Consider the following 57,130-nt stretch of genomic DNA (forward strand, 5'->3'; position numbering starts at 1 on the left):
GCCCAGTTGGTGACGGCCGCCTCGGTGGCCGCCGAGGGGCTGCACACCCTGCACACCGGCACCTCGCAGGTCCGCGCGGGCGCCGACACCGCCCTCGCCGATCTGCGCCAACTCGCGACCAACCATCCGGAGTTGGCTCAGGACGCGGTGTTCGCCCGGGCGCTGCGCGACGCCGAGCAGGCGGACGCCACCGCCGCCGGGATCGACGACCGGGCGGCGGCGGCCGACACCGGCGCGCAGCAGAACCTGGCCGCCGCCCGCGACCTGCAGCGCACCGCGACCGCCGTGCAGCAGAACGCCGCCGCCCTGAACAGCCCGCTGCGGCTGCTGGACAGCGGCACCGCCGAGGTCGCCGCGGGGACGTCGACGGTGGCCGGCGGCCTGGACGCGCTGCGGGCGGGCGCGGACGCCGCGAAGTCCGCCGCCGACCAGGCGCACGACGGCGCGACCCGGCTGGCGGGCACCGTGGACGACGGGCTGCACCGCATCCCGGAGCTGACCGACCAGCAGATCGCGGGCGCCGCCCAGGTGCTGGGCACCCCGGCCCGAATCGACCGGACCAACCTGCACCCGGCGGGCGTGTACGGGCGCGGGATGGCCCCGTTCTTCTTCGGCATCGCGCTCTGGGTGTTCGGCCTGTTCGCGTACCTGCTGCTGCGGCCGGTCAACCGCCGGGCGCTGGCCGGGCGGGCCCGGTCGGCGACGGTGGCCGCCGCCGGGTGGCTGCCCGCCGCGGTGCTGGGCGCGGTGGCGGCGCTGGTGCTGTACGCGGTGGTGGACCTGGGGCTGGGGCTGGACCCGGCGCACCCGTGGGCCACCGTCGCGCTGCTGGTGCTGGGCGCGGCCTCGTTCGTGGCGGTCGACCACTTCCTGCGGACCTGGCTGGGGGTGGCGGGCGACGTGCTGTCGCTGGTGCTGCTGGTCCTCCAGCTGACCGCGGCCGGCGGCCTGTACCCGATGCCCACCACCCCGGCGTTCTTCCAGGCCGTGCACCCGCTGCTGCCGATGACGTACCTGATCGACGGGCTGCGGGTCACCGTCTCCGGCGGCCAGGCCGCCCACCTGCTGCGCGACGGGGTCGTGCTGGCCGGCTTCGGCGCCGTGTTCCTCGCCCTCACCGCGCTGGCGGTGCGCCGCCAGCGGGTGTGGACGGTGGCCCGCCTGCACCCGGACATCGAACTGTGAGCGCCCGGCCGGTCCGGAGCGGACGGTCCGTCACCTTCCGTTCGAACGGCCCCGGTTGGCGGGTCGGCCGACGAACGGCCCGCTGAGCCCGCCCCACCCGCACCGCGGGCCGCTCCCGGAGACCGGGGGCGGCCCGTTTGCGTTGCCCGCACCGCGGCAACGGCAGGTCGGAGGTGGACGGGTGTCAGCGGGCCCGGCCGGAGAGCTGCCCGGCGGCGGGGCGGCGTGGCTCGGGCGGGACGGACGGAGCGAGCGGGTCCGGCTGCGGTCGCGCCTGCGGGCCCGGTTCGAGGAACGGGGAGGCGGTGACCGGCGCCGGCCGCTCTCCGTCCCGGAGGCGGAGCGGCGGGTGGGCGGCGGTCTCGGAGAAGGGCTGCCACAGCGGGTGGCGGTCGGTGTCCATGCCCTGGGTCTGACCGGCCGTCACCGATCGAATCCTCCGGTTTTCCCGCGGCCCGCGGGATTCCCCCGGACGGGCTACAGGGCGAAGGTGACCCTGATCCGCTTGCCGCCGGCCGGCAGCGGGTCGACCCGGCAGGACGCGGCGAGCGCCTGGACGATGGCCCAGCCGCGGCCCCCGCTGTGGCGGGGTCGCGGTCGTGCAGCGGTTGGGCGACGGGCGGGCGGGCGTCGCCGTCCTCGACGTCGACGACCAGCTCGGTCCCGCCGGGCCCGAGGCGGGCGTCGAAGCAGGTCAGGCCGCCGCCGTGGTGCAGGGCGTTGGCGACGAGTTCGGTCACCGCGAGCTGGGCGTCGGCCAGGACCCGGCCGCCGGGGTGTCCGGCGGACTCCAGCAGTCGGGCGAGGACTGCGCGGGCCTGGCCCGCGGTCCGCACGGGCTCCGGCGGCCGTTCTCCCGGGACGGCGGCCTCCGGGGACGGCGGCCGGGCGTCGTCGTGGGACATGAACGACCTCGAATCGTCTACGGCACCGTACGTACCGGCCGGCGAGGCCGGACGGAGAGGAGGGATCGAGTGGGATCGGAGTGCTTGTGCCCCGGAGGGGACGGATGATGCGGGATGGTGCACCCGCGTCACCCGGCTCCGGTTCCGTGCGGGTGGCGGCGCAGCAGTGCGGCGGCGGCCTCCCTGGCCTGCGGCAGGCTCTCGACGACGGTGAAGTAGTCGTCGGTCGCGGTGATCTCCAGCAGGCGCCGGACCGCGGGCGCGAGCGGGCCGAGCAGGACGAGCGCGCAGTCCGCGGCTTCCATCCGCTGCTGGGTGAGCACCAGGGTCCGCAGCGCGGAGGAGTCGGCGAAGGTGACCGCCGAGACGTCCAGGACGAGTGCGCCGGTGCTGCGGGTGACGGCGGCGTCCACGGCCTCGGCGAGTTCGCGTTCGCTGTCGTGGTCGAGATCGCCGCTCAGGTGCAGCACCGTGGGTTCGGGCGGCCCTGGGGTGTGGTCGGTCATGTCGGCCATGCTAGGCCCTGCCGTTCGGGGCCCGGAGCCCGCCCGTCGGACCGGCTCCGGGGGTGCCGGGGTTGCCCGGCCCGGGAGCGGGCAACCGGAGGAGCACCGGGCGCGGACCCGGCACAATGCAGGCTGGCGGCGCCGCGTCCGGCGCCGCCGGGCCGGAAGGAGGAACCCGGTGACGCGGGAGCGGGCTCAGGGGGTGTTCGGCGCCGACCCGGCGGTGGGTGCCGACCTGGCGCGGGTCGACTGGTCGGCCACGCCGCTGGGCGACCCGGCGGGCTGGCCGCAGAGCCTGCGCTCGACGGTGGACATCATGCTGTCCTCGCGCTTCTCCATGTGGATGGGGTGGGGCCCGGACCTGACGTTCTTCTGCAACGGCGCGTACCGGCGCGACACGCTGGCCGACAAGTACCCGTGGGCGCTGGGCCGCCCGTTCCGCGAGGTGTGGGCGGAGGTCTGGGAGGACGCCAGGCCCCGGATCGAGCACGTGCTGACCGAGGGCGAGGCGACCTGGGACGAGGCGCTGCCGCTGCGGCTGCGGCGCTCCGGCTACCCCGAGGAGAGCTACCACACCTTCTCCTACAGCCCGCTGCGCGACGAGGCCGACGCGGTGGTCGGCGTGCTGTGCGTGGTCAGCGAGGACACCCAGCGGGTGGTCGCGGAGCGGCGGATGGCGACGCTGCGCGACCTGGGCTCCGACCCGGGGGCGGTGCGCGCCGAGGGCGAGTTCCTGGCGTTCAGCGCCGAGCAACTCGCCCGCAACCCGTACGACCTGCCCTTCACCCTGACCTATCTGTTCGACGACCTGGGCGGTGCCGAGCTGGCCGCCTCCTCCGGCGTGCCCGCGGGCCACCCGGCCGCGCCCGCCCGGATCGGGCCCGGGGAGCCGGGCCCGTGGCCGGCCGCGGCGGTCCGCCGGGGCGCGGCGGTGTCGGTGCCGCTGACCGGCGAGCGGTTCGCCGAGCTGCCGCGCGGGGCGTGGGAGGAGCCGCCCCGGCAGGCCCGGCTGGTGCCGTTGAGCGGCCCGGGCGGCGGCGGGCCGAGCGGTTTCCTGGTCGTCGGCCTCAACCGGTACCGCCCGGCGGACGACGCCTACCTGGGCTTCGTCGACCTGGTCGCGGGCCGGCTGGCGGCCGGGATCACCAGCGCCCGCGACCACGAGGCGCAGCAGCGGCGCGCGGAGCAGCTGGCCGAGCTGGACCGGGCGAAGACCGCGTTCTTCTCCAACATCAGCCACGAGTTCCGCACCCCGCTGACGCTGATCTCCGGGCCGGTCGAGGGGCTGCGGCAGCGCTTCGCGGACGCCGACCCGGACGTCCGGGAGGACCTGGAGACGGTCCACCGCAACACGCTGCGGCTGAGCCGCCTGGTCAACACGCTGCTGGACTTCTCCCGGATCGAGGCGGGCCGGATGCGGGCCCGCCCGGAGCCGGTCGACCTGTCCCGGGTCACCGCCGAGCTGGCCGCCGTGTTCCGCTCGGCCGCGCAGCGCGCCGGGCTGGTCCTGGAGGTCGACTGCGCGCCGCTGAGCGCGCCGGTGCCGGTGGACCCGGAGCTGTGGGAGAAAGTCGTCTTCAACCTGCTGAGCAACGCCCTGAAGTTCACTTTCGAGGGAACGGTCCGGGTCCGGGTGCGCGAGCGGGACGGGCGGGCCCTGGTCACCGTCGAGGACACCGGGGTGGGCGTCCCGGCCGCGGAGCTGCCGCGCCTGTTCGACCGCTTCCACCGGGTCGAGAACAGCCGGGCCCGCTCGCACGAGGGCAGCGGCATCGGCCTGGCCCTGGTCAAGGAGCTGGTCGACCTGCACGGCGGGACGATCACCGCCGACTCCGTGCCGGACCGCGGCACCTCCTTCACCATCAGCCTGCCGCTGGCGGACTCCGCCGCCCCGGCGGCCCAGGACGGCCCGGACGGCACTGCCCGCCCGGGCGCCGAGGCGTTCGTCCAGGAGGCCCTGCGCTGGGAGCACCGCCCCTCCCCCGGGCCCGCCGGGCCGCAGCCGGACGACGGCCCGGAGCCGGACGCCGGTGCGGGAACGGACGAGGGTGCGGGAACGGGCGACGGCAAACCCGCGCACGTCCTGGTCGTCGACGACAACGCCGACATGCGCGACTACCTCAGCCGCATCCTGCGCGGCGCGGGCCACCGGGTCACCGCGGTCGGCGACGGCGACCGGGCGCTGACCGCCGTCCGCACCGCCGTCCCCGAGCTGGTGATCAGCGACGTGATGATGCCCGGCACGGACGGCCTGCGGCTGGTCGCGGCGCTACGCGCCGACCCGCGCACCGCCGCCCTGCCGGTGCTGCTGCTGTCGGCCCGGGCCGGGCGGGAGGACGCCATCGACGGCTTCGAGTCGGGGCCGACGACTACCTGGTCAAGCCCTTCGCCGCGGCCGACCTGCTGGCCCGGGTGCGCGCCGCGCTGCGGCTGGCGCGGCTGCGCGACCAGCACACCCGCTGGCAGGACGCCCTGGTCGACTCGCTCCAGGACGCGTTCTTCGTCTGCGACGAGGACGGCGCCGTCGTCCAGGTCAACCAGGCGTTCACCGACATCCTCGGCTACGGCCCCGAGGGGCTGCCCTACCCGGCGCCGCACCCGTGGTGGGCGGACCCCGCCACCGACCCGGACGCCCACCGGCAGGCCGCCGACGCCCTGGCCCGGGCGACCGCCGACGGCCGCGGCAGCTCCACCGCCCCCGTCACCCACCGGGACGGCCACCGGATCTGGACGCACTCCACCTTCAGCCGCGTCCCGGACCCGGCGACCGGCCGCACCGTCACCGTCGGCACCTTCCGGGACGTCACCGCCGAGTACTACGCCATCCAGCGCGAGAGCGCCCTGGCCCTGCTCGCCGACTGCCTGAGCCGGGCCACCGGCGCCGAGGAGTCGCTCGCCTGCGCGCTGGCGGAGATGCGCGGGCTGTGGCGCGCCCGCCGGGTGGTGGCGGTCCACTTCGACCGCGCCGGGGCCGCGCCCCGGCTCACCGCCGCCGGGCCCTGCCCGGACTGGCCGGACCTGCCGGAGGAGCGCCGGGCGGCGCTGACCGCGCTGGCCGCCGCGCCCGCCCTCACTCCGGTGGAGGGGCCCGCCGGGACCGGCATCCGGCTGGAGCGGCCGGGCGGGCCGCTGGTCCTGGTGGTCGAGCTGGGCGAACGCCGCCCTTCACCCGGGAGGACGAGCTGCTGCTCGTGCTGCTGGGCGGCCGCCTGGCCCAGGGGCTGGCCCGGGCCCAGCGGATCGACCAGCAGCGCGAGACGGCCATCGCCCTCCAGCGGGCCATCCTGGGCCCGGACCGGCTGCCGCCGGGCTTCGCCGCCCGCTACGAGCCGGCCACCCCGCCGCTGGAGGTCGGCGGCGACTGGTACGACACCGTGCCGCTGCCCGACGGCCGGATCGGCATCATCGTCGGCGACTGCGTCGGGCGCGGCCTGGCCGCGGCCAGCGTGATGGGCCAGCTGCGCAGCGCCTGCCGGGCGCTGCTGCTCCAGGACCACAGCCCGGCCCGGACGCTCGCCGCGCTGGACGCGTTCGCCGCCGCCATCCCCGGCGCGGTCTGCACCACCGTGTTCTGCGGCGTCCTCGACCCGGCCACGGGTGTGCTGCGCCACTCCAGCGCCGGGCACCCGCCCGCCGTGCTGGCCCGGGCCGACGGCTCCACGGCCCTGCTCGAAGGGGGCCGCGCCCTGCCGCTGGCCGTCCGCCCCGGCCGGCCCCGGCCGGAGGCCACCGCGGTGCTGCCCGGCCGCTCCACGCTGCTGCTGTACACGGACGGGCTGGTGGAGCGGCGGCGCGAGGGCCTGGCGGAGGGCATCGCTCGGGCCGGCCGGGCGGTCGTGGCGGGCGCGGCCCTGCCCACCGCCGATCTGCCCGAGCACGTGACGGACCTGCTGCGCCCCGCCGAGGGCTTCGAGGACGACGTCGCCGTCCTGCTGTACCGGCAGCCCGCCGTCCTGACCCTGTCCTTCCCGGCCCGGCCGCAGGAGCTGCCGGCCGCCCGCGCGGCCCTGCGCGCCTGGCTGGCGGAGTGCGGCGTCCCGGCCGGGGCGGCCCGGGAGGTGTCGGCCGCCGGGGCGGCGGCCCTCGCCGAGTCCTTCGCGGACGGTGCCGAGGCCCCGCCCGACCCCGACCGCCCCGACCGCCCCGACCGCCTCGACGGCGACGGCCCGCGCTCCCCCGACGGCACCGTTCGGCTGACCGCCCGGGCCACCGCCGACCGGCTGCGGGTGACGGTCACCCGCGCCGGGGCCCCGAGGCGCTGGTGGTCCAGGCCGCCCTGTCGGCGGGCTGAGACGGCGGCCGGGGCCCGCCCGGAGCCCGCTGAGGCCCCCGCCGGACCCCCTGTCGGGGCCCTGCCAGGTCTCCCACCTGGGAGTTTTCCGGCGTTCCGGCCACTGGGTAGCCTCGCCGGGGGTCCGGGATCACGGCTGTTCGGCCGTTCCAGGTAGCCCGTGCGCTTGATCGGTTGCCCGGCCGTACGGCGGGGCGTGGCAGGAGGCGGAGCTTTCGATGGCTGGCTCGACGACGTCGCGGAACCCGCACCCGGACGCGGCGGCCGTCCGATCCCAGATCGGCGAGGCCGAACTCCGGCTGCTGCTGGCGGGTCTGACCGCGGTGCGCGACGGTGACTTCAGCACCAAGCTGGCCGGTGACTCGGACGGGCTGCTGGGCGAGATCGCCACCGTGTTCAACGGCATGGTGGACCAGCTGTCCCGGTTCACCTCCGAGGTGACCCGGGTGGCCCGCGAGGTCGGCACCGAGGGGCAGCTGGGCGGCCAGGCCGTGGTGCCCGGGGTGTCCGGCACCTGGGAGGACCTGACCGACTCGGTCAACGCGATGGCGGGCAACCTCACCACCCAGGTCCGCAACATCGCGCAGGTCACCACCGCGGTCGCCAACGGCGACCTGACCCGGAAGATCGACGTCGCCGCGCGCGGCGAGATCCTGGAGCTCAAGACCACCATCAACACCATGGTCGACCAGCTCAGTTCGTTCGCCGGGGAGGTCACCCGCGTCGCCCGCGAGGTCGGCACCGAGGGCATCCTCGGCGGCCAGGCCGACGTGAAGGGCGTCTCCGGGACGTGGCGCGACCTGACCGACAGCGTCAACTCGATGGCGGGCAACCTGACCGGCCAGGTCCGCGCGATCGCCCAGGTGGCGACCGCGGTGGCCGAGGGCGACCTGTCGCAGAAGATCACCGTGACCGCGCGCGGCGAGATCCTGGAGCTGAAGGACACCATCAACACGATGGTGGACCAGCTCAGTTCGTTCGCCGGGGAGGTCACCCGCGTCGCCCGCGAGGTCGGCACCGAGGGCCGGCTCGGCGGGCAGGCCGACGTCCGCGACGTGTCCGGCACCTGGCGCGACCTGACCGAGTCGGTCAACGTGATGGCCGACAACCTGACCGCCCAGGTCCGCGCGATCGCCCAGGTCACCACGGCCGTCGCCAAGGGCGACCTGACGCAGAAGATCCGGGTGGACGCCCGGGGCGAGATCCTGGAGCTGAAGGAGACCATCAACACGATGGTCGACCAGCTCTCGGCGTTCGCCGACGAGGTCACCCGCGTGGCCCGCGAGGTCGGCACGGCCGGCAACCTGGGCGGCCAGGCCACCGTCCGGGGCGTCTCCGGCACCTGGAAGGACCTGACCGACAACGTCAACGTGATGGCGTCCAACCTGACCGGCCAGGTCCGTTCGATCGCGCAGGTCGCCACCGCGGTGGCCCGCGGCGACCTGAGCCAGAAGATCACCGTCGAGGCGGAGGGCGAGGTCGCCGCGCTGGCCGGGGTGATCAACACCATGGTGGACACCCTCTCGGCGTTCGCCGACGAGGTCACCCGCGTGGCCCGCGAGGTCGGCACCGAGGGCATCCTCGGCGGCCAGGCCCGGGTGCCGAACGTCGCGGGCACCTGGAAGGACCTCACCGACAACGTCAACTTCATGGCGCACAACCTGACGTCGCAGGTCCGCAACATCGCGCAGGTCACCACCGCGGTCGCCAACGGCGACCTGACCCGCAAGATCGACGTCGACGCGCGCGGCGAGATCCTGGAGCTCAAGACCACCATCAACACCATGGTCGACCAGCTCGGCTCGTTCGCCGCCGAGGTCACCCGCGTCGCCCGCGAGGTCGGCAGCGAGGGCCGACTGGGCGGCCAGGCCGAGGTGGAGGGCGTCTCCGGCACCTGGAAGCGGCTCACCGAGAACGTCAACGAGCTGGCCGGGAACCTCACCCGGCAGGTCCGCGCGATCGCCGAGGTGACCAGCGCCGTCGCGGCGGGCGACCTGACCCGCTCGGTCACCGTGGACGCCTCCGGCGAGGTCGCCGACCTCAAGGACAACGTCAACGCGATGGTCGGCTCGCTGCGCGAGACCACCCGCGCCAACGAGGAGCAGGACTGGCTCAAGACCAACCTGGCCCGCTTCTCCGGCCTGCTCCAGGGCCAGCGGGACCTCGCGGTGGTCGCCGAGGCGGTGATGGACGAGCTCACCCCGCTGGTGGGCGCCCAGGTCGGCGCGTTCTACCTGGCCGAGGAGGGCGACCGGGGCACGGTGCTGCGGCTGTTCGGCTCGTACGCCTACCCGGACGGCGAGCGGCCGACCAGCTTCCGGCTCGGCGAGTCGTTCGTCGGCCAGGCCGCCCGCAGCCGGCGCACCATCGCGTCGAGACGCTCCCCTCCGGCTACCTGGCGGCCTCCTCCGGCCTGGGCCGGACCGAGGAGCTGTCGCTGCTGGTCGTCCCGATCGTGGTCGAGGAGCTGGTGCTCGGCGTCATCGAGCTGGCCTCGGTCCGGCCGTACACCGCCGTCCACCGGGCCTTCCTGGACCAGCTGATGGAGACCATCGGCGTCAACGTCAACACGATCGTCGCCAACGCCCGCACCGACGAACTGCTCGGCGAGTCGCAGCGGCTGACCGCCGAACTCCAGGTCCGCTCGCAGGAGCTGCAGGCCCGGCAGGAGGAGCTCCAGGCGTCCAACGCGGAACTGGAGGACAAGGCCGCCCTGCTGGCCGCCCAGAACCGGGACATCGAGACCAAGAACCTGGAGATCGAGCAGGCCCGGCAGGAGCTGGAGGAGCGCGCGCACCAGCTCTCGCTGGCCTCGACGTACAAGTCGGAGTTCCTGGCCAACATGAGCCACGAGCTGCGCACCCCGCTCAAGCCTGCTGATCCTGGCCCAGCTGCTCGCCCAGAACCCCACCCGGAACCTGACCGCCAAGCAGGTCGAGTACGCGGGCATCATCCACTCGGCCGGCTCGGACCTGCTCCAGCTGATCAACGACATCCTCGACCTGTCCAAGGTCGAGGCCGGGAAGATGGACCTCAACCCCGAGCCGGTGGCGCTGCGCAGCCTGCTGGAGTACGCCGAGGCCACCTTCAAGCCGCTGACCGGGCAGAAGAGCCTGGCCTTCACCGTGCGCACCGCCCCGGACGTGCCCGAGGACATCGTCACCGACGACTACCGGCTGCGCCAGGTGCTGCGGAACCTGCTCTCCAACGCGGTGAAGTTCACCGAGCGCGGCCGGGTCGAGCTGCGGATCGGGCTGGCCCCGAGGACCAGATCCCCGAGGGCGTGCGCCGCGGCGGCCCGGTGCTGGCCTTCCGGGTCTCCGACACCGGCATCGGCATCGCGCCGCAGCACCTGGAGACCGTCTTCGGCGCCTTCCAGCAGGCCGACGGCACCACCAGCCGCAAGTACGGCGGCACCGGCCTGGGCCTGTCGATCAGCCGGGAGATCGCCTACCTGCTCGGCGGCGCGATCACCGCCGAGAGCGTGCTGGGCAGCGGCAGCACCTTCACCCTGTTCCTGCCGGTGACCCGGCCGGAGTTCCTGGCCCTGGAGGCCGGCCCGCGCGCCGACGCGGCGGTCGGCGGCCCGGCGGCGGCCGACCTGCCGCACCAGGTCTCCGAGGAGGGCGGGACGGCGCTCCAGCCGCGCCGCCTGTTGGTGGTCGAGGACCGCCAGGGCGGCCTGCTGTCGCTGGTCGCCGAGAACGCCACCGCCGAGCCGGCCGGCCTCACCGGGGCCAAGGAGGGCCGCCGCCGGGTCGAGGTGGTCACCGCGGTCGGCGCGGCGGAGGCCGCGGCCGTCCTGGCCTCGGCGCCCTCGCACTGCGTGGTGCTGGACCTCGACCTGCCCGACGGCGCCGCCCCGGCGCTGCTGCGCGACATGGACCGCGACCCGGCGCTCCAGGGCGTGCCGGTGCTGGTGCACAGCAACCGCGGCACGCCGGGCGACGCCGACGCGCTCTCCCGGGCCGGCGCCCGGCCGCTGGAGGTCATCTCCAGCCTGGACGAGCTGCGCGAGCGGATCGCCCTGCACATGAGCGCCGACCACCCCGGCGACGTGCCGCTGGTGCGCGGCACCCCGCAGGACGCCACCTGGGAGGCGGCCGGGGTGGACTCCGCGCTGAGCGGCCGCCTGGTGCTGGTCGTCGACGACGACGACCGCAACCTGTACGCCATCACCGGCATCCTGGAGCTGCACGGGATGCGGGTGCTCCAGGCCGAGAACGGCCGGGCGGCGCTGGAGACGCTGGCCGCCAACCCCGGCATCGACGTGATCCTGATGGACGTGATGATGCCCGAGATGGACGGCTACACCGCCACCGCGGCGATCCGCGCGATGCCGCGGTACGCGGCGCTGCCGATCATCGCCGTGACCGCCAAGGCCATGGTGGGCGACCGGGAGAAGAGCCTCGCCTCCGGGGCCAGCGACTACATCACCAAGCCCGTCGACGCCGGTGAGCTGATCGGCCGGATCGAGGCCCAGCTCACCGAGTAGCCGCCCCGCTCCCCCGCCCGTCCCCCGTCCGCCCAGCAGAGCCGCAGGAGTCCACGCCGTGCACCAGTCCCGGGAGCCGCGCCCCGACCAGAGCCTGCCGACCACGCCGACCGGGTCCGGGCTGATCGGCGCCCAGCGCCCCGCCCCGTCCGCGCCCTTCCTGCCGTCCGTGCCGTTCGCGGTGCCGGACGGCACGGTCGCGGGCCACCACCCGCGCGACGGCGACCCGGCGGACGACGACCCGACGGTCGACGGGGCGCTCGGGCGGCTGGCCGGCACCGTGGAGGAGCTGCGCCGGCAGCTGGACGACGCGCAGGCGCACGCCGCGGGGCGGTCGTGGTGGAGATGGCGGTCGGCATCCTGGTGGAGCGGCTGCGCTGCGGTCCCACCGAGGCCGCCCGGCAGCTGGACCTGCTGGCGGGGCAGGCCGGTTCCACCCCGCTGGAGCTGGCGGCGGGCCTGGTCAACCAGGCCGCCGCGGACAAGATCTCCGAGGCCGCCCAGGACTTCGTGGCGCGGGCGGCGAACCCGGCGTCCCAGCGGGTCGGCGTGCGGCTGCGCAACACCGAGGCGGACGCGCTGAGCGCGACCGACGCGGCGGCGGCGGCCCGCGCGATGCTGGAGCACGCGCTGCGGCCGCTGGGCGCGGTCGCGGTGGCGATCTGGGCGGCCCGGCCGGACCTGTCGCTGGCGCTGGCGGGCAGCGCGGGCTTCGCCGACGCGGAGGCCCGGCGGTGGCGCCACGTGCCGCCGGGGTGGTCACCGCGGCCCGCCGGGCGCTGGACGAGCGGGCGCCGGTGACGTACCGCACCCTGGCGGACGCGTCGGTGCCCTCGATCGGCCAGCACGAGGCCGGCGGCGGCCGGGTCGCCGTGCCGGCGGGGGTCGGCGGCCGGTTGATCGGCGTGCTGGAGGTGTGCTGGCGCGACGAGCTGCCGAGGTGGTCGCAGTCGCTGCACCGGCAGTTCGAGGCGTTGGCCGAGCTGTGCGCGGCCACCCTGGAGACCTGGACCGGGGACGCGCCGGACGACGCCCCGGGGGCCGGGCGGCTGGAGGAGCTGAGCCGGCTGGTCGACGGCGTCCTCGACCCGTGCATGATCCTGGAGCCCGCCGACGACGCCTTCCCGCCGCGGTTCGTGATCCGCTACGCCAATCCGGCGTTCGTGGACTTCGCGGGCCGCCCGACCGGGGCGATCGTGGGCTCCCCGCTGCTGGAGGCGTACCCGCTGGCCGCGCAGGAGGGCAACCTGCTGGAGGCGGTGGAGGACGTGCACGCCACCGGGGCGCCGTTCAAGGACCCCCGGATGCAGCTGGCCGCCCTGGTCGACGGGGTGCCGCTGACCACCGACGCGTACGTGTCGATCAGCCGGCACGGCAACCACGTCACCGTGCTGTGGCGGCTGACCGACAGCACCCCGAAGATCGCGCGGCTGCTGCACCACGCGCAGCGGCTGGGCCGGATCGGCGGCTTCGAGGAGGACCTGACCACCCGCGAGGTGGTCTGGAACGAGACGCTGTTCGAGCTGTACGGGCTGCCGGCCACCGACCGGCCGATCGCGCTGGAGCGGCTGGTCGACCACGCCACCCGGACGACCGGCACGCGGTGGGCCGCTTCCTGCGCACCCTGCTGCACCACCGGCGCCCGGCGTCCACGGCCTTCCGCCTCCAGCGGGCGGACGGGGTGACCGGCACATCCGGGTGGTGGCCGAGCCGGTGCACGACCGGCTGGAGCAGGTCAGCGCGGTCCGCGGCGCCTACCAGGACGTCTCCGCGCAGCACTGGACCGAGGTCGCGCTGGCCGCCACCCGCGACCAGCTGGCGCAGAGCGAGCAGCAGGTCGCCGAGCGGCACCGGCTGGTGCTCCAGCTCCAGCACGCCATCATGCCGCCCAGCGTCAGGTCGCGGACGCTGAACAACCTCGACGTGGCGGTGCGCTACCGCCCGGCCGAGAAGGACCACCTGGTCGGCGGCGACTGGTACGACGCGCTGCCGCTGCCCTCCGGGCAGGTGCTGGTGTGCGTCGGCGACGTCGCCGGGCACGGCATCGAGGCGGCCACCGGGATGGTCGCGCTGCGCAACGCGCTGCGCGGCCTGGCCGCGACCGGGGCCGGTCCGGCCCAGCTGCTGGCCTGGCTGAACAGCGTGACGCACCACCTGACCGACAACGTCACGGCTACCGCGGTCTGCGGCCTGTACGACCCGGAGCGCCGCCTGCTGCGCTGGGCCCGGGCCGGCCACCTGCCGCCGGTCCTGCTGCGCGGCGGGGCGGCGGAGTGCCTGCCGCAGGTGGACGGCATCCTGCTGGGCGTAATCGACCAGGCCGACTACCAGGAGAGCGAGATCGCGCTGGCGCCGGGCGACCGGATCGTGATGTACACCGACGGTCTGATCGAGCGCCGCGACCAGGGGCTGCACGCCTCGCTCGCCAACCTGGTCAGCCTCTCCGAGGCCGCCCCCCGCGAGGGCGCCACCGCACTGGACGCCCACCTGGACCACCTGCTGCGCTTCAGCGGCGCCGACACCGACGACGACACCTGCCTGGTGGGCATGGAGGTGCGGTAGGCCCGGTCCGGTCGGTCCTGTCGGATCGGCGCGCGGCGCCCGGCAAGACCGACCGGACCGGGCCCAACCGGCGCCGCCGGGCGGGTCAGGCGCGCAGCCGCAGGGTGCCCAGGTGCTCGGGGCGGATCAGCCGGGTGCGCGGGGCCAGGGCGCGGACCTGGGTGAGCAGGCCGTCCAGGTCCATCGACGGGTCCTGGACGGCCGGGTCGGTCAGCGGCGTCTCGAAGACGTCCCAGTGCACGGGGACGACGGTGCGCGGGAAGTCGAGCGCCTGGAGCAGCCGGGGCACGTACCGGTGGGTGGTGCGGGCGGTGCTCTCCACGGCGATCATCGCGACGTCGGGGCGCAGGCCGGCGTAGGCGTGCTCGACGAAGTCGCTGGCCCCGGTCAGCAGGGTCTGCGGGCCGTCGCCCAGTTGGACCTGGAAGGCCAGGGTGTCGCCCTCGACGAGTTCGCCGATCGTCGTGGGGGCCTGCGCGGGCGGCGCGGTCAGGGTGCCCGGCGCCCAGTAGCGGTGCTTGGCGTTGCGGCTGTGCAGGCTGGCCACCACCCGGACGGTGAAGCCGCCGAAGTCGAGCACCTCGCCGCCCTTGACCACGATCAGCTGGGCCGGGTCCACGCCCATGGCCTGGAGCAGGTGGCAGGTGGTGGCGGTGCCGACCACCCGCACGCCCCGGCTGGTGGCGATGTGCGGGACGTCGTTGACGTGGTCCCAGTGGCTGTGGCTGACCAGCACCAGGTCCGGTGTCCCGAGGTGCGGGTCGACCGCGGCGGGGTCGACGGTGAGCGGGGTCTTCGGGTCGAAGCCGTGGGTGGGGTAGCGGGTGAGGTACGGGTCGAACAGCACGGTCTTCCCGTTGCCCTCGATCCGCCAGCCGCTGTTGCCCAGCCAGGTGAACGCCGTCTCGCCGCCGCCCGGTTGCTGCGGCTCGCCCGCGGCGGCGGCTGCGGGAACGGCTCCGGCCACCGGCAGCAGGGCGGCTCCCGCGACCGCCGTCCGGAGGAGTCCGCGTCGTCCTAAGGTGTTGTCGCTCATGCCCGGGAAGGACGGTCGATCGTGGGCTGCCGGTTCCGCCGGGCGGGCGGTTCTCCCGGGTCCGGCGGCCGGTCTCCCCGGTCCGGCGGCGCGGCTACTGGTCGAGGACGCCCACCGCGTGGGCGATGACGAGCAGCGAGGTGATGAGCGCGGCGATGCTCTCGATCGCCATCAGGGCCTTGGCCCGGGTGGAGAGCGGCATGGTGTCGGTGGGGCTGAAGGCGGTCGAGTTGGTCACCGAGACGTACAGGTAGTCCATCAGGGTGGGCACCCAGTCGCTGGTGCGGGAGGAGCTGTCGGCGACCTCCTCGACGGCGTCGTCGTTCTCGTCCTGGGAGAACCGGAAGTCGGCGAGCGGCAGTTCGGAGCGGTCGGCCTGGGTGCGCACCACCGGGCCGCCGCGGTCCAGCTCCCAGAAGGCCAGGCCGAAGACGATGATGCTGGTGGCCCAGACCTGGAGTGCGGCGAGCAGCAGCGGGCCGCCCTCCTGGGCCTTGCTGGTCACCATCGCCTCGACCAGCAGGCCGAGGGAGACCAGGTTGCTGATGCCGATCAGGGCGACCAGGACCAGCGACAGGACGCGGGAGAAGCGGTTCTGCCGGGTCATCCGGCGCGGGTTGACCGCGATCAGCGGGATCAGCAGCAGCACCTCCAGCGCGGGCAGCACGAACCGGGGGACGAGCAGCAGTTGTTCGGGCAGCGCCAGGTAGAGCAGGACGGCCGTCAGGGTGGCCAGTACGGCGGGCAGCCTGGCCTCGCCCGGCGCTCGTGGCGCGGGAAGCGCTGGAGCGCCTTCGCGCGGTGGTCGTTGACGTGCCGTTCCGCACTGTCCATGGACGGGCCTTCCGGTCGGGTCGGATATCCCCTCGCATGCCCGGTCGGCCGCCGCCCACGCCAGGTCGGCATGGGTGCGGGCCCGCCGGGCAGCCGCTCCCCGGGGCGCGACACGACCCCGCGGGCGCCCGGGTGGGAACCGCGGGGCCCGGCGCGGGGCGAGAATCGGCCCCGGGCCCGCGCCCCGGTTCGGGCACGACGATCGAAAGGACCCCAGTGAGCGACTCCTCGGCCCCGACGGTGGGCCCGGCCGCGACGAGAGCCCGCAGGAGCGGGCCGACCGGCAGTGGGACGAGATGCTCCAGGAGGTGCGGGTCGCCCAGACCGGCGCCCAGATCCTGTTCGGCTTCCTGCTGAGCGTCGCCTTCACGCCGCGGTTCGCCACGCTGGACGATTTCGACCGGAACCTCTACACGGCCACCGTCATCCTGGGCGCCTGCGCGACCGCCTCGCTGATCGCCCCGGTCGCCTTCCACCGGCTGCTGGCCGGGCACGACCTGAAGCCGGTGCTGATCCGCACCGGCTCCCGGCTGCTCGGGCTGGGGCTGACCCTGCTCGCGCTGACCATCGGCTGCGCCCTGTTGCTGCTGCTGCGCACCGCGACGGCAACGCCGTGCTCGCCGCGGTGGTCTCCGCCGCCGGGCTCGGCTACTTCGCGCTGACCTGGCTGGTGCTGCCCTCCCTGCTGCTGCGCCACGAGGAGCGCCGGCCCGGGGGCGCGGCCGCGCCGGGCGGTGAGCGCCCCGCCTCCCGGGGGCGGTCGTCTGCCGGGGACGGTCGTTCGCGGGTGGGGCGGTCGTTTGCGGGTGGGGCGGTCGGGCAGCCGCGCGGGAGGCCCGGCGGTCCGGCGGCGGGCCGGGAGGAGAGGAGGCCCGGTGAACGCGGCAGTGGTGGTATACAAGCCGGTCGGCATGCTGGTGGGGGCGCTCGGCGGGGTGCTGGCCGGGGCGGTGTTCAAACGGCTGTGGCGGCGGATCGCCCACGAGGAGGACACCCCGAACGCGACCGACGAGGACCGGGGCTGGCGGCAGGTGCTGACCGCCGCCGCGCTCCAGGGCGCGCTGTTCGCGCTGGTGAAGGCGGTCCTGGACCGGTCGGGGGCGGTCGCCTGGCGCCGGGTGACGGGCACCTGGCCCGCAGGCCGGAACTGAGGGCGGCGCCGGGTCCGGGCCGCCGGGCCGGGCGCGCGGGTTCACCCGATCGGCCCGGTGTGACGGCCCCGGTCGGGGGTAGCCGCCGGGTGTCCCAGTCGGAGACGGAGAGGAACAGCCATGACCACGCAGGACGGCAAGGACCGGGCCGCGCAGGACGCACCGGAGGAGAGCGTGCGCGAGCGGTCGGCCGAGGAGCGCGAGATCACCGCGCCGACTCCCGCCGACGTGCGGGCGAAGGCCGAGGACGGCCGGAAGGACGAGCCCGAGCCGCCGGCCGCGGACAGCCAGGCGCCCTGAGCGTCCGCCCCCGTCCCGGTCTCCGTCCCTCCGGGGGCGGGGCCGGGACGGTCGTTTTCCGGCCGGACCGGCGCGGGCGGCGGGTCGGGGGACGGCCGGGCGCAGGCCGGCAGGTCGACACGGCGGGTCGGGCGTGACCGGTCAGGACGTGACCGGTCAGGACGTGGCCGGCGGGGTGAGCAGGGCGGAGAGCAGCTCGGCGATGGTGGGCCCGGCGTCGGCGGGGTGGCGCAGCTGGCCGTCGATGACGCGGTAGTGGTTGGTGCGTCCGCGACGCTCGTGGGTGAGGTACCCGGCCTCTTCCAGATCGACGATGATCCGCTGCACCGCGCGCTCGGTGAGCAGGCAGCGGGCGGCTATGTCGCGCACCCGGATGCCGGGGTCGCGGTAGATCTGGATCAGCACCCTGGCGTGATTGGTCAGGAAGGTCCACTGGCGGCTGGATTCGGCGGTTCGCTCCACCGCTCCAGCATAGGTAGTGGACTTCACGACTCGTCATGCATGACATAATTTTCGTGCATTCATTGACGCATGTTGGGTGTGCGGGGACAGTGGGACCTGCCGGTCTCCCGCACCGGTGCCTGGAGGCGATGTGGTGGAGGCTTTGACCCGAGCGCGACTTGAGCACTTCGCCGCGGTCCTGACCGCCGGCGCCGGCGCCGACCAGGCCCTGCGCCGCAGCTGCGGTACGCGATCGCCGGGGTGCGGGCCTACCTCGCGGCCGCCGAGGACGGCGCACCGGTGGCCGACCAGCTGCGCGGCAACGCCGTCGCGCTGTGGGAGATCCTGGGGGCCGCGGTGGCGAAGGCGCCGACCGGGTCCGAGTCGCTGCCCGCCCCCGCTCCGGGCCGGACGCCCGGTCCGCCGCCGTCCCGGCCGGTGCTGCGGTCGGCGCCCTGAGGTGACCCGGCGCACCGACCGGACGGCCGTGGTGCGCGCCCCCGATCTGCGGATCGAGACCCGGCGCACCGGCGGCACCGTCCGGTGCGCCCTGGTCGGCGCCCTGCACCAGGACAACCAGCACGCCTTCGCGCTCGCCCTGCACCGCGGACTGCGGGCCCGTCCGGCCGGGCTCTGCGTCGACCTGCGGGCGGTCGAGCTGTTCACCTCGTCCGCCCTGGACACCCTGCTGCGGGCCCGGCAGGCGGCGGGCGTGCTCGGGGTGGCGCTGGCGCTGGGCTCCCGGCGCCCTGCGTGCGCCGGGTGCTGGAGATCACCCACTGCGCGCCGTACCTGCCGGTCGAGGAGGCGGGGGTGCGGACGGCCGTCCGGCCCCGGCCGCACGCGGTCCGGACCGGGCCGCCGGGAACGCCGCGGGCCGACCGGGGTCCGGTCGGCCCGCGTGGCGTCGTCGTGGTCAGGCGGCGACGGGGGTGACCCGGGCAGCGGCGGGGGTGACCCGGGCGGCGGCGGGCTCGCGGCGCACCAGCAGGGCGCGCCGCTCGTCCTCGGTCAGGCCGCCCCAGACTCCGTAGGGCTCTCGGGTGGCGAGGGCGTACCGGCGGCACTCCAGGCGGACCGGGCAGCCGCCGCACACCCGCTTCGCGGCCTGCTCGCGCTCCCGGGCCTCGGCGCGGCCCTCGTTCGCGGGTCGGAAGAAGACCTCGCTGCCGACGGTGCGGCAGGAGCCTTCGAGCTGCCAGTCCCAGTGGTGCGTCTGCGCGCCGGGGAGGCGAGAGGCCTTGGTCACGACGTTGCCTTCCGAACGGTGGAATCGAACAACCACCGTCTAACCGGCCGTCCGTCGGTCATGCACGTTCCGTCCGGTTCACTGTCCGGAATCGGTGCGGGCGAACTCGGGGCCGTCCCCGGCGTCCTTGGTGCGCTCGTCCGGGGCGGGGGCGCCCTCCCCGGTCATCCGGGCCTCCGGGGTCTCCAGCGGCCGGTGCGCGTCCGCTGCGGCGCCCCGCAGGGCGGGCAGCACCCGGTCCCGGTAGGCGTCGAAGAAGGCGTCCTGGTCGGGGCCGATCTGTCCGACGTACACCTCGTCGAAGCCGGCCCGCTCGTAGGCGCGGACCGCCTCGACGTGCGCCTCGACGTCGTCGCCGCAGGTCACGGCGTCGGCGACCATCTCCCGGGTGACGAGTTCACTGGCCTGCTCGAAGTGCGCCGGGGTGGGCAGCAGTTGGGCGAGTTCGCCGGGGAGCAGCTCGGTCGGCCAGCGGCGGTGCACCTCGTCGATCGCCTTCTCCCGGTCGGTGCTCCAGCAGACCTTGAGGCCGCCGACCACGGGCTTGCCCGCGCCGCCCGCGTCCCGGAAGACGGCGATCAGGTCGGCGTCGGGCGTCATGGTGACGAAGCCGTCGCCGATCCGGGCGGCCGTCGCGGCGGCCCGGGGGCCGAACCCGGAGACCAGGATCGGCAGCCGGCCGGGGGGCGCGGTGTAGAGCCGGGCGTTGTCGACGGTGTAGTGCGGGCCGCGGTGGCTGACCTGGCGGCCGGTGAACAGCTCGCGCATCACCTCGACCGCCTCCTCCAGCATCTCGGCGCGCTCCTCGTAGGAGGGCCAGCGGTCGCCCAGGACGTGCTCGTTGAGCGCCTCGCCGGTGCCCACGCCGAGGGTGAACCGGCCCTCCAGCAGGACGCTGGAGGTGGCCGCCGCCTGCGCGGTGACCGCCGGGTGCAGGCGGACGGTGGGGCAGGTCACCAGGGTGGTGACGGGCAGGTCGACGGCCTGCGAGAGCGCGCCGATCACCGACCAGACGAAGGCGCTGTTGCCCTGCGCCTCGTTCCACGGGTGGAAGTGGTCGGAGATCGCGAGCCGGGTGAACCCGGCGGCCTGGGCCCGCTCGGCCTGGTGGATCAGTTCCTGCGGGGTGAACTCCTCGCAGGACAGGAAGAACCCGTACTCGGTCATCACGACTCCTCGCTCTCGGTGTCCGTGTCATCGGGGGTGGGCCCCCGCCCGGCCGTCTGCCCGTTTTCGCCGGTCCGACCGCCCCGGCCCGCGCCGTTCCCGGGCCGCCGGCTCCGCAGGTCAGCCCGGGGCGCCGTCGGCGCCGTCGGGCCACTTGCGGGTGTCGCGCGGCGGTACGTACGGCTCCGCGTCGGGCGGGAGGCCGCCCTCGACGGCCCGTTCGCGGGAGAGCTCGGCGTCGAACTCGAGGCCGAGCAGGATCGCCAGGTTGGACAGCCAGAGCCACACCAGGAAGACGATCACCCCGGCCAGGGTGCCGTAGGTCCGGTTGTAGGAGGCGAAGTTGGCGACGTACGCGGCGAACCCGCCGGAGAGCAGCAGCCAGAGCAGCACGGCCAGCAGGCTGCCCGGGGAGACCCAGCGCCAGCCCCGGCCGCGCACGTTGGGAGCCGCCCAGTACAGCAGCGCGATCATGACGGAGACCAGCAGGACCAGGACCGGCCACTTGGCGATCGACCAGACCGTCACGGCGGTGGGGCCGACCCCGAGGAGGTCCCGGCGCGCCGGGCCACCGGGCCGGTGAAGACCACGATCACGGCGCTGGCCAGCAGCAGCACCATCATCAGCAGGGTCAGGCCGACCCGCAGCGGGGTGAGCTTCCACACCGGCCGGCCCTCGCGGATGTCGTAGACCGCGTTGGACGCCCGGATGAACGCGGCGACGTAGCCGGAGGCCGACCAGAGCGCGCCCAGCAGGCCGACCGCGGCCAGTACCCCGCTGGTGCCGCGCCCGTCCTGCAACTGCTCGACCGTGGAGCGCAGCACGTCCCGGGCCTGCCCGGGGGCGAGCTGCTGGAGGTTGTCGAGCACCCGGTCGGTCGCCGAGTGGCCGAGCAGGCCGAGGACCGAGACCAGCACCAGCAGCGCCGGGAAGACCGCCAGCACCCCGTAGTAGGTCAGGGCGGCGGCCCGGTCCGGCAGTTCGTCGTCCAGGAACTCCTTCGTGGTGCGGCGCAGCACCGCGGCCCAGCCGCGGGCCGGCACCTGCGTCGGCCCCTCCGGCGCGCGGTGGGCTCCGCGGCCGCCCTCGCCGTGCTCGTGGTGCTCTCCGTGCTCTCCGTGCTCGCCGTTCGGCATGGTCGTCCTCTCCGTGCGGTGCGTGTCTCGGGTCGGTCGCGGGTGCGTCATCCGGCGCGGACCGCCTCGATGACGAAGCCGCTGCGCGGGCGGGCGATCATCCGGCCGAGCCGGATGGAGAGGTCCTGGGCTGGTAGCACGTACTCCAGCCGGGCCAGCCGCACCGAGAGGTCCTCCAGCAGTTCGACCACCACCGCCTCGCCGGGGCAGCGGTGGCCGCGCGCCGGGTCGCCGCCGCCCTGCGGGACGGACTGGCCGACGTCCGCGGGGTGGTCCAGGAACCGCTCGGGGCGGAAGGCGTACGGGTCGCCCCACAGGGCCGGGTCGTGGTTCTGCCCGTACAGGTCGAGCAGCACCAGGGTGCCCTCGGCGATCGGTTCGCCCCGGTGGACCAGGTCGTCGGCGGCCAGGCCGCCGACGAACGGGGCGAACGGGTAGAACCGGCGGACCTCCTGGGCGAACGCCCAGGCCCGGGCCGGGTCCCCGTCGGCGAGCGCCGCGCGGTTCTCCGGCCGCAGGTGCATGGCGTGGGCGGCGAACGCGACGAACCAGCAGACCGCGACGGTCGGGCGGACCAGGTTGAGCACCTCGACGGCCGCCACCCGCGGCTCCAGCGGTTCGCCGTCCGCGTCCCGGTGCCGCGCCACCCGCTCCAGCGGGCAGCCGGCCGGGACGCGGGCGGTGCCGTTGCGCACGTCCGTGACGATCCCGGCGATCCAGGTCTCCCGGCGGCGGCGGGCCAGCCGGGCGCGCCAGTGCCGCGGGCCGGGGGTGGCGAAGCCGTCGACCATCGCGACCAGGTCGGCGGCGAACGCGTCGGCGCCGTCCTCGGGCAGCGGCAGGCCGACCCAGCGGCGGACGCCCTCGGTGAGGACCCGGGCCACCTCGTCCAGCAGCACCACCCGGGGCCGCTCGGCCCACTCCCCCACCGCGGTCTCCCAGGCCGCGCCGACCTCGCCGACCAGTGCGCGGACCTGCGCGGGGTCGGCCAGCAGCGAGAGGAACAGCGCCTTGCGCAGCCGGTGCACCTGGCCGTCCAGGGAGTGCACGGCGCCGTGCCCGAAGAGCGTGCTCCGGACCGGCTCGGGCAGCGCGCCCGCGCGCCGGACGTGCCGTTCGTCGTAGAAGAACCGGACGGCCTCCGGTCCGTGCAGGACGACCGCGGGCCGCCCGGCCAGCCGGGCCCGGACCACCGGCCCGGGGTGGCGGCGGCGCAGGTCGGGGAGCCACGCGTAGCCGCGGGTCAGCAGTGAGAGGGAACTGTCCCACCAGGGGGCGCGTCGTCGGTCCATGGCCGTCGGCTGCCCCTGCCGGGGGATCGGAAACCGGCCCGGCCCCGAACGGACCACCCGCCGGAGCGCCCGGTCCGGGAGCCGGTCCGGGCACCCGGCCGGGGCGGTCGGCCAGGGCACCCGGCCGGGGCGGTCGGTCCGGGCGGTCAGTCCGGGCGGTCGGCGAGCAGGTAGCTCGCGGTACCGGTGAGGTGCAGCAGGCGCTCCAGGTGGGCGGGCCGGTGGTCGAGCAGCAGGCGGCGGCCGGCCGCGTCGACGTCCCGGCGGATCTGGAGCAGCGCGGACAGGCCCATGGAGTCGCACAGCGACATGCCGCCGCAGTCCAGCCGGACCACGTCGACCCGGGGACGGGCGACCAGGTGGCCGGCGACCGCCCGGACGAGTTGCCCGCAGCTCTCGTGGTCGAGTTCGCCGTCCACCGGGACGGTGGCCGTGCGGAGCGCGCCCGCGGCGGGCCGGGACGGGGGGACGGGGTGGGCGTTCACGCGGGGGTTCCCGGGGTCGGCAGCGGGTGCGGGTCGGTGGGCGCGGACGGCCGGACGGCCGTCAGCGCGGCCGTCAGGACGGCGACGCTGCGCGGCAGGTCGCGCAGCTGCTCGCGCAGGACGCCGAGCGCGAAGGCGAGCAGGGTGTCCGGGACGGCGCGGGCCAGCAGGATCTCCCTGGTCCAGCCGGTGAAGGCGGTGAAGAGCTCCGGGTCGCCGGTGTAGAGGGCGACGGCCAGGTGCTCGACGATGTGGGACAGGTCCTCCAGGGTGTGGTCGCGCTGGAGCGGGGTGTAGGAGCGGACGGCGGGGTGCTCCCGTTCCAGGGCGGCCATCACGGCGCCCACCAGCTCGCGTCCGCTGCGGCCGACCAGGGTGTACTCCTGGTCGGCGAGGTGCGGGAGGTCGTCGACGGGCTGGTGCGGGGAGGCCGGCAGCGGCAGTCCGCGGGCCAGGCGCTCGGCGGCGGCCCGGGCGTCCGGGGCCCAGGCGTCGGCGCCCAGCAGCCGGGCGTGCCGGCCGTCGGGGCCGAACGCCGCGCCGCCCGCGATGACCGGCACCCCGGCGGCCTGGGCGGCCGTGATCGCGGTGTGCGCGGCGGGCAGCCGGGTGGACAGCGAGGCGGACAGCGCCAGCGCGTCGGGGGCGGTGCGGTGCAGGTGCGCGATCAGGTGCGGGGTGGGGCACTGGGCGCCCAGGTGGTCGACCCGCCAGCCGCGCAGCATCAGCACCTCGGCCAGCAGCCGGGCGGGGAAGCCGTGCCACTCGCCGTCGACGCAGGCCACCGCGATCCGGCCGGGCCGCGGCGGTCCGGCGGCGGCGGCGAACGCCGGGTGGCCGGAGACCAGGGACACCACCCGGTCGTTGACGGCGGTGGCGGCGTGCTCCTGGATCACCGTGATCCGGTCGGCCGCCCACTCCCGCCCGATCCGGGCCTGGAGCGCGCCGATCACGTCGAGCAGCAGCGACTCCGGGTGCAGCCCCCGCTCCAGGGCCCCGGTCGCGAGCGCGGCGGCCCCGGCCTGGTCGCCGCCGATGACGACCTCCCACAGCTCCTCGGCCAGTTCCTCGGGCCGGGGGGCCGCGGCGCGGGGGCGGGCGGGGGCCGGGAACGGGTGCCGGCCGTGGGTGAGCGTGTCGCCCGGGGTGCCGGTGCTCATGCCTCGTCCCCCCGGCGCGCGCTGACCACCGGCAGGTGGCCGGGCGGGGGCGCGGCGATGACCATCACCGCCATGTCGTCGTGCCGGCCCTCGCGGAGCCACTGGGCGGTGAGCATCTGGACCCGTTCCACGATCGCCTCCGCGGGCATGCCCGCGCACTGTCCGAGCGCCTGGCGCAGCCGGTGGTCGCCGAACTGCTCCTGGCCGGTGGGCCCGCCCTTGGCCTCGGTGATCCCGTCGCTGTACAGGACGCACGCCTCGCCGGGGTCGAGCAGCACGGTGTCGGTGCGGGTGGTGGTCTCCGGCAGGACGCCGACGATGCTGCCCAGGGTGGTGGACTCGGTGACCCGGCCGTCCGCCCGGACCACCATCGGCGCGGGGTGCCCGGCGGCCGACAGCCGGACCCGGACCCGGTCCTGCTCGCGGCGGACCGAGGCCAGCACCAGGCTGGCGAAGCGGGTGTGGTGGGAGGTGAGCAGCGCCCGGTTGAGCAGGTGCAGGACGCGCTGGTGGTCGTCGGCCAGCGGCAGCAGCGCGTGCAGCGTGTTGCGCACCTTGCCGGTCATGACGGCGGCCTCCAGGCCCTTGCCGCTGACGTCGCCGAGCAGGGCGAGCGTCTCGCCGTCGGGGTCGGCCGCGGGGTGGACGTCGTAGAAGTCGCCGCCGATCCGGTCCCGGTCGACCGAGGCCCGGTAGCCGCCGGCGAAGTCCACCCCGTTGAGGTGTTCGAGCCGCGGCGGGAGCAGTTCGCGCATCAGCAGGTCGGTGACGGCGGCCTGCTCGGAGTACATGACGACGGCGGAGACGGCGGCTCCGGCCCGGGCGGCGAACATCCGGGCGAAGACCTCCTCGTCGACGGGGAACGGGCCGCCGCCCGCCGCGCGCAGCAGCACCAGCGCCCCCGCCGGGACGCCGTGCCCGGGCAGCGGGGTGACCAGCACCGAGCCCACCCGGCCGAAACCGGCGGGCACCAGCCAGCGCGGGGTGGCGTCCGGGTCGATCCACCGCGAGGGCACCGGCGGGAACCCCTGGAGCGCCTCGGCCAGTCCGGGGACCTCGGCCGGGTCGGCCCGCACCTGGACGTGCGCCGGGTCGCCGCCGCGCAGGCAGGTCACGAAGCGCAGCGTCCGGCCGGAGCTGGGGGCGACCACCACGGCGGCGTCGGCGAGGTGCAGCGCGGCCTGGCGGACCGCCGTCTCCAGGATGCGGTCGACGTTCAGCGAGGACAGCAGCAGTCCGGACAGCCGGGTCAGCAGCTCCCAGTCGTGGGAGCCGCCCGTGGCGGTCCGCGGGAGCAGGGCCGGTCCGCCCTCCGGGACGACGAACCACCACACGGCGCTGCCGTCCGGGCGGGGCGAGGGGTGCGCCTCGACCGGTCCGGCGACCGGGTCGGTGTGCCGGACGGCCGCCGGGCGGGTGCCGTCGGCGGGCAGGTCCAGGTGGGCCCGGCGCAGCCAGGGCGGCACCGCGTCGGCCGGGGCGCCGTCCGCCGGCACGCCGTGCACCGGGTCACTGTCCGCCGGGGCGGCCAGCAGGCGGCGGGCGCTGTCGCTGGCGTGCAGCAGCGCGCCATCCGGGTCGAGCACCGCCACCGGGTACGGGGAGCCGGCGAGGAACTCCCAGCCGGTGGTCGCCGCGGGAGAAGTCGGAAATGCCATCGTCCGGGCCCTGACGGACCCTCACCTCGCATTCGGTTTCCGTCGGCCCCCGGAGCCCGATGGGGCCCGCTGCGGCCGGCGGGTTTGGCGCGTCCTGCCGGGGACCTGCGAACGAATCCGGCGGGCCGCACCCGAACCGCCATGCTACTGCGGCCCGGTGGGGCCCGGTCGGACGGAGCGGCCGTCACCCGCCGGGGCTGGGACCACTACCATGCCGGACATGACCGATCACACCCACGGTGCCACCGGGGCGGACCCGGCGGACGTCGAGACGGTGCGGGCGCGGGGCGAACTGGACTGGGAGGACGCCCAGGAGTTCGTTCGGCGGTTGACGACCGCGCTCGAACGCCCGCCCCGGCTGCTGGTGGTCGACCTCGCCGAGGTCACCTTCGCCGACTCCTCGGTGCTGCACGGCCTGCTGATCGCCCACGGCCGGATGGCGGACGCCGGCGGGCGGCTGGTGCTGGCCGGGCCGCTGCGGGAGCCGGTGCGCCGGCTGCTCGACCTGTCCTCCGCCACCGGGTACCTGCACCTCGCGGCGGACGCCGAGACGGCGGTGCGGAGCGCGTCCGGGCCGAACGTCACCCGTTCGCCGCACACTCCGCCGGTGTGATCAACGCATCGTCCGGGCAGCCGGATCACTGCACACCGTTCCCGTCCCGTTCGATTCGAGGTCACCCGATGTCCCGTGCCGAGACCGACCCGACACGGCGGCACCCCCCGACCACCCACCGCCCCCGCCCCGGCCCCCGCCTCCCGGTGCGCACCGCGGCCGAGGCCCGGGCCGCCGTCACCGAAGAGCTCGCCCGGTACCGCGCGACCGGGGACCGCCTGCACGGCGACGCCTGTCTCGCCGTCACCGAGCTGGTCACCAACGCGATCCGGCACGCCGGCGGGGTGACCGGGTTCGCCGTCCGGACCGGCGGCGGCGGCCGCACCCTGACGATCGACGTCGAGGACGCCGCCGACACCCGCCCGCACGGCGACGCCGCCAACCTCCAGGACCCCACCCGCCTGGGCGGCCGGGGCTGGCCCCTGGTCCAGCTGATCTCCACCGACTGGGAGATCCACCCGCTGCCCGGCGGCGGCAAGCTCATCCGCGTCACCCTGAGCGCCTGACGGGCCGCGGGCCGGGGCCGGGGGCCGGCGGATTTCCCCCGAACGAGTGACCCGCCGAGCCGCCGACCCGGCACCCGGCGCCCCGCGCCCGGCCCGGAGCCCCGCGCCCGGACAGGCCGAAGCCGCCCGGCGCGGCGTTGCCGGCAGGGCGGTGGCGGTGACCGGTGGCGGTGACCAGCGGTGGCGTCAGGCCAGCAGCCGGGCCAGCCCGAGGTCGAGGTCGAGGTGGGCGGACTCGGTGCCGGGGGGCACTTCGGCGAAGATGTCGACGAGGAAGGCCGCGACCGTGTCGGCGGGGATGCTGATCACCGCCCGTTCGCCCCGGGCGCCCAGGGTGATCAGCACCCGGCCGTCCACCCCGGGGGCGATCCGGACGTCGCCCTCGCCGCTCGGGGCGCGGCGGCCCTCGGCGAGCAGTTCGCGTCCGAACCACCAGACGACGTCCTCGTCGCCGGGGCGGTGCGGCGGGAAGGCCAGCCCGACGCCGTAGGGCAGCGCGGGGTCGAAGCGCAGCCGGCCGGTGACCGGGACGTGGGGGTAGGGGCTCTCCGGGAGGGTGACGGAAATCGGCCTGGACACGGCGGCGGACATGCGGGTCCCCATTCCTGTTCGTACTGGCGTGCCGGTGGCGTGCCTGCGGGAGCGACCCGGTCCCGGGAGGGGCCGAGCGGCCGGACGGCCGGGCGACGCCAGCCCGGGTACCCCCGGCGGGACGGCCCACGCGAACGATGCGAAAACGTTACTGCCGCCCCGGCGGGTTTCCGTTCCGCCCGGCCGGGCAGCCGAAGGGGCGGTCGGCGTCCGCCGGCCGTCCCCGACGTGGAGAGGACCCGACGATGGACATCGCCACCGGCAGCCCGCTGGACGGGCCCGACCGCGACACGGCCGGGGAGGCGCTCCAGGGCGCCCTGGTCGACCTCGTGGACCTGTCCCTGGTCGGCAAGCAGGCGCACTGGAACCTGTACGGCCCCCGTTTCCGCTCGGTCCACCTGCACCTCGACGAGGTGGTGGCGACCGCCCGCGACTTCGCCGACCAGGTGGCGGAGCGGGCGGCGGCGATCGGCGTCAGCCCGGACGGGCGGGCCGCGACCGTCGCGGCCGGCGGCCTGCCCGGGGTGCCCCCCGGCTGGCAGGCCGACACCGAGGTGGTGGAGCAGCTGGTGGGGGCGCTCTCCGGGGTGGTCGCCCGGATGCGCGAGCGGATCGCGAAGACCGGCGAGGCCGACCCCGTCACCCAGGACCTGCTGATCACGGTGACCGCGGCGCTGGAGAAGCACGCCTGGATGTTCCGGGCCGAACACGTGCACCGGCCCTGACCTTCGGCGCGGCCCGCTCCGATCCCGTCCGGGGGCCGGAGCGGGGACCGCGGGAAAAACTTTCCGGCTCTCCCCTGCATACTTCACACAGGCCGGGACATACGGCGCGCGGTGACCCGGCCGACCGGCCGGGCTCGCCGCGTGCCGTCGTGCGGCGGACGGGGTCCCCGATCAGCGGGGGCCTTGATGAGCGAGGAGAACGCCTGATGGCGGTGGAGCATGCATCCGAACGGCTCGTCGAGCTGCTGACCCGGGACGATGCGGTGCAGGAGCAGTGGGTGTCGGCCGTGGCCGCGTCCCTGGGCGGCCGGATCAGCCGGGCCGAGCTGGAGCGCGAACTGACCGACCTCTACCAGGCCCTGGTCCAGGCCCTGGGCAAGAGCGGCCTGGACTGGCAGGGCGAGGCGTACTCGGAGGTGCGCGCCCTGCTGGTGGAGCTCTCCCGCAGCCGGGCCCGGTACGGTTTCACGCCCACCGAGACGGCCGTCACCGTCTTCGCCGGCAAGGACGTGCTGGAGCCCACCACGGCCAGCACCGCCGAGGACATCACGGCCTACCTCCAGCTGGCCCGGCTGCTCGACGCACTCGGCCTGTTCACCATCGAGACGTACGCCCGCACCCGGGAGGAGATCATCAGCGCGCAGGCCGAGCAGCTGCTCGAACTGTCCACGCCGGTGGTCAAGCTGTGGGAGAACGTGGTCGCGGTGCCGCTGGTCGGCACCCTGGACTCGGCCCGCACCCAGGTGGTGATGGAGAAGCTGCTGCAGAGCCTGGTGGACTCCGGCTCCGAGCACGCGATCATCGACATCACCGGCGTGCCCGCGGTGGACACCGAGGTCGCCCAGCACCTGCTGAAGACCGTGGTCGCCGCCCGGCTGATGGGCGCCGAGTGCACCATCTCCGGCATCCGCCCGCAGATCGCCCAGACCCTGGTCGCGCTCGGCGTGCAGTTCGGCGACATCGTCACCAAGGCCACCCTGCAGGACGCGCTGCGCCACGTCCTGCAGCTCAGCGGCGGCCAGGTCCCGTCGGGCGGCGCCCGGTGAGCGAGCGCGTCCCCGTCCTGAAGATCGGCCAGGTCCTGCTGGTCTCCATCCAGGTCGACCTGGAGGACCAGATCGTCCTGGACCTCCAGGACGACCTGGCCGAGCGGATCGTCGCCACCGGCGCGAACGGCGTGGTCATCGACATCACCGCGCTGGAGATCGTCGACTCCTTCGTCGGCCGGATGCTCGCCAACACCGCCGCCATCTCGCGCATGCTGGACGCCGAGACGGTGGTGGTCGGCATGCGCCCGGCGGTGGCGATCACCCTGGTCGAGCTGGGGCTCTCGCTGGGCGGGGTGCGCACCGCGCTCACCCTGGAGAAGGGCCTGGCCCTGCTGGAACGCGACCGTACCGCGCGTACGGCCCGCCCATGACCGGCCCCAGGGCGGTGGAGGACGAGCAGGCCGTGCCGATCGGGTCCAACGACGACGTGGTCCGGGCCCGGCAGACCGTCCGGACGTACGCCCAGCAGTGCGGCCTGTCGCTGGTCGACCAGACCAAGCTGGTCACCGCCGCCAGCGAGCTGGCCCGCAACACCCTGGTCTACGGCGGCGGCGGCTCGATGCGCTGCGCCGTCGTGCGCAACGGCACCCGGACGGGCGTGCACGCCGTGTTCGAGGACAGCGGCCCCGGCATCCCCGACCTGGACCTCGCGCTGACCGACGGCTGGACCTCCGGCAACGGCATGGGCCTGGGCCTGAGCGGGGCGCGCCGGCTGGTCGACGAGTTCGAGCTGCACAGCGAGCCGGGTGCCGGGACGAGGGTCGCGGTGACCAAGTGGGCCCGGTGACGCCCGCCCTGGCCGTGTGCGAGGACACCGTGTGGTTCCGGCACTCGGACTCGCTGCCCGCCGCCGCCCGCGGCGCGGCCCGGCAGCTCGCCCACCGGATCGGGCTGCTGCCCGAGCGGGTCGGCGAGGTGGCGCTCGCCGTCAGCGAGGCCGCCACCAACCTGCGCCGACACGCCGTGGACGGGGCGATGGTGCTGCGCGTGGTGCGCACCGACACCGAGGCGGCGCTGGAGTTCCTCACCATCGACAGCGGGCCGGGGATGGCGGACGTGCCCGCGGCGCTGGCCGACGGCTACTCCTCCGGTCCGACCCTGGGCATCGGCCTGGGCGCGATCTCCCGGCTCGCCGACGCCTTCGACCTGCACTCGCTGCCGGCCGCGGGACGGTGCTGACCGCCCGGTTCTGGAACCGCACCCCGGCGGGGCGGGCCGCCGCCGCGACCGAGCCGGTCGCCGCCGGGCTGACCCGGCCGATGAGCGGGCAGGAGCTGTGCGGGGACGCCTGGGCGGTGCGCGCGGTCGGCGCGGGCCCGGTGGCGGCCCCGGCCACCCCGGCGGCCGAGCCGCCGGGGGCCGCCGCGGCGGCCCGGCTGGACTGGTCGGTGCTGACCAACCGGGCGCCGCGCACCCACCTCGCCGCCGCCCCGGAGCGGGCCGGCGGCACCGGCGCGTTCCTGCTGATGTTCTGCGACGGCCTGGGCCACGGCCCGCTGGCCGCCCGGGCCGCCTCGGACGCCGTCGCGGCCTTCCAGCGCAGCTCCGCGCACCGGCCCGAGCAGGTGCTGGCCGACCTGCACCGGGTGCTGCGCGGCGGGCGGGGCGGGGCGGTCGCGGTCGCCCTGGTCGAGCCCGCCGAGGCCCGGCTGACGCTCTGCGGGGCGGGCAACGTCAGCGCCTTCGTGGTGGACCCCGCCACCGGGAACCGCCGTTCGCTGCCCTCCGCCCCCGGCATCGTCGGGCACCAGCTGCCGCGCCGCACACCGTCCGGCAGGACCTGCCGCCCGGCAGCGCGGTGGTGCTGCACTCGGACGGCCTCACCGACCGCTGGAAGGCCGCCGACGTCCCCGGGATCTTCTCCCACCTGCCCGTCACCGCCGGGCCCTGCTGCTGCGCGAGGCGGGGGTGCGCCGGGACGACGCGGGCGTGGTGGTCGCGAAGGGCGCCTGGTGAGCGCGCGCCCCGGCCCCTCCGCCGAGCACGCGGCGGAGGTTCCGTCCGTCCACCTGGAGAGCACGCCCTTGGGTACCGTGCAGGACACCTTCGCGCTGCGCCGCAGCGCCCGCGCCGTCGCCGACCTGCTCGGCGCGGACGGCCAGGACGCCGTCCGGCTGGCCACCGCGCTGAGCGAACTCGGCCGCGGCCTGCTCGGCGCCGACCGGCTGGCCGCCGCGTTCGACCTCCAGGCGGGGCCCCCGGCCGTCCTGCGGGTCACCCTGACCTGGCAGGGCGGGCACCGGCTGCCCGAGGAGGCGCTGGAGGCGTCCGGCCGGCTGCTGCCCACCCACCAGGAGCGGACCGGGGACGGCGGCCTGGTCCGGGTCGAGCAGCGGCTCGGTCCCGTCCCCGGCCCGTCCCGGAGCTGGCCGGTCGCATCCGCGACCTGCTCGCCGCGCACACCGGCCCCAGCGCCCTGGAGGACTCCCGGGCGCAGACCCGCGACCTGATCGCCGCGCTGGAGCACAGCCAGGCCCAGCGCGAGGAACTGCGCCGCCTGAACAGCGAGTTGGAGGAGACCAACCGGGGCGTCCTGGCGCTGTACTCGGAGCTGTCCGAGGAACTGGAGGAGACCAACCGGGGCGTGGTCGCGCTGTACGCCGAACTCGACGAGAAGTCCCGGCAGTTGCGCGAGGCCAGCGAGGCCAAGAGCCGGTTCTGGGCGAACGTCAGCCACGAGCTGCGCACGCCCGTCAACGCGGTGGTGGGCCTGGCCGAGCTGCTGCGCGCGGACGCCGACGCCCCGGCCGAGGAGCGGGCCCACCGGCTGTCGCTGATCGCCGACTCCGGCCGCACCCTGCTCGCCCTGGTGGACGAGCTGCTGGACGTCGCGAAGGCGGAGTCCGGCACCCTCGACCCGCAGTGGGCGCCGCTGGACCTGCGCGCCGTCCTGGCCCACCTGGACGGCACCCTGCGCGGCCTGGCCCGCCCCGGCGTGGCGCTGCGGATCGACCCGGCGCCCGCCGGGCCGGGGACGCTGCTCGGCGACGAGACGATGCTGGTGCGCATCCTGCGCAACCTGCTGTCCAACGCGCTGAAGTTCACCGAGCGCGGGTCGGTGGAGCTGGCCACCCGGGTCGAGGACGGCCCGGACGGCGGCCCGGTCCTGGTGCTGACCGTCACCGACACCGGCATCGGCATCCCGGCCGACCAGCAGGAGCGGGTCTTCGAGGAGTTCTACCAGGTCCGGGGCCCGCACCAGCGGGGCCGCCGGGGCACCGGCCTGGGCCTGCCGTACGCCCGGCGGCTGACGGAGATCCTCGGCGGCACGCTGCGCCTGGACAGCGAGCCGGGCCGGGGCACCGCGATCACCGTCCGGCTGCCCGCGCACCCCGCGCCGCCGGCCGACACCCGGTGGCCGTGCTGGTCGCGGTCGACGACGACCCGGTGTTCCGGGGCGTGCTGCGCCCGCTGCTGGACGAGATCGCCGACCGGGTGGTGGAGGCCCACGACGGCGCCGCCGCGCTCGCCGCCGTCCGCGACGCCCGACCGGACGGGATCGTCCTCGACCTGCACCTGGGCGAGGTCGACGGCTACCAGGTGCTCGCCGACCTGCGGGCCGACCCGGAGCTGCGGCAGATCCCGGTGGTCATCCTCACCTCCGCCTCGCTGACCGCCGCCGACCGGGCCCGGCTGGCGCACGCCCGCGCCGTGCTGCCCAAGTCCGGCCTGAGCGCCGCCCGGATCGCCGCCGCCCTGTCCGCCCCCGCCCCGCCGCGCCGCGGCGACCGCTGCCGCCCGAGGACGGATCGTGACCAGCACCAGCTCCGACGCCGGGCCCGCCACCGTCCTGGTGCTCGACGACAACGACACCACCCGGTACATCGTCGGGAGCTGGCTGCGCCGCTCCGGGCACACCGTCGTCGAGGCGGTCGACGGCACCCAGGCCCTCGCCCTGCTGGAGCGCACCCCCACCGCCGAGCTGCCCGAGATCGCCGTGGTGGACATCAGCCTGCCCGACATGACCGGCTTCGAGGTGTGCGAGCGGATCAAGCGGGTGCCGCGCACCTCGGCGCTGCCCGTCGTGCACATCTCCGCCACCGCGATCGAGGCCAGCGACCGCACCCAGGGCCTGCACCGCGGCGCCGACGCCTACCTGACCGAGCCGATCGACTCGGCCGAGCTCCAGGCCACCGTCACCGCCGTGCTGCGCTACACCCGGGCCCGCCGGCGCGCCGAGCGGCTGGCCGCCCGGGTCGCCGCCCTGCACCGCAGCACCCTCGCCCTGTACGGCGCCGCCGACCCGGACGACCTGGTCACCTCGGCCGTGCTCGGCGCGGTCCGGCTGGGCGCCGCCCGGGCCACCGCGATCGCCCTCGGGCCGGACCGCGACACCCTGCACCTGGCCCACCACGACCCGGCGCTGCCCGAGGACGGCCCGGTGCGGCTGCTGGCGGCCCCGCCCGTCCTGCTCGACGTGCTCGCCCACCACACCCTGGGCGACGCCACCGGCACCGACACCGCCCTGCTGGACGCCGCGGAGTGGGGCGCCGTGCTGGCCGACCACGGCCTGGACGGCGCGGGCCTCCCGGCCGGGCCGGTCGCCCTGGTGGTGGCCCGCACCAAGCCGGCCGGCCGCTGCTCGCGGTGGTCGCCGACCGGGACGCGGTCGCCGACCGGGACGAACGCGGTCTGCTCCCCCAGCTCACCCAGGCCGCCGCGCTCGCCCTGGAGGCCCAGCGCAGCCAGGCCGAGGAGCACGCCCTGGCGCTGACCCTGCAGCGCAGCTTCCTGCCCAGCCGGCTGCCCGCCGTCCCGGGCGTCGAACTCGCCGTCCGGTACGAGCCCGCCTCGGCCCGCAGCGAGATCGGCGGCGACTTCTACGAGGCCATCGACACCCCCGACGGCCTGCTGCTGGCGATCGGCGACGTGGCCGGCCACTCGCTGGAGGCCGCCATGGCGATGGGCGAGCTGCGGCACGCGCTGCGCGCCTACGCCATCGAGGGCCACGACCCGCGGACCCTGCTGCACCGGCTGGACGCGCTGATGACCCGGCTGCGCCCCGGCCTGACCGCGACGGTGTGCCTGGTGCTGATCGCACCCGACCGCCGGCGCATCGAGGTCGCCAACGCCGGCCACCTGCCGCCGCTGCTGCGGCTGCCGGACGGCTCGACCCGCTACCTGACCGAGCACGGCATCCTGCTCGGCCTGAACGTCCCGCAGCCGCCGACCGTCGAGTACGCCGTCGAGCCCGGCAGCACCCTGCTGCTGGTCACCGACGGTCTGATCGAAGTGCCCGGCGAGCACCTCCAGGCCGGCCTGGACGCCCTGCGGGACGCCTTCGCCGACGCCCCTCCGGAGCTGGACCGGGCGGCGACCTGCTGCTGTCCGCGTTCGCCCGGGCCCAGACCGACGACGTGGCCCTGCTCGTCGCCCGGCTCGACTGACCGCGTCCCGGCCACCGCCGGGCCGCACCGGCTCCCGCGACTCCCACCTGCTCCCGCCAGATCCGTCCACCCGGAAGCCCCCTGCACCGTACGGAGCCCCCGTGCCCGAGTACGACCTGACCATCGAGGTCCGCACCCATCCCGTGGGAGCGACCGTCGTCGCGCTCGCGGGCGAGCTCGACTACCACACCGCGCCGCGCCTGCACCGGGCGGTGGAGCGGACCTCCGAGGCGCTGCCGCTGGTCCTGGACCTCGCGCTGCTGAGGTTCTGCGACTCGCTCGGCGTGGCCGAGCTGCTGTTCGCGTTCCGCCGCACCCGGGCGGCGGGTACTCGCTCGCCCTGGTCGGCACCAGCGCCGACGTCGGGCGGCTGCTCACCATGACCGGCGTGGACCGGCTGCTGCCGCACCACGACACGGTCGAGGCCGCCGTCGCGCGCTCCGCCCGGACGGCTGAGCCCCGCCCCGGGTCAGCCCTCGGGCGGGCCGGCCGCCCGCGGCCAGCTCGGGCTCCAGCCCCTCGCTGAGCGGCGGCCGGGACCGGGCGGCCGGTGTCGCGCCGCCAGCCCTCGAACGCCCAGGCGGTGGCCGCGACCAGGGCCGTCCCGAGCAGCCAGCCGCCGAGCACGTCACTGACCCAGTGCACCCCGAGCGCGACCCGGGTGAACCCCACCCCCAGCACGCTCAGCCCGGCCGCCGCCCGGGCCACCCACCGCCACCCCGGACGCAGCGCCGGGGAGAACACCAGCAGCAGCACCGTGCAGCAGGTCGCCGCGGTCATCGCGTGCCCGGACGGGAACGAGAAGCCGGGCGCGTGCGCGACCGGGTCGGGCAGCGACGGGCGGGCCCGGGCCACCGCCGCCTTGACCGCCCAGCCGATCAGCCGGAGGCGGTCGTGGTGGCGGCCGCCCACACCGCCAGCCGCCAGGCCCGCCGCCACAGCAGCCAGCCGACGGCCGCCGCGACCAGCAGCCGCATCGTCAGCGGGTCCCACACCCCGTTGCTGAGGGCGCGCAGCACCGAGAGCACGGCCGGATGGTCGCGCACGACGGCGTGCAGCCGCTGCGCCGCGCCAGCGTCGAGCCGGTGCAGCGGCCCCCAGTGCGCCTCGATCAGCACCAGCAGCAGCGCGGTCGGCACCGCGGCCACCGCGGACGCGCCGACGGCGGCGAGCAGCCGCTCGCCCAGGCGCAGGTCGGCGTCCCGCAGCTTGCGGTGGAGAAGGGTGGGGCGGCGGATCACTACTGCGTCCTCTCGGGGCCGGCGGGCGGGGCGGGCGACGGGTCGGGGGCGGGCGACGGTTCGGGGGCCGACGCGTCGGAGTCGGATGACGGGTCGGGGGCGGGCGACGGTTCGGCGGTCCGCGACTCGGCGGCCAGCGGGTCGGGCAGGACCGGGCCGGGCCGGCCGGTGCGGTCGGCCTCCAGCTGGGCGGCGAAGGAGAGACCGAGGAACAGCGCGATCGCCGTCAGGTACGCCCACACCAGCAGCGAGAACACCGCGCTGAGCGGTCCGTAGACGGCGTCGAAGGAGCCGCTCAGGCGCAGGTAGAGGCTGAGCAGCCAGGTCGCCGCCAGCCAGAGCACCAGGTGGACGCCCGCGCCGAACGCCAGCCAGCTGTAGCCGGGCTGGCGGCGGCGGGGGGCCCGGCGGAAGATCACGGCCGCCGCGGCGAGGGTGAGCACCACCCCGACCGGCCAGCGCAGCAGGGTCCAGGCGGCGGCGGTGCCCGGGCCCAGGCCGAACACCTCGTCCGCGGCGGCGGCGACCTGCGGCCCGGCCACCAGCACCAGGAAGCCGACGCCCAGCGGCAGGCCCGCGCCGCCGCCATCAGCAGGCTGCGCCGTACTTGCGGTCGAACGGCCGGTCCCGTTCGATGCCGTAGATCCGGTTCGCCCCGCGTTCGATCTGGGACATCGCGGTCACCAGGTTGGCCACCGCGAACAGCGCGCCGAACCAGAGCGCGACGGTGCCGCCGTCGCGGTGCCGGCTGCGGTCGAGCACCTCGCTGACCAGGCCCGCGCTGGACGCCGGGACCATCCGCTGGATGCTCGCCGCGACCAGCTGCCCGACCGGGCCGCCGTGCAGCGAGGAGGCCAGCCCGACCACCGCGATCGCGAACGGCACCAGGGCCAGCACCACCTGGAAGGCCAGCGCCCGGGCGTGGCTGAACCCGTCCGCGTACCGGAACCGCACGAAGGCGTCCCGGGCCAGCGGCCACCAGGACTGCCGGCGCAGGGCCACCACGGCCTCGTCCGCGGAGAGGTGCTCCCGGCCGGGCCTGACCCGGCTCGCCGTGCCCATCAGGCCACTTCCCGCCGGGCGGCGAGGGCGCCCGCCGCGGGGTGGACGGGGGCCGCGAGGGCGGCGGTCCCGGGGGCGGTCTCCGGCGCGGCGGCGGGGACGCGGACCAGCAGGGCGTCCGGCCGGACGGTCAGGGTGAGGGTGCGGCCGTCGCCCACCGGGTCGCCGTCGCACTCGCGGGGCTGGGCGCGCTCGGCGGTGAGGGCGATGCGGCGGCCCCGGAAGTGTTCGAGCGGGGCGGCCGGGCCGGGGCGGTGGGTGCCGGTGAGCAGGGCGTGCACGGCCCGCCCCCAGCCGCTCGGCCCGTGCGGCTGGACCAGGACCAGGTCGAGCAGCCCGTCGTCGGGCTCGGCGTCGGGCAGCAGCCGGACGCCGCCCTGGAGGGAGCCGACGTTGCCGACGACGGCGCCCCGCACCTGGCGGCGCACCGGCTCGGCGTCGTCCACGGCGACGGTCAGGGTGAAGTGCCGGTCGCCCAGGTGCCGGGCGGCGGCGAGCACGTACGCGGGCCAGCCGAGGCGGCGTTTGAGGGTGCGGCCGGTGTCGGCCATCACGGCGGCGTCCAGCCCCATCCCGGCCATGGTCGCGGCGGCCCGGGCGGGCAGGTCGTCGCCCTCGGCCCGCATCAGGTCGATCCGGCGGGTGCGGCCGGCCAGGGCGGCGTCCAGCGCGGCCTCGGGGTCGGTCGGCAGGCCGAGGTTGCGGGCCAGCAGGTTGCCGGTGCCGCAGGGGACGATCGCCAGGGTCGCGCCGGTGCCGGCCAAGGCTTCGGCGCAGGCCGTCACGGTGCCGTCGCCGCCGCAGGCCGCCACCAGCCGGGCGCCGTCGGCGAGGGCCCGCCGGGCGGCGGCCCGGCCGCAGTCCTCGGCCTCGCCGGGCAGCAGCAGGGGCGGCCGGTGGCCGTGCGCGGTCAGCACGGCGGAGAGCCGGTGCAGCAGGGCGTCGTCCACCGAGAGCGGGTTGTAGACCAGTGCGACCCGCAGCGGGGCGGCGGGGGCCGGGGCGGCGGGGGCGGCCGACGTGCGGCGGGCGCGGGCGGGCAGCGCGCGGTGCACCACCCACAGGGCGGCCGCGCCGTTGAGCGCGCCGGCCAGCACGTCGGTGGGGTGGTGCATGCCCCGGTAGAGCCGGCTGGCCGCGACCAGGACCGGCACCGCCCAGGCCAGCGCGCACAGCAGGACCGCCACCGGCCGCGCAGCAGGTGCAGCGCGAGCAGGCCCAGGCCGCCGTACAACGCGGTGGCCGCCCCGACGTGCCCGGACGGGAAACTGGAGGTGGGCAGCGAGCCGTCCAGCCGGGCGACGTCCGGCCGGGCCCGGTCCACCACGTGGGCGGCGGTCACGAACAGCGTCGCCTGGAGCGCCACCGCGCCCGCGAGCAGCACCGCCGGGCGCCACCGGCGCCCGAGCAGCAGCAGGAGCGCGACGACCGCCGTCACCGTCACGATCGCGGGGGTGAAGGCGAGCGCGGACAGCCAAGAGCTGGCCGTGGTCAGCGCGTCGGTGCGGTGCCCGGCCAGCCAGGAGACCAGCCCGTTCTCGCCCGGGTCCCACCAGCCCTGCGGCGGGTGGGTGATCAGCAGGCCCACGGCCACCAGGGCCGTCAACTGGCCGACCACGGCGGCCAGTACCCCGAGCGGTGCGACCCGCCCCTGTGTCCTCGTCATGGGTCCCGTGTCCCCCGGTCTGCGGTTTTCATCCCCGCTTTACATCCCGACCGGCCCGAAAAGGCGTCGATCGCCGCGCAGCGGGTAACCGAGCGCCCGCCACAGCACCGCCCCGGACGGAGGGACCCCATGACCACCGAGACCGCGCCCGAGCCCACCCCGGTATCCGCCGGGCCCGCGCTCGCGGCCGTCCCCGACCTTCGCTCACCGCCGTCCCCGCGTCGCTACCCTCCGACCGCGGCCAGGTGCTGCGCCGCCGACTGGAAGGGCTGCTGGGCATCGCCGCGACCGAGGGCAACCTGCTGACCCCGCTGCGCAACGGCGACGAGATCTTCCCCGCCATGCTGGAGGCCGTCGACGGGGCGCGGCGGACGGTCGACCTGATGACCTTCGTCTACTGGCGCGGCGACATCGCCCGGACCTTCGCCCGGGCGCTGGCCCGCAAGGCCGCGGAGGGCGTCCGGGTGCGGCTGCTGCTGGACGGGTTCGGCAGCCGGCTGATCGAACCGGACCTGATCGAGCTGATGGAGGAGTGCGGCGTCCAGATCTCCTGGTTCCGGCGTCCGGTGCGGCTGTCGCCCTTCAAGCAGAACCACCGCTGCCACCGCAAGGTCCTGGTGGTGGACGGCCGGACGGCGTTCACCGGCGGCGTCGGGATCGCCGAGGAGTGGTGCGGCGACGCCCGGCACCCGGGCGAGTGGCGCGACACCCACGTCCGGGTGGTCGGGCCCGCCGTGGACGGCATTGCCGCCGCCTTCGCGCAGAACTGGGCCGAGTGCGCCCCCGGCACGCTGTACGACGCGGCGGACCGGTTCGAGGAGCACGAGCAGCCGGGCGACTCGGTGGTCCAGGTGGTGCGCGGTTCGGCCGCCGTCGGCTGGCAGGACCTCCAGACCCTGATGCGGGTGGTGATCTCCTCCGCCGAGCGGCGGCTGCGCCTGGCGACCGCGTACTTCGCGCCCGACGACTACTTCGTCGGCCTGCTCTGCGACGCGGCCCGCCGGGGCGTCGCGGTCGACCTGCTGGTGCCGGGGCGGCACACCGACAAGCGGGTGTGCCAGCTGGCGGGCGAGCGGCACTTCGGCCGGATGACCGCCGCCGGGGTCACGGTCTGGCGGTACGGGCCGACGATGATGCACGCCAAGGTGCTGACCGTGGACGGGACGGCGGCCGTGGTCGGCTCGGCGAACTTCAACCGGCGCTCGCTCGACCACGACGAGGAGGTGGTGCTGGCCGTGGTCGACCCGGAGTTCACCGCCGCCCTGGACCGGCACTTCGACGAGGACCTGACCCGCGAGGCCGTCGTCCCGGAGCGCTGGCACCGCCGCGGCCCGGGCCGGCGGGCCCTGGAGGCGGCCACCGCCCCGATCCGGCACTTCCTCTGACGCCGAGCCGGCCACGTCGGCCGCACGACGCCCGGAATCACGAACTCCCTTGCCGCGCAACCGGTTTGGAAAAACCATCCCGGGCAAAGCGACGCTCATGAGACGCATCACTTCGGTCATATCCGTCCTGGCCCACGCCGTTGCGGCCGTCCTGGTCATCTGGATTCTGTTGGACCTCTTCAAGGCCAACCAGGGGAACTCCGTCGTCAGTTGGTTCCACGACGCCGCCGACTGGCTGTCGGGCTGGTCCCGCGGCCTGTTCAACGTGTCGAACCACACCGGCCAGGTCCTGCTCGACTACGGCCTGCCCGCCCTGGTCTACGTCGTCCTCGGCAACCTCGTCACCCGCGCCCGCGCCCTCGACTGAACCGGCCCGCGGCGATCGTCAGAGCAGTGGAGCGCAGGAAGAGCGACGGAGGAGAACGGCAAATGGAAGCGAACAAGCCCGAGGGCGGCTCGGTGGACCGGGTGACGACGGTCGCCGGCCGGGTGGGTTTCGTGGCCCGGGGCGTGGTGTACGCCCTGGTCGGGGTACTGGCGCTGCGGATCGCGTTCGGGTCCGGCGGTGAGGACGCCGACCGGCAGGGGGCCCTGCACCAGGTGGCGATGCGGCCGTTCGGCGAGGTGCTGCTGTGGGCGCTGGCCGTCGGCTTCGTCGGGATGGCGCTGTGGCGGGCCTCGACGGCGGTGTTCGGCGAGGCCGGGCAGAAGAAGACCGGCTCCCGGCTGCTGTCGGCGGGCCGGGCCGTCTTCTACGCCTCGGTGGCCTGGGGAACGGCCTCGTACGCGGCGGGCTCCGGTGGCGGGTCCGACAGCGACTCCGCCTCCAAGGACTGGACGGCCACCGCGCTGGCCCAGCCCGGCGGGCGCTGGCTGGTGGGCGCCGTCGGCCTGGGGCTGGCCGCCGTGGGCACCGCCATCGCCGTGCGCGCCCTGCAGCGGCGCTTCCTGCGCAAGCTCGACACCTCGTCGATGCACCCGCGCACCCGCACCGCCGTGACCGGCACGGGCCTGTCCGGCAACGTGGCCCGCGGCAGCGTCTACGCCGCCGCCGGGGCCTTCGTCGTGGTGGCGGCCGTCCGCTTCGACGCGGACCGGGCCAAGGGCATGGACGACACCCTGCGCTCCTTCGCCTCCAGCGCGGCGGGCCCGTGGCTGCTCGCCGCGGTGGCCTGCGGCCTGGTCCTGTACGGCGTGTTCTCCTTCGCCTCCGCCCGCTGGCGCCGCTTCTGACCGTCGCCCCTCCGGGCAGGCCACGGGGCCCGGCGGTACGCAGGACGCGTACCGCCGGGCCCCGTCGTACGTCGTGCCGGTCGCGGCCGCTCAGGTCGCGACGGTGAGCGGGGGCTCCCAGCTGACGGTGGCGGGGTCGTCGGCGGCGTGGCGGGCGGCCCAGGCGAGCAGGGCGGTGCGGCAGGCGTGGTCGAGGTGGCGCAGGCCGGTCCAGTCGAGTTCGACGGCGCGGCCGACCGGGAGCGATTCGAGGGCGTCCAGCAGGCGCGGCAGGCGCAGGAAGGTGGCGTTGCCGCTGAGCCGCACCTTCAGCGGCCCCCCGGTGCCGGTGCCGGTCCCGCTACCGGCGCTGACACCGGTACCGGTTTCGGCATCGGTTTCGGCGTCGGTGAGGTCGATGTGCAGGTGGGAGGTCTGCCAGGCACTCCGGGCCACCGCGAGGGCCACGCCGATCAGGACGCCCTCGAAGAGGGTGGTCAGCACGACGGCCGCGGTGGTGACGGCCAGCACCAGCAGTTCACCGCGCTGGCCGCGCCACAGGGCGGCGGCCGGGCGCAGCGGGATCAGCTTGGCCCCGGCGTGGATCAGCACGCCGCCGAGCACGGCGAGCGGGATCAGCCCCAGGACGGCGGGCAGCAGCGCGGCGAACAGCAGCAGCCACAGCCCGTGCAGGACGCGGGACGCCTTGGTGCGGGCGCCCGCCTGGACGTTGGCGGCGCTGCGGACGATGACCGCGGTCATCGGGAGGGCGCCGAGCAGTCCGCACAGGGTGTTGCCGATGCCCTGGGCGGTGAGTTCGCGGTCGTAGTCGGTGCGCGGCCCGTGGTGCATCCGGTCGACGGCGGCGGCGCTGAACAGGCTCTCGGCGGAGGCGATCAGGGCGAACGCGAGGACGGTGCCGAGCCCGGCCGCGCCCGCGACCGCGGCGAAGCCGTCCCCGGTGGGGAGGGCGACCGCGCCGACCAGGCCGTCCACCCGGACCCGGGGCACGTCCAGGCCGAACAGCGCGGTGGCCCCGGCGGCCAGGGCCACCGCGGCCAGCGGCGCGGGCACCGCCCGGACGGCGGCGGGCAGCTTCCGCCACACCACCAGTAGGGCGACCGTCGCGGCGCCCATCAGCAGGGCGGTGGTCGCGGCCCGGCCGGTGAACCAGTCGGCGGCCAGCGCGGGCAGGTGGAGGATCTTCCCGCCGCCGCTGCCGGGGGCGGTGCGCCCGGAGACGGCGTAGAGCTGGCCGAGGATCAGGATCAGTCCGATGCCGGCCAGCATGCCGTGCACGACGGAGAGCGAGATCGCCCGGAACCAGCGGCCGGTGCGCAGCAGCCCCATGGCGATCTGGAGCAGGCCGGCGGCCAGCACGAGCACGCCGAGCGAGCCGAGGCCGAAGCGCTGGACGGCGTCGAAGACGAGGACGGTCAGGCCGGCCGCCGGGCCGCTGACCTGGAGGCTGCTGCCGGGCAGCAGGCCCACCACCAGGCCGCCGACGATGCCGGTGACCAGCCCGCGTTCGGCGGGCGCGCCGGAGGCGACGGCGATGCCGACGCAGAGCGGGACGGCGACCAGGAAGACCACCAGCGAGGCGGGCAGGTCCTGGCGCCAGTGCGCGAGCGCCCCGCGCAGGGCGGCGGCGCGGCCGGGGCCGGACGGGGCAGCGGCGCGGCCGGGGCCGGACGGCGGAGTGCGGTCGGACGGCGCGGTGCGGTCGGACGGCGCGGTGCGGTCGGACGGCGGAGTGCGGTCGGACGGCGGAGTGCGGTCGGACGGCGCGGTGCGGTCGGACGGCGGAGTGCGGTCGGGGTCGGGGCCGGGCGGCGGGGTGCGGTGCGGAGTGGTGTTCACAGCGCTCGGGCCTCTCCGGTCGGAAGGACGCGGGCGTGGTGGTGCACGGGCGGTCGCATCGGGGTTCTCCTTCCGCCCGCCCGGCGTCGGCCGGACGGGGGTGCTGTCGGTGGGCAGCGGAGCGTGCCGACGGGTCGTCACAGCGACCGGGCGGCCCCGGGTTCGGGGGCGCGCCGGTGCCCGGACCGTCGCCATCGGCTCGCGGGCCCGCTCAGCAGCGGAACACCTGGAGGCGCGCGAGCACGGCCGGTCTGGACCCGCCGGCGGTCGTCGGGGCGGGGTGCGCGGGGGCGGTGGTGGTGTCGGGGGCGGTCTCCTCCCCCGGCCGGGCCGGGGGACGGGCGGGCGGGCCGCCGTTCGCCCGGTGCCGGCCGGCGGACCGGCCCGCCGGGGCCGGGGCCTCCTGGTGGGCGCCCCCTCCACGTGTTCCTCCGCGACGGTCGCGGTCGCCGCGCGGGGCGCCCGGGCCTGGGCCGGGGGCCCGGCGGTGAGGACGGTGAGCACGGCCGCGAGGACGGCGGCCAGCAGCACGGCGAGGCAGCCGCCCCGCGCCCTCCCCCGTCCGGTCATCCCCGCCTCCCCGGCGTCCGCCCGGCCCGGTCGCCGCGCGGTTCCAGCTTACGTACGGAACGTCACCGCGTACGGGGTTTCGGAGATTCAAAGGCGAGTAAAACCCGCTGGTAGAACGGAATATGACGATCCGTCGAACAGTTCGGACACGGACCCCGGCACGCGCGGGCGCTCACCCTGCGTGGCACGCGGCGGCGCACACCGGCGCACGCGCGCCGACGCGCCCCGGCGGTCCGCCCCGGCGGTGCGTGGCGGCCCGCCCGGGAGGCGGGCAGGCTGGACAGGTGCGGGGGCCGACGGGCGCGGAGCCGGGAGCGGAGGTGACGGGCGATGGGCCGTGACGAGCGGGACGCGGCCGGGGCCGTGGTGCTCGGCCTGCTGGAGGACTCCCACCGGGCCGGGCCGAGGGACCTGCCCGGGCTGCTCCAGGGCGCGGCCCGGCGGCTCGGCCTCACCGGCGCCTGGCTCTACCTGGCCGACGTGCAGGAGAAGTACCTGACCGCGCTGCCCGTCCCGCCCGAGGACGCCCGGGCCACCGGGCCGACCGGCCCCGGGCTGCTCGACGTCGACGGCTCGCTGGCCGGCCGCGCCTACCGGACCGGGGACGTCCGCACCGGCGGCGACCCCGGCCGGTGCGCGGTGGGCTGGCTCCCGGTCGTGGACGGCATCGGGCGCCTCGGCGTCCTCCAGGTGACCGCGCCCGTGCTGGACGGGGCCCGGCTCGCCGCCGGCCGGGCGCTGGCCACCGCGGCGGGCCTGCTGGTCGCCGTGCAGACGCCGTTCAGCGACCAGCTGGTGCGCACCGGCCGGCGCCGGCCGATGACCCTCCAGGCCGAACTCGTCCGGGCGTTCCTGCCGCCCCGGACGATCGGCAGCCGCCTGGTCACCTCCAGCGCCGTGCTGGAGCCCGCCTACGACATCGGCGGCGACGCCTTCGACCACAACCTGGCCGGGAACCGCCTGCACCTGACCCTGGTCGACGCGATGGGCCACGACCTGGCCTCCGGCGGGTGCAGCGCCGTCGCCGTGGCCGCCTGCCGCTCCACCCGCCGGGCCGGCGGCACCCTCACCGACATCGCCGGGGCGATCGACGACGCGCTCACCCGGTGGATCCCGGACCGGCTGCTGACCTGCGTGATCGCCGACCTCGACCTGGTCACCGGAGTGCTGTCCTGGATCAACTGCGGCCACCCGACACCCCTGCTGATCCGCCGGGGCCGGATCGTCGCCCGGGCCCTGGAGCGCCCCCGCACCTGCCGCTCGGCCTCCCCGCCGGCCTGCCCCGCACCGCGCCCGCCGTCCACACCGCGCGGCTCGAACCCGGCGACCGCCTGCTGGTGCACTCCGACGGCGTGACGGAGGGCCGGGACGCGGCCGGGGCGCCGTTCGGGGAGGAGCGGCTGGTCGACGTGGTCTCCCGGGCGATGGCCGACGGCCTGCCCGCCCCCGAGGCGCTGCGCCGGCTGGTGCGGCGGCTCACCGCGCACCAGGGCGACCGGCTGCGGGACGACGCCACCGTCCTGCTGGTCGCCTGGCACCCCGGCGGCGCCTGAGCCGCCCCGCCCGCCTCCGGCGTCAGAGCCCCTCCAGCCGTCGGCGCGCCGGTCCCAGCGAGCGGCTGCGGGCGGCGGACCGCCACGGGTCCGGGGCCAGCAGGCGTTCGGCGAGGGTGGCGGCGGTCCAGCGGCGCGGGGTGAGGGCGGGGTCGTCCAGTTCGTCCCAGCCCAGCGGGGTGGCGACCGGCGCACCGGGCAGGGCGCGGACGGCGTAGGGGGTGACGGCGGTCTGGCCGTAGCCGTTGCGCTGGACGTCGAGGTAGAGCCGTCCCGGCGGGCCGCCTTGCGGGCCTCGGTGGTGAGCAGGTCGGGGTGCCGCCGGGCGAGCAGGTCGGCCGCGTCCCGGGCGAAGGCCCGGACCTCGTCGAACGGGGCGCGGCGGTCGAGCCGGACCAGGACGTGCAGGCCGCGCGAGCCGGTGGTCATCAGGTCGGCGGGGAGGGCGAGTTCGTCCAGCAGGACGCGCAGCGCGCGGGCGGCGGCCCGGACCGGTTCGAAGTCCTCGCCCGACGGGTCGAGGTCGAAGACCAGCAGGTCGGGGTGGTCGGGCCGGTCGGCCCGGGAGAGCCAGCGGTGCGGGGTGACGCAGGCCTGGCCGACCAGGTAGAGCAGGGTGGCCAGGTCGTCGCAGACCGGGTAGTCGACGGTGCCGCCCGCCTTGGGCAGCTCGCTGCGGTGGATCCACTCCGGGAAGTGCCCGGGGGTGTCCTTCTGCACGATCCGCGGGCCGTCGATGCCGTCGGGGTAGCGCTCCAGCATCAGCGGCCGGCCGCGCAGCTGCGGCAGGATGCGGCGGGCGACGCGGCGGTAGTGCGCGGCCAGGTCGGCCTTGGTGAGGCCGTCGGCCGGGAACAGCTCCTTGTCGGCCCGCCTGATCTGGATGATCCGCCCGCTCGCCCGGATCTCGGCGGTGGTCATGGCGCACCCCGTTCCCGGCCCGCCGGGGCGGGCCGTCCGTGCTCGCGCGGGCCCGGGCGCGGCGGTCCGCGACCGCCCCGGGCCGGGCCGGCGCCGGTGCGCCCGCGTCTACCCCGCCGGGGCGGGCCCGACACCCGCGGGGGCGGCGGCCCGGGTGTGGGGCGGGCCGGATCGGGCAGCCGCGCGGCGGAGGACAGACAGACGGACGGACGACCCCGGGCCGCGCGGCAGCGGTACCGGGACGGCGGAGGAAGGTGAGCACGATGGCCAGACCGCTCTGGAAGGGGACGCTGACGTTCGGGCTGGTGAGCCTGCCGGTGGCGCTCTACCCGGCGACCGAGTCGCACGCGGTGCGCTTCCACCAGTTGCAGCGCGGCACCACCGACCGGATTCGCCAGCGGCGGGTGAACGAGCGCACCGGCGAGGAGGTGCCGTTCGAGGACGTCGTCAAGGGCTACGAGATCGCCGAGGGGCAGTACGTCGTCGTGGAGCCCGCCGAGCTGGAGGAGATCTCCCCGGGGCGCTCGCGCACCATCGAGATCAGCGGTTTCGCCGACCTGGCGGAGATCGACCCGGTCTTCTTCGACAGGACGTACTACCTCGGCCCCGGCGACCCGGGGACCGCGAAGGTCTACCAGCTCCTGGTCGAGGCGCTCGGCCACTCCGGCCGGGCCGGGATCGCCGTGTTCGCGATGCGCGGCAAGGAGTACCTGACCGCGGTCGACTCCGTCGACGGGCTGCTCGAACTGCGCACCATGCACTGGGCGGACGAGCTGCGCGACCCGCACCGGGAGGTCGCCGACCTGCCCGCCCGGCGCCGGGACTTCCACCGCACCGAGCTGGCCACCGCCGAGCAGCTCATCGACATGCTCGCCGTCGACTGGGACCCGGAGGACTACCACGACAGCTACGAGGAGCAGGTCAGGGCGCTGGTCGAGGCCAAGGCGGCGGGCCGGGAGATCGCCCTGTCCAAGGGCGCGCAGCCCGCGCCCACCGACCTCTCCGAGCTGATGGACGTCCTGCACCGCAGCCTGGACGAGGCCCGGGCGAAGGCGGGCGGCACCCCCCGGAAGGGCGCCGGGGGCCGCGCCCCGGCCCGCGGGGGCGGCGGGGGCGGCGGCCGGGCGAAGGCGGCGCGGCCGGTGCGGGCGGTGCGGACGGCGGAACCGGCGAAGGCCGGGAGACCGGCGAAGGCGGCGGCACCGGAGAAGGACGGCGCGCCGGGGAAGGCCGCGGCGGTGGAGGACCTCGCCTCGCTCAGCAAGGCCGAGCTCTACCGGCGGGCCGCCGCGCTCGGGGTCCCGCACCGGTCCACCATGACGCGCGAGCAGCTCCAGTACGCGCTCAGGGCCGCCGCCCGTCCCCGCCGGAACCTGAAGCGGGCCTCCTGAGCGGTGGCGGGGCCGGGGGCCGCCCCGCTGGGCCGTTCGGGTGACCTGCCGGTATCCGGGCCCGCCGGGCGTTCATCCCGGTTCGTCCGGGTAGACGCCCGGCGGCGCGGGTCCGCACGGGCGGGCCCGCCGGAGCGAGAAGGAGCAGACCATGCAGGTCACGGCGGTCGATGCGGTACTGGCGGCGGAGTCGAGCGGCCCGTCCCTCCTGGTGGTGGTCATTCCGGCGGTGATCATCGTGGGCCTGCTGATCGGCGCCTTCGTCTGGGGCAGCCGCCGACGCAACCGCCAGCGTCCCCCGACGTCCCCGGGCCCGGCCGCCGGGCGGGCCGACTCCTGGAGCACCCCGCAGGACGGCGGCCCGGACCCGGACCACCCCGAGCCCACCGCTCCCCCGCGCGGCACCGACGGCCCGTACGGGCGCTGACCCCTGCGGGCCCGGCCGGGAACCCCGGCCGGACGCGACGATCCCGCCGGCGCCCGTTGAGGTCCGGAATGTCGGGCATACGTGCGACGTGTTCGGAGGCTTTCGGCGATCCGGGAGGAGATCAGCGGTGGTGGCGCTGTGTCTGGGGACGGTGGCGGGCTACGTGCTCGGCGGGCTGCTGACGGCCCGGGCGGTCTTCCGGCGGGAGCGGAACCGCTTCCTGCGGGCCGGCGGCACCCGGGCGGTGGCCGACGAGCGGCGGATCGGCACGTTCGAGCGGCAGGAGCGCCGGCAGGCCGAGGCGTTCGCGCTCTGCTCGGGCGCGCTGTGGCCGGTGGCGCTGCCGGTCCTGCTGCTGCACCGCCTGGTCGGCACGGTGGCACTGGACCGCGGGCGCGCCGGGTACGCCGGTGACGCCCTGCGGCCGGACCCGCTGGAGGTGGCCGCCCGGATCGACGAGCTCGAACGCGAGCTGCTGCTGGGCCCGCTCCCCGGGCCCGACCCCGTGCCCGCGGCGGCGGAGGGCCGGGCGGGCGGCGACCTCCCCCCGTACGGTGCCCTGTCCCCGTACGGTGCCCTGTCCCCGTCCGTCACGCGTGGGCGCGCCGGGGCGGCGGGGGCCCGGTCTCCGCGATAGGTGTGAGAGATGCCTGAACGGACCCCGCCGCTGAACCTCGGCGAGCAACTGCTGGAGCAGTTCCTGACCGCCGGCCGCACCCTCGACCCGCGGGACGCGCCCCGTTTCGCCGAGCAGTACACCCGGGCGCTCGGCCTCGGCTCGGTCGCCGTGTACCTGGCCGACATCCAGCAGCACCGCCTGGTCCCCCTGGCGGGGGCCCGGACCTGCCGATCGACGGCACGCTGGCGGGGTGGGCGTTCCGGACGGGTTCGCTGCGGGTGGCCGAGGACACCGGGACGGGCCTGGTGGCCTGGTTCCCGCTCGCCGACGGGGCCGAGCGGCTGGGCGTGCTGGGGCTGCGCACCACCTCGCTGGACCGGGAGGCGATCCGGCGCTGCCGGCTGCTGACCTCGGTGCTCGCCATGGTGATCACCTCCAAGCGCGACACCAGCGACAGTTACGCGCACGGCACCCGGGCGGACACCATGAGCCTGCCGTCCGAGATGCTCCGGGCCTTCCTGCCGCCGCGCACCGTCTGCACCGACCGGGCGGTGTCCACCGCGGTCCTCGAACCGGCCTACCGGCTGGGCGGGGACGCGTTCGAGCACTCGCTGGCCGACGGGGTGCTGCACGCCGCCGTGCTGGACGCGATGGGCCACGACCTCGCCTCCGGCCTGACCGCCGCGCTGGCGCTGGCCGCCTGCCGCAACGCGCGCCGCAACGGCGCCGACCTGCCCGACCTGGTCGACACCATCGACGGGGCCCTGCACGACTGGTTCCCGGACCGCTTCGCGACCGGCGTGTTCCTGCGCCTGGACATCGCCACCGGCACCCTGCACTGGGCCAACTGCGGGCACCCGCACCCCCTGCTGATCCGCTCCGGCGAGGTGGTCGCGGGGGCGCTGGAGGGCCCGGGCGAACTGCCCCTGGGGCTGAGCCACTACACCGACAGGCCCCGGACGGTGCGGACCGTCTCGCTCCGGCCGGGCGACCGGCTGCTGATCTACACTGACGGGGTGGTGGACGCCAAGGGGGGCCACCACGAGTTCTTCGGCCTGGAGCGCTTCACCGACTTCGTGATCCGGGCCGCCGCCGCCGGGGAGACCGCCCCGGAGACCCTGCGCCGGCTGATGCACGCCATCCTGGAGCACCAGGACGAGCAGGGCCTCACCGACGACGCCACCATCATGATGATCGAGTGGCAGCCGTCCACCCCGCCGCTGCTGGACGACACCCGCCCCCGCGCCTCCGCCTGGTGACACGCGCCCGCCGAGTCCGTCCCGAGCCCCGGGCACGCCGAAGGGGACGGAGGCCGTCCGCCTCCGTCCCCTTCGCCGCGCGCCGGTACCGCGGTTCCGCTACCAGCGGTACCAACGTCCGCGACCGCCGGTCGAGTTGGCACCGCGGGCGATGAAGCCCACCAGCCAGAGCACGAACACGACGATCGCCACCCACCACAGCACCTTCACCGCGAAGCCCGCACCGAACAGCACCAGGGCGAGGAGCAGGACCAGGAGGAGCGGGACCATGGTGTGCCCTCTTTCGCATCGTTCCGTCCGGGTTCGCCCCTCGTCTGCCCGCTGTCCGGCCGCCCGTGCCGCCCCGGATCGGAAATCCGTTCGATCCGGGGTGGCATGGGCGGGTGGCCGCGTCGGCCGCGCGTCCGCGCGTCCGTCAGGCGGCGGCGGGCGGCGGGAAGCGGTCCCAGACCCGGTGGTCGGCGAGCAGGTCCGCCAGTTCGCGCAGCACCTGGACCGGGTCGGTGCCCAGGACGACGCCGGGCCCGTCCGCGGGCAGGCCGGCCGCGGTGAGCGCGTCGCGGGCGCCGCCCCAGCCGCCGATCGCCTTGGCGTGCCGCCAGGCTTCGCCGAGCAGCAGGGCCAGCCGCGGGTCGAGGGTGGCGTGCGGTCCGGCGGCGCGGGCGTCGCGGGCGGGGCGGCGTCGTCGGCGGGGGCGGGGGCCCCGGCCAGCAGGACGGCGTCGAACTCGACCGAGCGGGCGGTGGCGAAGCTGCGCTGGACCTGCGCCGGGTCGCCTCCGGTGGGGGCGACCACCAGCGGCACCAGGTCGGCGTCGAGGGCGGCGCGGCGGACGGCGTCGAGTTCGGCGGGGTCGGTGTCCGGCCCGACGAGGATGCCGACGGTCCGTCCGGCGACCGGCCAGCTGCGGCCGAGCTGGGAGAGCGCCGGGCTGGGCGTGGTGTCCGCGAGGTGCGTGGAGCGCTGCGGCGCGGGCAGGCCGAGCCCGGCGGCGACCTCGGCGCACAGCCGTCCGTCGATGTTGGCGAGCACCCGGAGGGCGCGCTCGCGGACGGCGGGCTCGGTGCACTTGCCGAGTTCGAAGCCGTAGGCGGCGATGATGTGCTCCTGCTCGACCGGGGTCATGCTGGTCCAGAAGAGCCGGGCCTGGCTGAAGTGGTCGTCGAAGCTGGCGGGGGCCTGGCGGACCTTGGTGGCCGCCGGGACGGGCTGCGGGTGCTCGATGAAGGCGTGCTGTTCGGCGCCGGCGAAGAACGGGCAGCCGCCGTCCAGCGAGTTGGGCTTGTAGGGGGCGACGCCGGTGTGCACGGCGTCCTGGTGGAAGCCGTCGCGCAGCATGTCGTTGACCGGGGCGTGGGTGCGGTTGATCGGGATCTGCGCGAAGTTGGGGCCGCCGAGCCGGGTGATCTGGGTGTCCAGGTAGGAGAAGAGCCGACCGGACAGCAGCGGGTCGTCGGTGATGTCGATGCCGGGCACCAGGTGGCCGGGGTGGAAGGCGACCTGCTCGGTCTCGGCGAAGTAGTTGGTCGGGTTGGCGTTGAGGGTCATCAGGCCCAGCGGCTGCACCGGGACGAGTTCCTCGGGGACGATCTTCGTCGGGTCGAGCAGGTCGATGCCCTGGAAGGTCTGCTCGGGGCTGTCCGGCATGACCTGGACGCCGAGCTCCCACTGCGGGAACGCGCCGGCCTCGATGGCGTCGGCCAGGTCGCGCCGGTGGAAGTCGGGGTCGGTGCCGCAGATCAGCTGCGCCTCGTCCCAGGTGAGCGAGTGGACGCCGAGCTTGGGCTTCCAGTGCCACTTGATCAGGCTGGTGGAGCCGTCGGCCGCCACCAGGCGGAAGGTGTGGATGCCGAAGCCCTCCATCATCCGGTAGGAGCGCGGGATGCCCCGGTCGGACATGTTCCACAGGGTGTGGTGGGTGGCCTCGGTGTGCAGCGAGACGAAGTCCCAGAAGGTGTCGTGGGCGGACTGCGCCTGCGGGATCTCCCGGTCGGGGTGCGGCTTGCCGGCGTGGATGACGTCCGGGAACTTGATCGCGTCCTGGATGAAGAACACCGGGATGTTGTTGCCGACCAGGTCGAAGACGCCCTCGTCGGTGTAGAACTTGGTCGCGAAGCCGCGGGTGTCGCGCACGGTGTCGGCGGAGCCGCGCGAGCCGAGCACGGTGGAGAACCGGACGAAGACGGGGGTGCGGGCCCCGGCGGCGAGGAAGCCGGCCTTGCTCAGCCCGGCGCCCGCGCCGTAGCTCTCGAACACGCCGTGCGCGGCGGCGCCGCGGGCGTGCACCACCCGCTCGGGAATCCGCTCGTGGTCGAAGTGGGTGATCTTCTCGCGCAGGTGGTGGTCCTGGAGCAGGACCGGGCCGCGCGGGCCGGCCTTCAGCGAGTGGTCGGAGTCCGGCAGCCGGGTGCCCTGCGCGGTGGTCAGGTACGCGCCGTCCTGGGCCCGCACGTCCGCCCCCTGCACCGGCCGGCCGGTGGCCGACAGCGGCGCGGGCGCGCCCTGGTCGGGCTTGGGCGGCAGCGGCTCGCGCGGCTCGGTGGGCTCGGCCACCGTCGGCTCGCCCGCGCTCGGCGCGCCGGGCAGGTCGGGGCGGGTGTCATCGGCAGTCATGGGTGTCCTTCCGGAACGTGGACGTGGACGTGGACGGAGCGTGGACGTGGACGGGAACGGCGCGTGAACGTGCGCCCGGGCCCGGGCCGGTGGGGCTTGGCCCCGGCCCGGGCCGCGCGGGCGTCATCGGCCCGACTAACCGGTCGGGGCCGAACGAAACGGATGAACGTCCCCAAACATCTCTTATCCCGCCGTTTCCGCTCCCGCACCTCGGGCAGGCGCGGCGCAGTCGGCTATCGAGGGAGAGGTGACGGCCGTGCAGCGGGTGGATTTCGCGGGCAAGGCGGCATTGGTGACCGGCGGGTCGCGCGGCTTGGGCCTGCTGATCGCGGAGGAGTTGGCCCGGCGCGGCTGCCGGGTCGCGGTGTGCGCCCGGGACAGCACCGAACTGGCCTTCGCGGAGCGGAGGCTGGCGCGGCTGACGGACCGGCGGGCGGCGCTGGAGTGCGACCTGACCGACCGGGTGCGGGCCGGGCGGTGGCCGCGGAGGCGGCCGAACGGCTGGGGCGGCCCCTGGACCTGCTGGTGAACAACGCGGGGGTGATCCAGGTCGGCCCGCTGGCGGCGCTGGAGCAGGACGACTTCCGCCGCTCGTGGGACACCATGGTGGCCGCGCCGGTGGAACTGGTGCTGGCCGTACTGCCCGGGATGCGCGAGCGCGGCGGCGGCTCGGTGGTGAACATCGCCTCGATCGGCGGCCCGGTCCCGGCCCGCACCTGCTGCCGTACGTGACGGCGAAGGCCGGGCTGGCGGCGTTCTCCCGCGGCCTGCGGGTGGAGCTGGCGGGCAGCGGGGTGCGGGTGACCACGGTGGTGCCGGGCCTGATGCGGACGGGCTCGCACCGGGCGGCCCGGTTCTCCGGGCAGGCGCCGCGGGAGTACGCGTGGTTCGGCGCGGCGGCCGGCATGCCGCTGCTGTCGACGGACGCGGGCCGGGCGGCGCGCCGGATCGTGCGGGCCGCCGAGGCGGGCCGGGCGGAGCTGGTGCTGACCCCGGCCGCGAAGCTCGCCGTCCGCCTCCAGGGGGTGGCCCCGGCGACCTTCGGGGCGCTGCTGGGCGCGGCGGGCCGGCTGCTGCCGGGCCCCGGGCAGGTCGCGGAGCACGACCTGTCGGGCCAGGCGGCGGCCGGGCGCACCGGGCGCCTGGTGCCGGTCCTCACCGCGCTCGGCGACCGGGCCGGGCGGAACGCCAACGAGCCGGGCAGCTGAGGGCATCGGCCGTCGGACGGAACTCCGGCGGAGTCCCGGACGGGGCTCGAACGGAACCCGGCGGAACCCAGCGGGAATCGAACGGAAGGAGCACGCGATGCGTGCGGTGACCTGGCAGGGCCGGCGGGACGTCCAGGTGAAGGAGGTGCCCGACGCGCGGATCGAGGACCCCTCGGACGTCCTGGTGGAGGTGAGTTCGACCGGCCTGTGCGGCTCCGACCTGCACCTGTACGAGGTGCTCGGGCCGTTCCTCGACCCGGGCGACATCCTCGGCCACGAGGCGATGGGCACCGTCCGGGAGGTGGGCGGCGCGGTGCGCACGCTGAGCCCGGGCGACCGGGTGGTGGTGCCGTTCAACATCAGCTGCGGCACCTGCCGGATGTGCGCGAACGGGCTGCACTCGCAGTGCGAGACCACCCAGGTGCGCGAGTACGGCAGCGGCGCGGCGCTGTTCGGCTACACCAAGCTGTACGGCCAGGTGCCGGGCGGCCAGGCCGAGTTGCTGCGCGTCCCGTTCGGCGACACGCTGCCGGTGAAGGTGCCGCACGGGCCGCCGGACGACCGGTTCGTCTTCCTGTCGGACGTGCTGCCGACCGCCTGGCAGGCCGTCGAGTACGCGGCCGTCCCCGAGGGCGGCACGCTGCTGGTGCTCGGCCTCGGCCGATCGGCGAGATGTGCGCGCGGATCGCGCTGCTGCGTCCGGGCATCCGGCAGGTGATCGGCATCGACCTGGTGCCGGAGCGGCTCCAGCGGACCAGGGAGCGCGGCGCGGTCGTGCTGGACCTGAACGACCGGCCGCAGCTGCTGCCGCAGGCGGTGCGCGACCTGACCGACGGACTCGGCCCGGACAGCGTGATCGACGCGGTCGGCATGGAGGCGCACGGCTCCCCGGTCGCCACCGTGGCGCAGCGGGCCGCCGGCCTGCTGCCGGACGCGCTGGCCCGGCCGCTGATGCAGAAGGCGGGCCTGGACCGGTTGCAGGCCCTGCACACGGCGGTGGAGCTGGTGCGGCGCGGCGGCACGATCTCGGTGGCGGGCGTCTACGGCGGCGCGGCCGACCCGATGCCGCTGCTCACCATGTTCGACAAGCAGCTCCAGCTCCGGATGGGCCAGGCCAACGTGCGGCGCTGGACGGACGACCTGCTGCCGCTGCTGACCGACGACGACCCGCTGGGCGTGGACTCCTTCGCCACCCACCACCTCCCGCTGAGCGAGGCGGCGGACGCGTACGCGATGTTCCAGCAGAAGCGGGACGGCGCGATCAAGGTGCTGTTCCGCCCCTGACCGCACCGTCTCGCCGCCCCGTCCCGCCGTCGCGCCCGCCTGGTCGTCCCGCCGCGCCGTCCCGCCGGGCGCGACGGCTCCGGGTCAGGCGGCGCGCAGCGCGGGCAGCAGCTCGTGCTCGGCCCAGTCGAGGAACGCGGGCTGGCTGTCGCCGCCGACCTGGATCAGCGCGAGCTCGTCGAACCCGGCCTCCGCGTACGGGCGGACCGCGTCGAGGAAGTCCTCGACGCGGTCGCCGCACGGGATGGACCCGGCCACGTCCTCGGGCCTGACGTACTGGCTGGCGGCGGCGAAACCGGCGGTGCCGGGCAGGTCCGCGTTGACCTTCCAGCCGCCGCCGAACCAGCGGAACTCGGCGTGCGCGCGGGCGACGGCGGCGTCCCGGTCCCGGTCGAAGCAGACCGGCACCTGGCCGACCGAGGGCTTGCCCGCGCCGCCGGCCTCGGCGAACGCGGTGAGCAGCTCCCGTTCCGGCTGGACGGCGATCACCAGGTCGGCGAGCCGCCCGGCCGTCGCGCAGGAGACCGGCCCGGAGACCGCGACGCCGATCGGCGGCGGCTGGCCGGGCAGGTCCCACAGCTTGGCGCCGTCGACCTGGAAGTGCTTGCCGTGGTGCGTCACGTACCCACCGGCGAACAGCGCCCGGATGATCTCCACCGCCTCCGCCAGCATCTCCTGGCGCACCGCGACGGGCGGCCAGCCCCGGCCCACCACGTGCTCGTTCAGGTTCTCGCCGCTGCCCAGCCCGAGCCGGAACCGCCCGCCGGAGAGCAGCTGCACGGTGGCGGCCTTCTGCGCCACCACCGCCGGGTGGTACCGGACGGACGGGCAGGTCACGTACGTCATCAGCGGCAGCGCGTCGGTGGCCTGGGCGACCGCGCCGAGCACCGCCCAGGCGTAGGGGGCGTGGCCCTGCTCGTCCAGCCACGGGGAGTAGTGGTCGGAGATCACCGCGAAGTCGAACCCGGCCCGCTCGGCGCGCACCGCGTCGGCGACCAGGTCCTGCGGGGCGCGCTGCTCCGTCATCAAGGTGTATCCGATGCGCATGGGTTGCTCCTCCTGTGGCTGTCCGGCCCTCGTGCTTCTGCGCTCCTGCGGCTGGCGCGTGTACCCGGCGGGCCGGGCGGCATGCACGCGGGAGCGCGGGCGAGCCGTTCGGACGGGCGGATTCAGTCGAGCGGACGCAGCAGGTCGCGCAGCAGGCGCGGGTCGGCTCAGCGGCGGACGGCGGTGACCAGGGGGGCGGCGGCGGAGACGGCGCGGGTGCGCGGGGTGGCGGCCGGGGCTGATCCGGCGTCCGTTCGCCTGGTCGCCGCCCTGGTACCGCCCTTCGGGGCCGGAGGTGGTACCGCGGTACCACCCGCGGCCGAATGATCGTCCCCAGGTGCCGCCGTCCGGGCCCGGCCGGGGCCTAGCGTGGCGGCAAGAGGCGGGTCGGGACGGCCCGGCCCGGGATCGGCGAGGGAGCGGACCGGATGATCGAGGCGCAGCAGCTGACGAAGCGTTACGGGGAGAAGACCGCGGTCGACGGGCTCGACTTCACCGTGCAGCCGGGCAGCGTGACCGGGTTCCTGGGTCCGAACGGCGCCGGGAAGTCCACCACCATGCGGATGATCGTCGGGCTGGACGCGCCGACCAGCGGCTCGGTGCGGGTCAACGGGCGCCGCTACGCCGAGCACGCCGCGCCGCTGCAGGAGGTCGGCGCGCTGCTGGAGGCCAGGTCGATCCACCCGGGCCGCTCCGCGTTCAACCACCTCATGGCGCTGGCCCACACCCACGGCATCCCGCGCGCCCGGGTCGAGGAGGTGATCGGGCTGACCGGCCTGGAGTCGGTGGCCGGGAAGCGGGCCGGGGCGTTCTCGCTGGGCATGGGGCAGCGGCTGGGCATCGCGGCGGCGCTGCTCGGCGACCCGGCCACGGTGATGCTGGACGAGCCGGTCAACGGCCTCGACCCGGAGGGCGTGCTGTGGATTCGCAACCTGCTCACCGGCCTGGCCGCAGAGGGCCGCACCGTCTTCGTCTCCTCGCACCTGATGAGCGAGGTCGCCCTGGTCGCCGACCACCTGATCGTGGTCGGCCGGGGCCGCCTGCTGGCCGACACCACCGTGCAGGACCTCGTCCGGCAGGCCGGCGGC

At 76.0% G+C, this 57,130-nt stretch carries 41 protein-coding genes and 15 pseudogenes (2 of these 56 cut by a window edge); 35 read left to right on the forward strand and 21 right to left on the reverse strand.

Features of this window, described 5'->3' with window-relative positions; genetic code table 11:
* Positions 1-1,185, forward strand: partial view of a YhgE/Pip family protein gene (locus QMQ26_RS02950; protein ID WP_282204661.1) — the 3' portion only. 321 nt of this gene lie to the left of the window's left edge; only the last 1,185 of its 1,506 coding nucleotides appear in the window; the start codon falls outside the window, past its left edge; the stop codon is at positions 1,183-1,185.
* Positions 1,186-1,369: 184 nt separating this feature from the next.
* Here the strand turns inward: QMQ26_RS02950 and QMQ26_RS02955 are convergent, their stop codons facing one another.
* Positions 1,370-1,612: a hypothetical protein gene (locus QMQ26_RS02955; RefSeq protein WP_100834745.1), complete on the reverse strand. Its 243-nt coding sequence runs from the start codon at positions 1,610-1,612 to the stop codon at positions 1,370-1,372.
* A gap of 606 nt (positions 1,613-2,218) precedes the next feature.
* On the reverse strand, positions 2,219-2,596 hold the full coding sequence (locus QMQ26_RS02960) for an STAS domain-containing protein (protein ID WP_159072955.1): 378 nt from the start codon (positions 2,594-2,596) through the stop codon (positions 2,219-2,221).
* A gap of 673 nt (positions 2,597-3,269) precedes the next feature.
* Between QMQ26_RS02960 and QMQ26_RS37895 the strand changes: the two are divergent.
* The 5 genes and pseudogenes from QMQ26_RS37895 to QMQ26_RS02975 form a co-directional block, all read left to right on the forward strand.
* A pseudogene (locus QMQ26_RS37895) lies at positions 3,270-4,898 on the forward strand (ATP-binding response regulator); the annotation flags it as partial.
* Positions 4,899-5,008: 110 nt separating this feature from the next.
* Positions 5,009-5,350, forward strand: a pseudogene (locus QMQ26_RS37900) (PAS domain S-box protein); the annotation flags it as partial.
* 437 nt (positions 5,351-5,787) lie between these two features.
* Entirely contained in the window at positions 5,788-7,044 is a 1,257-nt protein-coding gene (locus QMQ26_RS37905; RefSeq protein ID WP_404814045.1) for a PP2C family protein-serine/threonine phosphatase, read from the forward strand.
* A gap of 61 nt (positions 7,045-7,105) precedes the next feature.
* A pseudogene (locus tag QMQ26_RS02970) lies at positions 7,106-11,382 on the forward strand (HAMP domain-containing protein).
* A gap of 94 nt (positions 11,383-11,476) precedes the next feature.
* Positions 11,477-13,944 (forward strand): annotated as a pseudogene (locus QMQ26_RS02975) (SpoIIE family protein phosphatase).
* An 85-nt stretch (positions 13,945-14,029) separates the two neighbouring features.
* Here the strand turns inward: QMQ26_RS02975 and QMQ26_RS02980 are convergent.
* Positions 14,030-14,980: an MBL fold metallo-hydrolase gene (locus tag QMQ26_RS02980; RefSeq protein ID WP_100834750.1), complete on the reverse strand. Its 951-nt coding sequence runs from the start codon at positions 14,978-14,980 to the stop codon at positions 14,030-14,032.
* Positions 14,981-15,074: 94 nt separating this feature from the next.
* On the reverse strand, positions 15,075-15,647 hold the full coding sequence (locus QMQ26_RS02985; protein WP_282204662.1) for a hypothetical protein: 573 nt from the start codon (positions 15,645-15,647) through the stop codon (positions 15,075-15,077).
* A gap of 463 nt (positions 15,648-16,110) precedes the next feature.
* On the opposite strand from QMQ26_RS02985, the gene QMQ26_RS02990 reads away from it, so the two are divergent.
* The 3 genes from QMQ26_RS02990 (at position 16,111) to QMQ26_RS03000 (ending at position 17,265) form a co-directional block, all read left to right on the forward strand.
* Entirely contained in the window at positions 16,111-16,476 is a 366-nt protein-coding gene (locus tag QMQ26_RS02990; RefSeq protein ID WP_282204663.1) for a DUF6328 family protein, read from the forward strand.
* Positions 16,477-16,725: 249 nt separating this feature from the next.
* On the forward strand, positions 16,726-16,965 hold the full coding sequence (locus tag QMQ26_RS02995; protein WP_404814147.1) for a DUF4235 domain-containing protein: 240 nt from the start codon (positions 16,726-16,728) through the stop codon (positions 16,963-16,965).
* A 120-nt stretch (positions 16,966-17,085) separates the two neighbouring features.
* On the forward strand, positions 17,086-17,265 hold the full coding sequence (locus QMQ26_RS03000) for a hypothetical protein (protein ID WP_100834753.1): 180 nt from the start codon (positions 17,086-17,088) through the stop codon (positions 17,263-17,265).
* Positions 17,266-17,421: 156 nt separating this feature from the next.
* On the opposite strand, the gene QMQ26_RS03005 is transcribed toward QMQ26_RS03000, so the two are convergent.
* Positions 17,422-17,727, reverse strand: a complete 306-nt coding sequence (locus tag QMQ26_RS03005) for a helix-turn-helix transcriptional regulator (RefSeq protein ID WP_282204664.1) — start codon at positions 17,725-17,727, stop codon at positions 17,422-17,424.
* A 240-nt stretch (positions 17,728-17,967) separates the two neighbouring features.
* Here QMQ26_RS03005 and QMQ26_RS03010 point away from each other — a divergent pair, with 240 nt between their 5' ends.
* The gene (locus tag QMQ26_RS03010; protein WP_282204665.1) at positions 17,968-18,165 is read left to right on the forward strand and encodes a hypothetical protein; all 198 of its coding nucleotides are present in this window, start codon (positions 17,968-17,970) and stop codon (positions 18,163-18,165) included.
* 457 nt (positions 18,166-18,622) lie between these two features.
* Here QMQ26_RS03010 and QMQ26_RS03015 read toward each other — a convergent pair whose 3' ends face one another.
* From QMQ26_RS03015 to QMQ26_RS03045, 7 genes and pseudogenes are all read right to left on the reverse strand, one after another.
* Positions 18,623-18,955, reverse strand: coding sequence for a WhiB family transcriptional regulator (locus QMQ26_RS03015; RefSeq protein ID WP_282204666.1), 333 nt, complete (start codon positions 18,953-18,955; stop codon positions 18,623-18,625).
* Positions 18,956-19,033: 78 nt separating this feature from the next.
* On the reverse strand, positions 19,034-20,122 hold the full coding sequence (locus tag QMQ26_RS03020) for a TIGR03557 family F420-dependent LLM class oxidoreductase (RefSeq protein WP_100834758.1): 1,089 nt from the start codon (positions 20,120-20,122) through the stop codon (positions 19,034-19,036).
* Between the two features lie 120 nt (positions 20,123-20,242).
* A pseudogene (locus tag QMQ26_RS03025) lies at positions 20,243-21,258 on the reverse strand (YihY/virulence factor BrkB family protein).
* A gap of 47 nt (positions 21,259-21,305) precedes the next feature.
* Positions 21,306-22,550 carry a cytochrome P450 gene (locus QMQ26_RS03030; protein WP_282204667.1) on the reverse strand — a complete coding sequence of 415 codons (1,245 nt, stop codon included), beginning with the start codon at positions 22,548-22,550 and terminating at the stop codon, positions 21,306-21,308.
* 146 nt (positions 22,551-22,696) lie between these two features.
* Positions 22,697-23,035: an STAS domain-containing protein gene (locus QMQ26_RS03035; RefSeq protein WP_100834761.1), complete on the reverse strand. Its 339-nt coding sequence runs from the start codon at positions 23,033-23,035 to the stop codon at positions 22,697-22,699.
* A complete protein-coding gene (locus QMQ26_RS03040) occupies positions 23,032-24,195 on the reverse strand; it encodes a cobalamin B12-binding domain-containing protein (RefSeq protein WP_282204668.1) in 1,164 nt (387 codons plus the stop codon). The genes QMQ26_RS03035 and QMQ26_RS03040 overlap by 4 nt, the downstream gene beginning before the upstream one ends.
* The gene (locus tag QMQ26_RS03045) at positions 24,192-25,853 is read right to left on the reverse strand and encodes a PP2C family protein-serine/threonine phosphatase (protein WP_282204669.1); all 1,662 of its coding nucleotides are present in this window, start codon (positions 25,851-25,853) and stop codon (positions 24,192-24,194) included. The genes QMQ26_RS03040 and QMQ26_RS03045 overlap by 4 nt, the downstream gene beginning before the upstream one ends.
* A 220-nt stretch (positions 25,854-26,073) precedes the next feature.
* On the opposite strand from QMQ26_RS03045, the gene QMQ26_RS03050 reads away from it, so the two are divergent.
* Positions 26,074-26,466: an STAS domain-containing protein gene (locus QMQ26_RS03050; RefSeq protein WP_100838277.1), complete on the forward strand. Its 393-nt coding sequence runs from the start codon at positions 26,074-26,076 to the stop codon at positions 26,464-26,466.
* Positions 26,467-26,534: 68 nt separating this feature from the next.
* The gene (locus QMQ26_RS03055) at positions 26,535-26,972 is read left to right on the forward strand and encodes an ATP-binding protein (protein WP_100834764.1); all 438 of its coding nucleotides are present in this window, start codon (positions 26,535-26,537) and stop codon (positions 26,970-26,972) included.
* Between the two features lie 186 nt (positions 26,973-27,158).
* Here the strand turns inward: QMQ26_RS03055 and QMQ26_RS03060 are convergent, their stop codons facing one another.
* Positions 27,159-27,563: an SsgA family sporulation/cell division regulator gene (locus tag QMQ26_RS03060; protein WP_282204670.1), complete on the reverse strand. Its 405-nt coding sequence runs from the start codon at positions 27,561-27,563 to the stop codon at positions 27,159-27,161.
* Positions 27,564-27,808: 245 nt separating this feature from the next.
* Between QMQ26_RS03060 and QMQ26_RS03065 the strand changes: the two genes are divergently transcribed.
* The 10 genes and pseudogenes from QMQ26_RS03065 to QMQ26_RS03110 all read left to right on the forward strand — a co-directional run bounded on the left by QMQ26_RS03065 (position 27,809) and on the right by QMQ26_RS03110 (position 35,107).
* Entirely contained in the window at positions 27,809-28,288 is a 480-nt protein-coding gene (locus QMQ26_RS03065) for a Dps family protein (RefSeq protein WP_282204671.1), read from the forward strand.
* Between the two features lie 206 nt (positions 28,289-28,494).
* Positions 28,495-29,334: an STAS domain-containing protein gene (locus QMQ26_RS03070; RefSeq protein WP_282204672.1), complete on the forward strand. Its 840-nt coding sequence runs from the start codon at positions 28,495-28,497 to the stop codon at positions 29,332-29,334.
* The gene (locus QMQ26_RS03075) at positions 29,331-29,708 is read left to right on the forward strand and encodes an STAS domain-containing protein (RefSeq protein WP_100834768.1); all 378 of its coding nucleotides are present in this window, start codon (positions 29,331-29,333) and stop codon (positions 29,706-29,708) included. The genes QMQ26_RS03070 and QMQ26_RS03075 overlap by 4 nt, the downstream gene beginning before the upstream one ends.
* On the forward strand, positions 29,705-30,124 hold the full coding sequence (locus QMQ26_RS03080; RefSeq protein ID WP_282204673.1) for an anti-sigma regulatory factor: 420 nt from the start codon (positions 29,705-29,707) through the stop codon (positions 30,122-30,124). Before QMQ26_RS03075 ends, QMQ26_RS03080 begins: the two co-directional genes overlap by 4 nt.
* Positions 30,112-31,293 (forward strand): annotated as a pseudogene (locus QMQ26_RS03085) (ATP-binding protein). Before QMQ26_RS03080 ends, QMQ26_RS03085 begins: the two are co-directional and overlap by 13 nt.
* On the forward strand, positions 31,290-31,787 hold the full coding sequence (locus QMQ26_RS03090) for a hypothetical protein (RefSeq protein ID WP_282204674.1): 498 nt from the start codon (positions 31,290-31,292) through the stop codon (positions 31,785-31,787). The pseudogene QMQ26_RS03085 and the gene QMQ26_RS03090 overlap by 4 nt, the downstream one beginning before the upstream one ends.
* Positions 31,788-32,041: 254 nt before the next feature.
* Positions 32,042-32,605, forward strand: a pseudogene (locus QMQ26_RS03095) (sensor histidine kinase); the annotation flags it as partial.
* Between the two features lie 131 nt (positions 32,606-32,736).
* Positions 32,737-32,943, forward strand: a pseudogene (locus QMQ26_RS03100) (response regulator); the annotation flags it as partial.
* 142 nt (positions 32,944-33,085) lie between these two features.
* Positions 33,086-34,724: pseudogene (locus QMQ26_RS03105) on the forward strand (SpoIIE family protein phosphatase).
* Positions 34,725-34,867: 143 nt separating this feature from the next.
* A complete protein-coding gene (locus QMQ26_RS03110) occupies positions 34,868-35,107 on the forward strand; it encodes an STAS domain-containing protein (protein ID WP_282206394.1) in 240 nt (79 codons plus the stop codon).
* A gap of 90 nt (positions 35,108-35,197) precedes the next feature.
* Here QMQ26_RS03110 and QMQ26_RS03115 read toward each other — a convergent pair.
* From QMQ26_RS03115 to QMQ26_RS03125, 3 genes and pseudogenes are all read right to left on the reverse strand, one after another.
* A pseudogene (locus tag QMQ26_RS03115) lies at positions 35,198-35,965 on the reverse strand (phosphatase PAP2 family protein); the annotation flags it as partial.
* A pseudogene (locus QMQ26_RS03120) lies at positions 35,965-37,027 on the reverse strand (YihY/virulence factor BrkB family protein). The pseudogenes QMQ26_RS03120 and QMQ26_RS03115, both read right to left, overlap by 1 nt.
* A complete protein-coding gene (locus tag QMQ26_RS03125) occupies positions 37,027-38,580 on the reverse strand; it encodes a bifunctional phosphatase PAP2/diacylglycerol kinase family protein (RefSeq protein WP_318552179.1) in 1,554 nt (517 codons plus the stop codon). The pseudogene QMQ26_RS03120 and the gene QMQ26_RS03125 overlap by 1 nt, the downstream one beginning before the upstream one ends.
* 277 nt (positions 38,581-38,857) lie before the next feature.
* Between QMQ26_RS03125 and QMQ26_RS03130 the strand changes: the two genes are divergently transcribed.
* From QMQ26_RS03130 to QMQ26_RS03140, 3 genes are all read left to right on the forward strand, one after another.
* A complete protein-coding gene (locus tag QMQ26_RS03130) occupies positions 38,858-40,078 on the forward strand; it encodes a phospholipase D-like domain-containing protein (protein WP_404814148.1) in 1,221 nt (406 codons plus the stop codon).
* Between the two features lie 97 nt (positions 40,079-40,175).
* The gene (locus tag QMQ26_RS03135; RefSeq protein ID WP_111552342.1) at positions 40,176-40,445 is read left to right on the forward strand and encodes a hypothetical protein; all 270 of its coding nucleotides are present in this window, start codon (positions 40,176-40,178) and stop codon (positions 40,443-40,445) included.
* 62 nt (positions 40,446-40,507) lie between these two features.
* Positions 40,508-41,311, forward strand: a complete 804-nt coding sequence (locus QMQ26_RS03140) for a DUF1206 domain-containing protein (protein WP_282204676.1) — start codon at positions 40,508-40,510, stop codon at positions 41,309-41,311.
* A 90-nt stretch (positions 41,312-41,401) separates the two neighbouring features.
* Here QMQ26_RS03140 and QMQ26_RS03145 read toward each other — a convergent pair whose 3' ends face one another.
* Positions 41,402-42,931: a SulP family inorganic anion transporter gene (locus QMQ26_RS03145; protein WP_282206396.1), complete on the reverse strand. Its 1,530-nt coding sequence runs from the start codon at positions 42,929-42,931 to the stop codon at positions 41,402-41,404.
* A 1,119-nt stretch (positions 42,932-44,050) separates the two neighbouring features.
* Between QMQ26_RS03145 and QMQ26_RS03150 the strand changes: the two genes are divergently transcribed.
* Both QMQ26_RS03150 and QMQ26_RS03155 read left to right on the forward strand, forming a co-directional pair.
* Positions 44,051-45,076 (forward strand): PP2C family protein-serine/threonine phosphatase, encoded by a 1,026-nt coding sequence (locus QMQ26_RS03150; protein ID WP_282204677.1) that lies wholly within the window; start codon positions 44,051-44,053, stop codon positions 45,074-45,076.
* The gene (locus QMQ26_RS03155; RefSeq protein ID WP_282206397.1) at positions 44,998-45,273 is read left to right on the forward strand and encodes a SpoIIE family protein phosphatase; all 276 of its coding nucleotides are present in this window, start codon (positions 44,998-45,000) and stop codon (positions 45,271-45,273) included. Before QMQ26_RS03150 ends, QMQ26_RS03155 begins: the two co-directional genes overlap by 79 nt.
* Positions 45,274-45,295: 22 nt before the next feature.
* On the opposite strand, the pseudogene ligD reads toward QMQ26_RS03155, so the two are convergent.
* Positions 45,296-46,194, reverse strand: a pseudogene (ligD, locus tag QMQ26_RS03160) (non-homologous end-joining DNA ligase).
* A 263-nt stretch (positions 46,195-46,457) separates the two neighbouring features.
* On the opposite strand from ligD, the gene ku reads away from it, so the two are divergent.
* From ku to QMQ26_RS03180, 4 genes are all read left to right on the forward strand, one after another.
* Positions 46,458-47,585: a non-homologous end joining protein Ku gene (gene ku, locus QMQ26_RS03165; RefSeq protein WP_282204678.1), complete on the forward strand. Its 1,128-nt coding sequence runs from the start codon at positions 46,458-46,460 to the stop codon at positions 47,583-47,585.
* A 151-nt stretch (positions 47,586-47,736) separates the two neighbouring features.
* Positions 47,737-48,012 carry a DUF6479 family protein gene (locus QMQ26_RS03170; RefSeq protein WP_282204679.1) on the forward strand — a complete coding sequence of 92 codons (276 nt, stop codon included), beginning with the start codon at positions 47,737-47,739 and terminating at the stop codon, positions 48,010-48,012.
* A 127-nt stretch (positions 48,013-48,139) separates the two neighbouring features.
* Positions 48,140-48,649, forward strand: coding sequence for a hypothetical protein (locus tag QMQ26_RS03175; RefSeq protein WP_282204680.1), 510 nt, complete (start codon positions 48,140-48,142; stop codon positions 48,647-48,649).
* A gap of 260 nt (positions 48,650-48,909) precedes the next feature.
* A complete protein-coding gene (locus QMQ26_RS03180; RefSeq protein ID WP_282204681.1) occupies positions 48,910-49,890 on the forward strand; it encodes a PP2C family protein-serine/threonine phosphatase in 981 nt (326 codons plus the stop codon).
* A 99-nt stretch (positions 49,891-49,989) separates the two neighbouring features.
* Here the strand turns inward: QMQ26_RS03180 and QMQ26_RS03185 are convergent, their stop codons facing one another.
* Together QMQ26_RS03185 and QMQ26_RS03190 are read right to left on the reverse strand one after the other, a co-directional pair.
* Positions 49,990-50,160, reverse strand: coding sequence for a hydrophobic protein (locus QMQ26_RS03185; protein ID WP_100834785.1), 171 nt, complete (start codon positions 50,158-50,160; stop codon positions 49,990-49,992).
* A 145-nt stretch (positions 50,161-50,305) separates the two neighbouring features.
* Positions 50,306-52,503 (reverse strand): annotated as a pseudogene (locus QMQ26_RS03190) (catalase).
* 256 nt (positions 52,504-52,759) lie between these two features.
* Here QMQ26_RS03190 and QMQ26_RS03195 point away from each other — a divergent pair.
* The 3 genes and pseudogenes from QMQ26_RS03195 to QMQ26_RS03205 all read left to right on the forward strand — a co-directional run bounded on the left by QMQ26_RS03195 (position 52,760) and on the right by QMQ26_RS03205 (position 54,995).
* Positions 52,760-53,032, forward strand: coding sequence for an SDR family NAD(P)-dependent oxidoreductase (locus tag QMQ26_RS03195; protein ID WP_282204682.1), 273 nt, complete (start codon positions 52,760-52,762; stop codon positions 53,030-53,032).
* A pseudogene (locus QMQ26_RS03200) lies at positions 53,029-53,711 on the forward strand (SDR family NAD(P)-dependent oxidoreductase). The gene QMQ26_RS03195 and the pseudogene QMQ26_RS03200 overlap by 4 nt, the downstream one beginning before the upstream one ends.
* 97 nt (positions 53,712-53,808) lie before the next feature.
* Positions 53,809-54,995: pseudogene (locus QMQ26_RS03205) on the forward strand (alcohol dehydrogenase catalytic domain-containing protein).
* Between the two features lie 84 nt (positions 54,996-55,079).
* Here the strand turns inward: QMQ26_RS03205 and QMQ26_RS03210 are convergent.
* Complete coding sequence (locus QMQ26_RS03210) at positions 55,080-56,042, reverse strand: LLM class F420-dependent oxidoreductase (protein ID WP_282204683.1); 963 nt, start codon at positions 56,040-56,042, stop codon at positions 55,080-55,082.
* Between the two features lie 428 nt (positions 56,043-56,470).
* Between QMQ26_RS03210 and QMQ26_RS03215 the strand changes: the two genes are divergently transcribed.
* Positions 56,471-57,130, forward strand: partial view of an ABC transporter ATP-binding protein gene (locus QMQ26_RS03215; RefSeq protein WP_282204684.1) — the 5' portion only. Its footprint extends 321 nt past the window's final position; the window shows 660 of its 981 coding nt (coding positions 1-660); it begins with the start codon at positions 56,471-56,473; the stop codon falls past the right edge of the window.

It is taken from the genome of Kitasatospora fiedleri (assembly GCF_948472415.1).
In the GTDB taxonomy this organism is placed as follows: Bacteria; Actinomycetota; Actinomycetes; order Streptomycetales; family Streptomycetaceae; genus Kitasatospora; species Kitasatospora fiedleri.

Bases quoted from the DNA above. Each gene is read 5' to 3' on its own strand.
- QMQ26_RS03185 (WP_100834785.1), bottom strand. From the start codon at position 50,160: ATGGTCCCGCTCCTCCTGGTCCTGCTCCTCGCCCTGGTGCTGTTCGGT.
- QMQ26_RS03040 (WP_282204668.1), bottom strand. From the start codon at position 24,195: ATGAGCACCGGCACCCCGGGCGACACGCTCACCCACGGCCGGCACCCG.
- QMQ26_RS03210 (WP_282204683.1), bottom strand. From the start codon at position 56,042: ATGCGCATCGGATACACCTTGATGACGGAGCAGCGCGCCCCGCAGGAC.
- QMQ26_RS03065 (WP_282204671.1), top strand. From the start codon at position 27,809: ATGGACATCGCCACCGGCAGCCCGCTGGACGGGCCCGACCGCGACACG.
- QMQ26_RS02980 (WP_100834750.1), bottom strand. From the start codon at position 14,980: ATGAGCGACAACACCTTAGGACGACGCGGACTCCTCCGGACGGCGGTC.
- ku (WP_282204678.1), top strand. From the start codon at position 46,458: ATGGCCAGACCGCTCTGGAAGGGGACGCTGACGTTCGGGCTGGTGAGC.
- QMQ26_RS03000 (WP_100834753.1), top strand. From the start codon at position 17,086: ATGACCACGCAGGACGGCAAGGACCGGGCCGCGCAGGACGCACCGGAG.
- QMQ26_RS03020 (WP_100834758.1), bottom strand. From the start codon at position 20,122: ATGACCGAGTACGGGTTCTTCCTGTCCTGCGAGGAGTTCACCCCGCAG.
- QMQ26_RS03150 (WP_282204677.1), top strand. From the start codon at position 44,051: ATGGGCCGTGACGAGCGGGACGCGGCCGGGGCCGTGGTGCTCGGCCTG.
- QMQ26_RS03055 (WP_100834764.1), top strand. From the start codon at position 26,535: ATGTCCCGTGCCGAGACCGACCCGACACGGCGGCACCCCCCGACCACC.
- QMQ26_RS02960 (WP_159072955.1), bottom strand. From the start codon at position 2,596: ATGACCGACCACACCCCAGGGCCGCCCGAACCCACGGTGCTGCACCTG.
- QMQ26_RS02990 (WP_282204663.1), top strand. From the start codon at position 16,111: ATGCTCCAGGAGGTGCGGGTCGCCCAGACCGGCGCCCAGATCCTGTTC.
- QMQ26_RS03080 (WP_282204673.1), top strand. From the start codon at position 29,705: ATGACCGGCCCCAGGGCGGTGGAGGACGAGCAGGCCGTGCCGATCGGG.
- QMQ26_RS03030 (WP_282204667.1), bottom strand. From the start codon at position 22,550: ATGGACCGACGACGCGCCCCCTGGTGGGACAGTTCCCTCTCACTGCTG.
- QMQ26_RS03140 (WP_282204676.1), top strand. From the start codon at position 40,508: ATGGAAGCGAACAAGCCCGAGGGCGGCTCGGTGGACCGGGTGACGACG.
- QMQ26_RS03070 (WP_282204672.1), top strand. From the start codon at position 28,495: ATGGCGGTGGAGCATGCATCCGAACGGCTCGTCGAGCTGCTGACCCGG.
- QMQ26_RS02995 (WP_404814147.1), top strand. From the start codon at position 16,726: ATGCTGGTGGGGGCGCTCGGCGGGGTGCTGGCCGGGGCGGTGTTCAAA.
- QMQ26_RS03135 (WP_111552342.1), top strand. From the start codon at position 40,176: ATGAGACGCATCACTTCGGTCATATCCGTCCTGGCCCACGCCGTTGCG.
- QMQ26_RS03060 (WP_282204670.1), bottom strand. From the start codon at position 27,563: ATGTCCGCCGCCGTGTCCAGGCCGATTTCCGTCACCCTCCCGGAGAGC.
- QMQ26_RS03050 (WP_100838277.1), top strand. From the start codon at position 26,074: ATGACCGATCACACCCACGGTGCCACCGGGGCGGACCCGGCGGACGTC.
- QMQ26_RS03045 (WP_282204669.1), bottom strand. From the start codon at position 25,853: ATGGCATTTCCGACTTCTCCCGCGGCGACCACCGGCTGGGAGTTCCTC.
- QMQ26_RS03170 (WP_282204679.1), top strand. From the start codon at position 47,737: ATGCAGGTCACGGCGGTCGATGCGGTACTGGCGGCGGAGTCGAGCGGC.